The organism is Deltaproteobacteria bacterium, from assembly GCA_016180855.1.
GTDB lineage: Bacteria > UBA10199 > UBA10199 > JACPAL01 > JACPAL01 > JACPAL01.
The window spans coordinates 57672-114888 of record JACPAL010000009.1 but is presented as its reverse complement, the minus strand read 5'-3'; the positions used below and the strand labels follow the sequence as shown (position 1 = coordinate 114888).

Below are 57217 nucleotides of genomic sequence, written 5' to 3'. Positions count from 1 at the left end.
TCCTCTTTTATATTTTTCCAGTTCTTCAGATAGTGGAGGCGACAGTATCCCGTGACGGTTGCGGCATTTTTACATTCAGATTCCGCACAGATCTTGATTTTTCGTGAAGACACGGCGACATACTAAACTTTTTTAGAACCTTTTCAACCCTTTGTTTGCGTCACCGGGAGGCCTGCCCCATCGCCTCCTCAAATTTTCTCTTTTTCTCGATCCGTTCAGCCCGCTCCTTCTCAATCTCCTCACGAAGTGAGGGGGAAAGGGTTTCTCTCACCCTCTGACGGAGACGGCGTCCCTCTTGCCGGCGATACCTCCAGAGAAGGAGGAGAAGAACCACAAGAAGGACGGTAAAAAGGACAATTTCCCATTTCATCATAGAGGGGGTCTCCCGTTGGCTGCCGGTTCCGAATCAACAACCTTGAAAAGAATCTCTTTCATCTTTCCCAATCGTTCCTGATGGGTGATTTTATGACCAAAAATATCTTTAATGTAGAACGTATCAGCCACCTGATCGACCTTGGTCGATATTTTTGAAACCTCAACATACAGACCCAAGGCCGCAAGCGTTGAGGTAATCTGATAGAGAAGTCCTATCCGGTCCCGGGCATAGATATCAATCACCGTGTAGAAGGCGGAGACGTCATTATCGATGTCAATTCGGGTCGGAAGAATACGAGCGGTTTTTTTACGAAAGAGGGAGGGTTTGAATTGTCCCGCCACAATAGAATCGATCGAAACCTTCCCTGTAAGCAAATCCTGCAGATCCTTTTCCACCCCTTTCCATTTCTCTTCTTCTTCAATAGGGGCCCCCCGGTGATCCGTTATCCGAAAGAGATGAAGGGCATATCCATTGCGCGAAACCGCCAGTTCGGCCGACAGGATATTCATATGGTGTGCCGCAAAAATTCCGGCGATCTTGGAAAAGAGATCCGGACTGTGAAGCGTCAGCAAGGTCACTTCGTTCAGCTGCTCTTTCTTCAAAAACACCGGATCAAAAAGGATCGACTCTTTCCCCAACCGTCCCCAGAGCTGTAGATGCCTTTTGAGCGTTTCCAGGGGAGTCGCCAGAAAATAGCGAGGCGGCATCTGGCTAAAAAAAGTCTCGCAAAGTTCTTTTTCCTCGGTCGTCGTACAAGATTCCTCAATTCTCTTTTTAAGCAAAGGGACGACCGTTGAAACCCGCTCCGGTGTATAAGCCCCTTTCTGGATAACCTCTCGTGTCTTGAGATAAAGATACTCCAGAAGAGAGGCCTTCCAGTCGGTCAGGGCCTCCTGATTAACCGCCTTCACATCACAAAAAGTCTGAACGTAGAGCATGTTGAGCCAATCGAGATTCTGGCACGCCTTGGCAAACTGGATGATCAGGTTTTGATCCTCAAGGTCCCGGCGAAATGCCAGATGGGTCATGATCAGGTGGCTTCTCTCCAGAAACTCCAACTGGTCCTGTTCTTCAGCCGAAAATCCGAGCCTCGCCCCCGCTTGCCGGATCAAGGGAGCCCCTTTCTCAACATGCCCGTGCCCTTCCCCCTTGCCAATGTCATGGTAAAGAATAGCAAGGGAGAGAAGACCCAAGGAACGAATATCACGAACGGCGTTGGAAACTGTTGGATAGATCTTCTGATACTGCCCTTCCAGAAGCCTCCCGAACTCTCTCACGGCAAAAATGGAATGCACATCAACCGTATAGAGATGATAAATATCATGCTGTACCCGCAAGCGGAGCTTTCCAAATTCCGGAAGATAAGTTCCAAGAAGGCCGCAATCATTCATCTGGCTCAATACAGCGGCAAGGCTAACCGGCTCTTTAAGAAGTTTACGGAACAGCTCTCCATGGAGTGAGTTATTTCTGTAGTTCTCATCAACAAGAGAAAGATTCTTTTCTATCTGATCCAGCACACCTTCCTCCACCTCGATCCCCATCCTGTTCGCTGAGAGAAAAATTCTTAAAAAGGCAGTGGGATCCCGCTCAAACAGATGCCAGTCTGTTACGGTCAAGCGCCCTTCACGAATACAGAAGTCGGGATCATCCAGAACAGGGCTTGTTATTGCAAAGAGGGAAGGCTCCCTCTGTCTCACCTCCCTCATAACGCGATCCGTCAGTTTCTGAACCGTCTCGGCTTGCCGGTAATAACTCTGCATGAACATCTCAACCCCCAAAAACGACTCCGTATCTTCGAACCCGGCCCACCGGGCAAGCGGTTCCTGATATTCAAAAAGGAGCTGGTCCAGACGGCGACCAGCGCGACGATGAATCTCCTGACGAATGCGCCAGAGAAATCGGAGAGATTCCCAAAGCTGTTCCTCCTCCTTCTCCGGGAGATGGAGGCGGAAAGAGCGGCTCCCCAGTGTCGAAATTCCATCAAAAACCCGCTGAATCCAGTAAAGGGTATGAAAGTCACGAAGCCCCCCCTTCCCCTCCTTGAGGTTCGGCTCCAGAAGATAGACGGAAGAACCATATTTTTCATGGCGCTCCCCGCGCTCTTTTTCTTTGAGGAGATAGAATCTCTTCCGGTTTTTTTCGTTTGAAAAGAAACGACTCATCATCTTCTGAAAGTCAGCGTACAACATCGCGTCTCCCGTCAGATAACGGCTGTCCATCAAGGCCGTAAGGATGGTTAAATCCTCTTCCATATAGCTCTCACAATCCTTCACTGTCCTCGCAGCAAATCCGACCTCCAGTCCGCTGTCCCACAGCGGTTGGAGAAGCCTCTCACTGAGCTGTTTGACAAACGCCTCCGGTTTTCCTTGATAGATCAAAAGAAGATCGATGTCAGAGTGGTAACAAAGCTCCTGTCGACCATACCCCCCCTGACTCACGAGTACGGTACGACATCGGTCTTTTGCTGGTAACTGATTCGCCGCTTCTTCAACGGATTGAAAAAGTTCCTGGATCAGCTGGTCGATCGCACGAGACCAGAGCGACATCGTCAGGAAGGGGTCCTCTCGGGCATCATGACGCCGCAGGACCTCCCTTCTCGTCTCCTCCAGATGAGACTTGGCCTGTGCAAGAAGCTTGATCATTACAAGTCGTGTCGGACCCTCGCCCGACTCTTCCAGTGATTGAGTATCCCTTCTGCCAACGCCTCCGTAAAGCGACGCTGGTAGGCGGCGTTGCCGAGCTGTTTCGATTCCTGGGGATGACTCAAATAGCCGGCCTCGACAAGAAGACTCGGACACTGCGCCCCCACGAGAACATAAAAAAGGGCCGTTTTGACTTGGCTCTTCTTTGCCTTGATCTGCCGGCGTAAAATTTTCTGAATCGAGGCGGCCAGTTCTGCCGATTCTTCCGTCACCGCCGCCTGGATCAGGTCCGAGACAATCCCCTCCAGGACCCGATGGCTCTTCCCCTTTTCCCGGTTCTCCCTCTCCGCCAAACGGCGAGAAGCCTTGTCGGTCGCCCGGTTCAGATAATAAATTTCAACCCCCTCTGCCTTTCGATTCGGCGCAGAATTGGCATGGAGCGAGATAAAGTAATCACATTCTTTACGGTTAGCGATCTGGTTACGTTCACTCAAACTTAAGGAGCGATCCCGATTTCGTGTCAAAACCACCTTTCCCCTCCCCTTTTTTTCCAGATGACTTTTAAGTCTCTTGGCCAGTTCCAGCGTGACTCTCTTCTCCTTCTGCCCCTTCTTTCCCCCGATCGTCCCTGGATCTTTCCCCCCATGGCCGGGGTCAATGACCACCACCGGTCCCCTGTCATGCGAGAGCGGGGATGAAGCGATACCAACATTTCCGACCAAGAAAGCCAGAACTAAAGCAATCGCCATCCTGTTAAAAAAGTCTGGATTGCCCTTCATGGACCTTTCTCTTCCCGGAACGCTTGAAGCAACTCTGCTCCTTTTCAGACTCAAGATTTTTTAAGACCTCTTTTGACCGTTCCAGGATGGTTGCGGGCAAACCGGCAAGTCGTGCCACATGAATTCCATAGCTGTGCCCCATCCCTCCCGGTGCAAGCTTGTAGAGAAAGACGATCCCCTCTCCTTCCTCCCGAACCATGACATTGAAATTCTTGAGGGCGGGACAGCTCCGCTCCAGATCGATCAGTTCATGATAATGTGTGGCAAAGAGGGTGCGAGATTGCACCTTGTCATGAAGATACTCGGAGACCGCCCAGGCGATTGAAATACCGTCAAATGTCGAAGTTCCACGGCCAAGCTCGTCTAACAAGATGAGGCTTTTGTCGGTGGCATAATGAAGGAGGGAGGCTGTTTCAGTCATCTCCACCATAAAGGTGCTTTCGCCGCGATTCAAACGATCCGAGGCACCAATGCGTGAAAAAATCTTGTCCACGAGGCCGATGTGCGCCGATCTTGCCGGAACAAAACAGCCGCTCTGGGCCATGAGGACAATCAGGCCAACAGAGCGGATCAAGGTCGACTTCCCGGCCATATTCGGACCGGTGATCAAGAGAAACCTCTGGTCGGTTTGACGGAACTCCAGATCATTCTCGATATATTTTCCGTAGGAAAGAGAGGCCTCCACGAGCGGGTGACGCCCCCCCTGGATAAAAAGATCGTTTCCATCGGATAGTTCCGGCCTTATGTAACGCCGCTCTTCGGAAACAAGCGCAAACGATGATAAAACATCAAGGGTCGCGAGGCGATCAGCCTGTTTTTGAAGCCGATCGAGAGAGAGAGTCAGGCGGTCTCGCAGTTCGCAAAAGAGCTGGTACTCGAGGTTCCGGATCTTTTCGTCCGCCCCCAGAATTTTCCCCTCAAACTCCTTTAATTCGGGAGTAATGAATCGCTCGGCATTTACCAAGGTCTGCTTCCGGATGTAATCCCCCGGAACACGGGAGAGATTGGCGGTTGTCACCTCAATGTAGTATCCAAAAACCTTGTTGAAGCGGACCTTGAGCGAATGGATTCCGCTCCTTTTACGCTCCCTCTCTTCCAGTTGGGCGAGATAATCACGACTGGAACGGGAGATTTCCCTCAATGTATCCAGTTCCTTGGAAAATTGATCGGCAATGAGTCCCCCCTCTCGCAAACTGAAAGGAGGCTCGGGACCGATTATTTTTTCGATCTCTCCCACAACCTCCGGCAGTGAATCCCATTCGAATAACATCTGCTGGAGAAGACGGGAGGTCAGGCCTTGAAAATAGCCTCTGATCCGCTCCACGGCCTGAAGAGAGGAGGCGAGAGAAACCAGATCACGCGCATTGGCAGTTGCAAGAGAGATCCGTCCTGCAATCCGTTCCAGGTCATAAACCTGTTTTAAATTTTCCTTCAAAGAGGCACTGACTTCGCGACGACGCAACAGCTCGTCAACAACCTCATGTCGCTCCAGAATAAGATCTTTCTGAACAAGGGGCAAAGAGACCCATTGTCGGAGTTTTCTCCCTCCCATCGCGGTCTCCGTCCTGTCCAACATCTCCATGAGAGGATCAAGATCAAGACTCCTTCGAGTCTCTTCCGACATCAAAAGATGCCCTGATTTCCGGTAACGCCTCAAATTAACCAGGTGCGGAACTCTTTCCACCTTTTGCGTTTCACGAACATAATGAAGGATCGCCCCCGCAGCCTGGATTCCCAGAGGGATCCCCTCGCAATCAAAACCGGACAGCGTAGCAACCTTAAATTGCTCCTGCAGAAGTTTTTTTGACCGTGTCTCATCAAAGACCCAGGAAGGAAGTTTATTAAGAAGAACGGGCTGGGTGAAGTTAAATGAAAGGTCCCCTTCTCCCTCCGGAAGAAGAAGCTCCCGGATCTCTCCTCCCCGAAGAATCTCCAAAACCTCCTCCGCAAGAAGTTCTCCCACCACAAATTCGCCCGTTGAAAATTCGACCCAGCTGATTCCCCATTGTTCCTCCGACGGGACAACCGCGGCCAGATAGGAGGATCTCTTCGGTGCCTCCGGATTCAAAAGCAACCCCGGCGTTACGACACGCGTCACCTCACGACGAACAATCCCTTTAGCCACCCTTGGATCCTCCACCTGGTCGCAGATCGCCACCTTGAAACCTTGATCGAGGAGCCTGGTGATATAAGGTTCAACCGAATGATACGGGACACCGCAGAGAGGCACAGGATTTTCATCCTGTTTGTTCCGGGAGGTCAACACAATCTCAAGCACCTTTGACGCGGCAACGGCATCTTCATAAAACATTTCGTAGAAGTCGCCGATTCGATACATCAGGATCGCATCCTGATGCCTCTCCTTGATCTCCCGATACTGACGAAGCATCGGGCTAAGATCGGGCAACTGTTCTGACATAAAATTTGGCATAGCATCGAGGGGTTTTTGATGCAATAATGGCATTTCCGTGATTTCATGTCCCCTAATCAACAAGAGGAGGTTCCAATGACAAATCTGAAAACTCTCGTGGTGGCACTTGTTGTACTAACAACAGTTATTTTTGGATTGCCTCAACCTTTAATGGCCGGATCTGGGGTTCCTGGGACCCCTTTTGTAAGGCAAAACCGCATTGATCCCAGGTTGACCGGCACTCTTACAATGGTTCGTCCCCAATACACCGTTCGCCCGACTGAATGTTGGAACAGTCAGGCCATGAAGTTAGATCCGGTTCATGGCGTTGCCCGAGTTGCCGCCGAAGCGGAACGGTCAGGCGTGGCATATTTAACCTGTTCCGCACTCCATGTGGAGAGTGGAACTCGATTTAAATCACTCAACCTGTATGGATGGATCTCTCCGGAATGTAATGGAAACCCAGACGGTGCACAGATAAGGGCCTTTTTTACCTGCCAACCGATCGCCTCTTCTCATAATCCGCCCCCTTCTTCGGGTCCTTGGGTTCGTCCTGCCACCCTGCATACCGAGGTTTTGTTGAATGCAGGCGCTCCTGAGAGAACGGTAGAATCCTCTGCTGGTTCGACAAACTATAGAATGGCGTCAACAAGTATGGACTATCTTTTTAACGGTGGGGAGGAATTTTGTTTTATTGAAGTGGAGGGTTACTTCGATGATGCCTCGACCTCCTGTAAATCTCGAGGAATGATCGTGGACCATGTTTCTATCGGTCTCGAAAAACCAGAGTCTCCCTAGCAAAATGGAGATTTAAGACTCTTTTCTCATGTTTGTGTCTTTTTAAAGCAACTTACTTTGAGCGATTCCGATGGCGTTCAGTGAATGGGAAACAACGCCAGGCCAGTTTTGATTCTTACCCAACAGGCCAATCGTCAGTGTCTTGAAACCGCTCAAATCAACGGTCAGGGAAGCAACTTTACGGTCTACCAGCATCCCGATCTCCCTGGGATCTCGGCCGTTGATGTCCGGGAAAAGGGGACGATTCAATGCAATGGGGATTTGTTCATCGTTACAAACTATCCCAATCCGCATCTTCATGATATCTGCGACACAACCTCCGGTTGGAGGCCTGCCTCCACGATCAGAGAAAGCCAGATGATAATCCTGGCCAGCTGTTCACCGACAATCTCCCTGAAATATCCCGTGATCGGTTCCTTTTTAAAGCAGGGCCTGCCTCTCTGGATCGGTGCACCGGTATTTGCTGCGAGCTGGATCGGCATGCGTCGTTGGGCAGAAAGTACCAAAAACGGTCTTGGCCCTTTTTTTCTCACACGAACAGGGATCATCATCAGTCTCGCACTTATGGTTTGGGGAGCGGCGAGCCTCTGGAACGATACAAAAAACTAGTGCTTCGACTCGTAAATTCCAGTAGGCATTTATTCGCTCAGCACGAGCAAGACTTCCCTTTTAGTAATATCCTCAGACCAAACTCTGCCGTAAGTGCCACTCCGCGTTCAAACGGCGCCAAAGGTTGTGGGCTTTCATTCGGCAGAGACCAGATCGAGAATATGTTGCAGTTCCAGTGGAAGAGGCGCTGAGAAGGAAACCCGATTGTGGTGAGATGGATGAACGAACGAGAGCGAGGCCGCATGCAAAAAGGGGCGGGTCATCTGTTCCAAGATATTTCTATTTTCCTCATCCTTAATAGTGGAGAGGCGACTTTTAGCGCCGTAGTGGATGTCACCGACGATCGGATGACCTATTTCGGAGAGGTGGACACGGATCTGATGTGTCCTCCCGGTCTTTGGAAAGACCTCTAACAGACTCAAGCGATTAAACTCTTTTTTAACACGATAAAGAGTCGTCGCCTGACGCGTATAACGGGACCGTGAAGAGAACTTTCGACGATGCTGCTGGTCACGACCAATCGGGATCTCAATCCTCCCCTCTTTTTTTGCAACAGGCCCAAAGACCAGCGCCAGGTAGGTTTTCTCCACAACCCGATTCTTGAATTGGTTCGCCAGATCCCGTTGCGCCTCCTCTGTCTTGGCAATCACCATGACGCCAGAGGTTCCCTTGTCCAGGCGATGCACCAATCCACATCGTGAAAGTTCGGGAGGGAGATTTTTTTTTTGAAGGTGATGCAAAAGCGCATTGACGAGCGTCCCGGAATAATTCCCCGCGGCCGGGTGAACGACCAACCCGGCCGGCTTGTTGATCACAATGACCGCCTCATCCTCGTGAAGGAGATCAAGAGGAATCGCCTCCGGCCCTGCCGGAGGGGGTGGAGGGGACCTCCTTTTAACCTCAATCTTCTCGCCTCCCTTAAGCAGATAACTCGGCTTGCGAGGTTCCCCATTAACCAAAATAAAACCGTTTGTGATCATTCGTTGGATCTCGGAACGGCTTTGTTCCAGGTGTTGACCTGTCAGATAAACATCAAGTCGTGTTTTTTTCATTCCGCCCGATCGGCCTTGGAGGTGTCCTACTCCTCGAGTTCGACATTCCAGTAGCTAAAGTCAACCATATTGAAGAACGGCTTCCACTCCCCGTAACGAAGGAGATCTTTGGTAGAAAAATCCATAAAAGGAGTCCACCGCGGCCTTTCCGGTTTTTTGATCAGGTGCATCCTCGCCTCCGAAGGGAGTTTTCCCCCTTTTCTCCGATTGCAATCAATACAACTCGTCACAACATTATCCCAAACCGTTTTTCCACCGCGCGAACGGGGGATGACATGATCCAGATTTAAGTCATGACGCGGAAAAAACTTTCCACAAAATTGGCAGGTGTTTCGATCTCTGAGATAGATATTGTGCCGAGAGAAGCGGACATGACGCCGAGGCATCCGGTCGTAGGCGGTCAGCAGAATGACACGGGGGACTCGAATAACGCGATTCACTAAGCCGATCTGTTCCTCATGAGCTGCGACAGAGAGCTCGCTCCAGCTCTCAAAGTCAAAGGTGGCAAACTGCCCATCGACCGCCTTGGCCAACCCCTGATAAAGAAGGACAAAGGCCCGTTTCAAACTAGTAATATTGATCGGGATGAAAGAACGGTTTAATACAAGGACGTTAGTCGACAACATTTTCTCTAGTAAGTATAATTATTTACCTTAAATGAACCCCCGTCAAGCCCGATCATGAAACTACAGCCTCTCCACGACAAGCGACACCCCTTCGCCCCCACCGATGCAGAGAGAGGCAAGACCACGACGTTGGTGGGTATCAATCAGGGAATAAAGAAGTGTTACCAGAATTCTTGCACCAGAGGCACCGATCGGGTGCCCCAGCGCAACGGCTCCGCCACGGATATTCACGCGATCTTCGGTGAGACCCAAAATTTTATTATTGGCCAGCGAGACGACGGCAAACGCCTCGTTTAATTCGTAGAGGTCAATGTCCGTCGACCGAAGTTGAATGCCCTGCAAATTCTTCTTGATCGCCTCCGATGGGGCAATCGTAAACCACTCCGGGGCAACCGCCGCCTGGGCATGACCAACAACCCTCGCGAGCGGCTTGAACCCCCTCTTCCTGGCATAATCAGAACTGGCGATAACAACGGCCGCCGCCCCGTCATTGATGGAGGAGGCATTTCCGGCGGTGACGGTCCCCTCTTTCTCAAACGCCGGTCTCAAGCCTCTCAATTTTTCGAGATTCGCCTTGAACGGCTCTTCATCCTTGTCAAAGACGGTTTTTTGGCCTTTTCCGGTATCATTTTCGACTCCGATAATCTCTTGTTTAAATTTCCCTTCATTCGTGGTTCGAATCGCCCGCTCGTAACTCTGAACGGCAAAACGATCCTGGTCTTCACGCGAGATGCGATACTCCTTGGCGCAAAGCTCAGCGGCACTCCCCATGTGAAAATTGTTGTAGGGGTCCCACAGGCCGTCCTTGATCATGCTGTCGATCACCTCCGCATGTCCCAAACGGAAACCAACGCGCCCCTTGGGTAGAAGATACGGGGCGAGTGTCATATTCTCCATCCCACCAGCCACAACAACCTCGGCACTACCACTCCGAATCGCCTGGTCCGCCAACATGACCGCCTTGAGCCCCGACCCACAGACCTTGTTGATCGTAGTGCAGGGTGTAACATGGGGAAGACCGGCAAAGAGTGCCGCCTGCCTTGCCGGTGCTTGCCCCAAACCGGCCGGCAGGACACATCCCATGATCACCTCTTGAACCTCTTCTATTTTTAGACCGGATCGTCGAACCGCCTCGGCAATTGCAATAGATCCCAGCTTCGGTGCCGGCGTATTGGCCAACGCCCCTTGAAAACTGCCGATTGCCGTTCGAGTCGCACTGAGAATGACTGTTTCCATAAAAGCCCCTTCCGCGTTTCCCACGACCTATTTTGTAACCATCCATAAACTCAAACTCGGTACATACGTTATCAAAATAAGTCCCACGAGCAAAAGTAAAACAAACGGGATCACATCCCTCACAATCACCATGATCGGCTTCTTGAAACGATAACTGGAGAGATACAGGTTGAGACCAACTGGCGGGGTCAGGTAACCAATCTCCAGATTCGTGAGAAAGATAATCCCCAGATGAACCGGATTCACACCAAACGCATTCGCAATCGGGAGAATGAGAGGAACGACGACGATGATGGCGGAGAAGATATCCATGAGCATCCCGACAATGAGTAGAAAACCGTTCAAAAGGAGCAAGAAGGTAAATTTGCTCTGGATGTACTGACGGATCCAGTCGAAGATCTTCATCGGGACCTGTTCGTCGATCAGGAAGTTTGTGAACCCCATCGCAACGGCCAAAATGATCAGAATACCTCCGACCAACACCATGCTTTCCTGCATGACGCGTGGCACATCGGTCTTCAACTTCAGGTCCCGGTAAATGAAGACCTCAACGACAAATACGTAAAAGGCGGCTACGGCCGCGGATTCGGCCGCCGTCATGTAGCCGCCGTAAATCCCGATCAGGATGATAAAAGGGAGCGGTATCTCCCAGATTGTCCGACGGGCCGCGGAAACGAGCTCCTTGCCGGAAAACGGGATGCGACTGACCGTCTTTTTCCCCTGCCAGATGGAGTAAAGGCTCAAAAGAAGGATCAGGAGGAAACCAGGCATTACACCCGCCTTGAAGAGCAGATCGACATCGACCGTCGCTACTAATCCATAAAGAATCATCGGAAGACTGGGTGGAAAAAGCAGTCCCAGACTGCCGCAGGTGGTAACGATCCCGAGTGAAAATTTTTGCGAAAACCCTCTTTTGATCAAGACCGGAAAAAGGAGCCCCCCCAAGGCGATAATGGTGACGCCGGAGGCGCCTGTAAACGCCGTAAAAAAGGCGCAGGCAAAGAGGGTGACGATGGCGAGCCCCCCTGGCATCCAGCCAACAAGCGCTTGGGTTAGTCGTACCATTCTTTCCGGCGTCTTTGATTCAGCCATAAGATAACCGGCAAAGGTGAAGAGCGGAATCGCCACCAGAATCGGGGCCGAAACGAGACGCGTAATTTCTATAACGATCGCCTGGGTATCAATCCCGACGGATGAAAAACAGATCAGGGCCGCCAGCGCAAAAACCGAAAAAAGAGGGGCCCCCAACAGGGCCGCCGCAACAATACCAATCACAATGAGCCAGGTCATTGATCCACCGGTTTTTTCAGGAGGGAACGAAAATCATTGAGGACAGCAACCAAAAAATGAAACGGAATGAGCAAGAAAGCGGTGGGGATAATGATCTCGACCCACCAATAGGGGACATTTTTGAAAAACTCGGACCCCGACTCTCTCTCGGAAAGGACAAAGGTCCACGCCGCCTTCAGAATAAAAAGACAGACGACCGCCGCCAGGATTTTCATCAGGATACCAACCAGGGTGCGGGAGGTTTCCCCCATAAACTTGGTAAAGACGTCCATGCAGATATGCTGCCCCTTTTTAGTCGCCAGCATCGCACCAAGAAAACCGACCCAGAGGACCAGAAGCCGCACAATCGCCTCAGCCCAAAGGAGCCCGGTATCAAAAAAATTTCTGACGATAACCTGCAGGAACGCGAGCAGGATCATGACCAGAAGTGACCCTGATAAAAAGAACCCTTCTATTTTTCCAAGCCAGCCATCAATGGAGTTGAGCAGCCGCACTGTGTCCCTTTGCCTGTGCCTCAGCCACCAATCTCTGAACGGCACTGAGCTGGTCTGCAGAATAGAGTTTGCCGACCTGATCGGCCCATACCTTCTTTGCCGTCTGCTCAATCAACTCCCTCTCCTTGGGATCAACAGAGACAATTCGAACCCCCAACTTCTTGATTTGTTCCAGCGCGAGCGCATTGTCCTTGCGGGTCTCGGTGACAATCTCACGGGAGTACTTTGCAGTAACCTCTCTCAAGGTCTTCTGTTCGGCGGACGTCAGCTTGTCAAATTCAGAACGGAGCATAACGAGAGCCCCCATCGAATTCACGATCGGGAGGTCGGTTAAGTACTTAACCTTGGAGGCCCACTGGAGCGCCAAGGCACCCAGCGGTGGGGCATAGACCGCCTCAATCATATTGGTGGAGAGAGCCGTCATCACATCGGTAATGGCAAGCGGTACCGGGGCGACTCCGAGCGTGCTGAAGGTCGCTGAGGCAAGCGGATCTCCCTCCCACTGCCAAATCTTTGTGCCACTGAGATCAGAGAGTTTCTGAATCGGTTTGTTGGAGTAGATGTAGACAAAGCCGGCCTCGGCCCAACCGAGGAGTACAACAGGCGGGTTCCCCTTGGAGAGAAAACCTTCCATCGGCTGTGTCATGTTGGAGATGACGTAATCAACCTGGTCGGCATTAGCATAAAGGAACGGGAGCTCCAGGACACGAACCTGCGGTGCAATCTGACCAAGCCCGTTACCCGTAAAACCACCCGCATGGATCTGCTTGATTCGCATCTTCCGGACAACATCCTTCTCATCCCCTTGCGTCCCACCGGGATAAATCCTGAAAACCAGTTTTCCACCACTCTTCGCCTTGAGTTCGTCGTTCATCCGGTTGGTGATCTTGTCCCACGACGAACCGGCCGGGGCGATCGTTGCGAGCTTGATCTCCTTCACCTGAGACCAAGCCGACAGACTGGCCAACATCAACACTGCAACAGCAATTAATAGTCTTTTCATAAAATCCTCCTTCGCGAATCAATTAAAAATAGGAATCGATTTGTGATCGTAACAACCGGGCCCTTTCCTTGGCTAAAACATTGGCCAGTCGCTGTTCAGGCAGAACATCAACCGACGCATCTTCAATCTTTGACAGCAACCCTTCAAAAAGTGCCTTATCCTGCATCTGAACCGCCAAGAACTGGGCCTCGATCGCATAAACCATGAGGAATTTCCCCTTCGTCGCCCCCTCCGCTTTTTCAAAATGTTTCTTCGCCTCCTCCGGATTACCCCCAAGCATCGGAGGACGACTCGCATAATAGACCCCATAAAAGAGGTTGGGGCCACCATAGAAAAAGTCCGGATTGAGCTCCGTAATCCGTTTCATGATCGTCTCAACAATGGCAAGATCGGAGACGGACTTCACCTCATCCTTCGTTAGATTGATATAATTTCCCCAATTTAATGCGAGCCAGAAGAGCGATTCAACATCCTTCTGCTTCAGACCAGCTAATTCCTGCCGAAGCGGTTCAAGCCCCTTCTCCATCGCCTCCAAAAGTCCACGATTCTTTTTTTCCAGGTAGCGGAGGGCGTATTGCTTACCACGCGTGTAGAACAGCTTTGCCCGTGTTTCATAGAGACGATACTGTTCCGGATCGGACTGCCGATACTGAAGCATCCGGTTTTCAAGAAAACCAAATCCATAGGTCGCATAGGACTTTGAAAGGAGAAGCAGATAATTTTTGTTGCCGGGATTATGCCGATGAAAAACCTCGAGCGTCTTCATCATCGCGAGCCCCGCCTGCTCAGAAACTTCGATGTCCGACTCTTCTTCAATAATCGGTGAGCCTGCCTTGAAAATGTCGGAGGTGATATCGGAGGCCATTCGGGAGAAACTGCAAGCACTCGAGAACGCTACCAAGGCAAGGAGCCCAACAATGGTTTTTGTTTTCCCCATCATGAAAACGCCGGGGTAACATCGACTCCAGAGGGTGTCAAGGTGAAGAGGGAGACTTTTAGTTGCTATAATCAGACCGATCCGTTGCCGACAATCGGGAGCGTAATCCCCTTCTGGGCCTGATATTTCCCCTTCTTATCCCGGTAGGAAATCGCACATTCCTCATCCGCCTCGAAGAAGAGAACCTGGGCAATCCCCTCCCCCGCATAGATTTTCGCCGGGAGCGGTGTCGTATTGGAGATCCCCATCGTGACATACCCCTCCCACTCCGGTTCAAACGGGGTGACATTCGTAATGATGCCGCAGCGGGCATAGGTTGACTTTCCAAAACAGATCGTCATGACCTTACGCGGGATTCGAAAATACTCCAGACTCCGTGCCAGACAAAAAGAGTTGGGAGGAATCACACAGACCTCGCCTTTATAATCGTAGAACGCCTCCTTATCCATCTTCTTCGGATCAATCATGCCGGCCGCCTTGTTGTTGAAGATCTTGAATTCATCCGCAACCCGCATGTCGTAGCCGTAAGACGAGAGCCCGAAGGAGATTTGGGCCTTGGAGAGAGACTTTTCGTCAAAAGGCTCTATCATCTTTGCCTCGAGTGCCATCTGTCGAATCCATTTGTCCGGTTTGATCCCCATAAAATCCCCCTTTCGTTTAAAAGAAGTTTCGGCCCATATCTGTTCTCACGGATGGATGCAACCACGAAAAACTTATCTTGCCTAAACAGCCGTTCCAAGGCATCCAGTGGCACCATGATAATCGGTCTCACAGGTCGCATTGGGTCAGGCAAAGGAGAAGTTGCAAAATTTCTCCAGGAGTGTGGTTTCGGTTACTACTCCCTTTCCGATGTCATCCGTGAAGTGATCCGCAAAAAAGGTCTTGAGGTTACGCGAGAGCGCCTGATCGCTGAGGGAAACCGGCTTCGCGAAAACAACGGCCCCGGAATTCTTGCCGAAAAGACGCTCGAGAAACTCACGTTTGATAAAAATTACGTTGTTGATTCGATTCGCAACCCTCGTGAGGTTGCTGTCTTAAAAAAACGCAAAGACTTCTTTCTGTTGAACATCCGGGCCCCCCGCAAAATCCGTTTTGAACGTGTAAAGTCCAGAAAAAGGGAAAACGATCCCCAAACCTACCATGATTTTGTCCAAACGGAAGAGAAGGAGTTTTCGAGCAAAAATCCGGCGTCCCAGCAATTGCTCGCCACCGAGAAGCTCTCAGACAAAATCCTCGACAACAACGGCCATCTGGAAGGCCTCCATACGAAAATAAGAAAAACCCTCTCGGAGCTCTCAAAAAAAAAGAGTCGACCTGACTGGGATGCCTACTTCATAGAGATTGCAAGGACTGTCGCGCTTCGAAGCAACTGCATGAAGCGACGCGTGGCCGCGGTCATTGTCAAAGACAAACGGATCATCTCAACGGGGTATAATGGCACGCCCCGCGGCGTAAAAAACTGCAATGAGGGGGGATGTCCGCGTTGCAACAGCTTCGGTCCTTCCGGAAAAGGGCTCGAGGAATGCTTCTGTTCCCACGCCGAAGAGAACGCGATCACCCAGTCGGCCTACCATGGTGTGAACATCAAGGGCTCCACTCTCTATACGACCTTCTCACCCTGCCTCATTTGCACAAAGATGATTATAAACTCTGGCATTAGCGAAGTCGTCTACAACGCCCATTACCCACTTGTGCAGATCGCAACAAAACTGCTCAAAGAGGCTGGTGTAAAAACAAGACTGTTTTAAAAGATTCCCTCTTGACATAGATATAGGACCTTTATAGTCTTGTATCAGATATTTACAATAACAATTATTATATAACTAATTGTTATTGTGGTGTTTATATTGAGTTATTGAGAAATACTTAAAAGGACCTAATATGCTTCATTTCAATAGAAAAACCGAATATGCCCTGCTGGCCCTCGAACATATGGCTCATTCTGATGGTTTCAAGGCGAGTACACGCGAGATCTCCGAGACGCAGCGAATCCCCTACCCCGTGCTAGCGAAGATCATGCAGCTCCTCGCCAACAGAGGACTCATCAAGTCGGTTCAAGGGACAAAGGGGGGCTATCTCCTTGCCAAAGACCCGAATGACATCACGGTCGAAAATATTGTTCATATCTTTGAGGGACCGGTCGCTGTCGCGGAATGTTTCAAAGAGGAGAAAATCTCCTGTCCTCAATGGGATGGCTGTCTTATCAAAGGGCCGTTCTCCGAACTGAATCGAAAGATACACCGATTGTTGGCCCAAACAACGGTCAGTCAGTTGATGGAACAACCTGCTCCCAGGACAGAATTGCCGACCTACAAGGAGAGTCAATGAACGAGTCGATCGAAAAACTTACCAACCAGGAATACAAGTACGGGTTCGTCAGTCCGATTGAGTCAGAAACGATCCCTCCCGGTCTCAGTGAAGAGGTGATCCGTCTTATCTCGAACAAGAAAAAAGAGCCCCCTTTTATGCTGGAGTGGCGACTCAAGGCCTATCGAAGCTGGCTCAAGATGAAGGAGCCGGCCTGGGCGATGGTTCATTACCCCAAAATCGACTACCAGGAGATCAGCTATTATTCTGCCCCCAAGAAAAAGAAGGAACTGAAGAGTTTGGACGAGGTTGATCCGGAAGTCCGGCAGACTTTCGAGAAGCTCGGCATCTCGCTGGAAGAGCAGATGAGGCTATCCGGTGTCGCCGTCGATGCGGTTCTGGACAGTGTCTCGGTTGCCACAACATTTAAGAAAAAATTGGCGGAGCTTGGAATTATTTTCTGTTCTTTTTCCGAGGCGGTTTGCAATCATCCGGATCTGGTCCGAAAATATTTAGGCACGGTTGTACCAGCCGGCGATAATTTTTTCGCCGCCCTTAACTCGGCGGTCTTCTCGGATGGCTCTTTCTGCTATATTCCCCCGGGGGTTCGTTGCCCCATGGAGCTTTCGACCTACTTTCGAATCAACGCCGCCAATACGGGACAGTTTGAGAGGACCTTGATCATCGCCGACCGCGGTAGTTACGTGAGTTACCTGGAGGGATGTACCGCTCCCAGGCGCGATGAGAACCAGCTCCATGCCGCCGTGGTCGAGCTGATTGCCCTCGATGATGCCCAGATCAAATACTCGACCGTTCAGAATTGGTACCCGGGGGACAAGGAGGGAAAAGGGGGCATCTACAACTTTGTCACCAAACGAGGAAAATGTTTAGGGACCAATTCCAAAATCTCCTGGACCCAGGTGGAAACCGGTTCCGCCATCACCTGGAAATACCCGAGCTGCATCCTTCAGGGGGACAATTCTGTCGGAGAATTTTATTCCGTCGCCGTCACGAACAACTATCAACAGGCCGATACCGGAACCAAGATGATCCATATCGGCAAGAACAGCCGGAGTACGATCGTCTCCAAGGGGATTTCCGCGGGTCATGGCCAGAACAGTTATCGGGGACTCGTCAGAATCCAAAAAGGGGCGGTCGAATCAAGAAATTATTCCCAGTGCGACTCCCTCTTGATGGGGGCGGAATGCGGTGCCCACACATTTCCGTATGTCGAGGTCAAAAACAGCTCCTCCACAATGGAACACGAGGCCTCAACATCGAAGATCGGTGAAGATCAGCTCTTTTATTGCCGCCAGCGAGGACTCTCAACGGAGGAGGCGGTCAATCTGATCGTCAATGGTTTCTGCAAACAGGTCTTTCGGGAGCTTCCAATGGAGTTCGCGGTAGAGGCCCAAAAGCTGCTCAGTGTGAGCCTGGAAGGGGCCGTTGGATAAGAAAGGAAAAAACAGATGCTGGAGATCCAAAATTTACATGTGAATGTGAACAACAAGGAGATTCTCAAGGGGCTCGACCTACAGGTGCAGGCAGGAGAGGTTCACGCCATTATGGGCCCAAACGCCTCGGGGAAGAGTACACTTGCAAATGTTCTCGCGGGACGTGAAATCTATGAGGTCACCCAAGGGGCTGTTCTATTTCAGGGGAAAAATCTGCTGCCAATGTCAACGGAAGTAAGGGCCCGTGAGGGGATTTTTTTGGCCTTTCAGTACCCCGTTGAGGTCCCTGGCATCAGCAACGCCTATTTTCTGAAGGCAGCCCTCAATGCAATCCGCAAACATCGAGGCGAAGAGGAACTGGATGCCATGGAATTTCTCTCGCTCGCCCGGGAAAAGATGAAAACCCTCCGGATCGACGAGGCGTTTCTCAACCGACCCGTCAACGAGGGATTCTCGGGTGGAGAGAAGAAGAAGAACGAGATCTTTCAGATGGCACTCCTCGACCCGGTCCTGGCAATCCTCGACGAAACCGACTCCGGCCTCGACATTGATGCCCTCAAGATCGTTTCCCATGGCGTCAATGCCCTGCGCCATGAGAAACGGGCGATCATCCTCGTCACTCATTATCAGCGTCTTCTGGATTACATCGTTCCCGATTATGTACATGTGCTCGCCGGGGGAAAGATCGTCAAGTCGGGTGACAAGTCGCTCGCCCGCGAATTGGAGCATAAGGGATACGCCTGGCTTGAAAGGGAGGGAGACGCCTCTTTATGAGAGATGCCTTGAAACAGTACGATTCTGATTTCAGTCGCCTCAAGGCGATCCCCCAACCGTTGTGGCTCCAGAAGATCCGTCAGGCCGCTTTTCGCCGCTTCGGCGAGCTCGGATTTCCGACGACGGATCAGGAGGCGTGGCGTTTCACGAATGTTGAACCGATCGCACTAACCCCTTTTCAATCCGCACCTCCCTATCACCCCAATGGGCTCACGCCAGAAAAACTCGACCCGCTGACCTGCTGGTCTTTTGGCTCTCCGCGTCTCGTTTTTGTCGACGGGCAGTTTGCGCCTGAGCTCTCCTCTCTGAAAGAATTAATAAACGGTCTCGTGATCAGTCCCCTCTCGACGGCTCTCTCCACGCACGGTCCCCTCCTTGAGAGACATCTGAACCAATATGTCAGCTCGGAACATCCGTTTGTCGCACTGAACAGCTCCTTTCTCACAGAGGGGGCCTTTATTCACCTCTCCCCCGGGGTTCATTTTGAAAAGCCGATTCAAATCATCTGCTATTCCAAAAAAAGCGATCATCGAACCGTCACTCACCCAAGGCATCTCATCGTGCTCGAAGAGAGAGCCCATGCAACCGTTGTAGAAACCTACCTGGGAAAAGGACACTATTTCACAAATGCCGTCACTGAGGTTTTTTCCGGTGAAAACTCCTTTCTCGATCACTACAAACTGCAACGCGAGGGGCGAGAGGCGTTTCATGTCGGACTGCTCCAGTCTTATCAGGAGAGGGGGGGATGTTTTGTCTCCCATTCTCTTTCGCTCGGCGGTCTTCTGACGAGAAATGAAATCAACGCGCTGCTGGCGCGCGAAGGGGCAGAATGCGTCCTCGATGGCCTTTATGTTGCCGATCAGCAGCAGCAGATTGACAATCAAACCTGTATCGATCATGCGGAGCCCCACGGAACGAGCGGTGAACTGTACAAGGGGATCCTCAAGGGGAATTCGAAGGCGGTCTTCAACGGCAGGATCGTCGTACGGGCCAACGCCCAAAAGACGAGGGCAAAACAGTCCAATAAAAATCTCCTCCTCTCGGATGACGCACAAATCAATACAAGACCTCTTCTTGAAATCCATGCGGACGACGTCAAATGCAACCATGGCGCAACCGTCGGCCGCCTTGATGAAAACCAGGTCTTTTATCTTAAGTCACGCGGCATCAGCGAACCCTTGGCACGCGGCCTTCTCACAACCGCCTTTGCAAATGAAATCGTCGACCGAATCAAGATCAACCCCCTGAAGGCGTTTCTGAATCATTACCTGATGGAACATCTGGAGCAACAAGCCGATGTTTGACGGTGAAAAAATTCGGCGCGACTTTCCGATCTTAACCCAGAAGATAAACGGCAAGCCGCTCGTCTATCTGGATAGTGCCGCCACAAGCCAAAAACCGAAAATGGTGTTGGAGGCGATCCGTCACTATTACGAGGCCGATAATGCCAACATTCACCGAGGTGTTCACACCTTAAGCGAACGGGCCACACGGGCCTTTGAAGAGGCGCGAAACAAGGTCCAGAAATTCGTCGGCGCCAAGGAGGGACGTGAGATTATCTTTGTCCGTGGCACCACGGAAGGGATCAACCTCGTTGCCTCTACCTTCGGCCGCACCCGGATTCAGGCGGGAGATGAAATCCTCATCTCCACCCTCGAACACCATTCCAACATTGTCCCTTGGCAGATCCTCTGCCAGGAAAAGGGGGCACGACTCCGAGTGATTCCGATCAACGACTGCGGCGAACTCCTCATGGAAGAATATCAAAAGCTCTTAACTCCCAAAACAAAATTGGTCGCCATAACACATATCTCCAATGCGCTTGGGACGATCACCCCGATTCACGAGATCATTCGTCTCGCCCATGAACGAAAGATTCCCGTTTTGGTTGACGGCGCCCAGGCCGTCCCGCACACAAAAGTGGATGTTCGGGAGATGGACTGTGATTTCTATGTTTTTTCGGGACACAAGATGTATGGACCGACGGGCATCGGGGTCCTCTACGGCAAGGCGGAACTTCTGGAATCGATGCCTCCCTATCAAGGAGGCGGCGACATGATTAGCGCTGTCACATTCGAAAAAACAACCTACAACGTCCTTCCGTATAAATTTGAGGCGGGGACCCCTGATATTTCCGGGGTCATCGGACTCGGGACGGCCATTGATTATCTGGAGGAGATCGGCATCGCCCCAATAGCAAAACATGAGAGTGAATTGTTGCAATATGCCACCGAGGCGCTCTCCTCGCTGGAGGGAATCAGGCTAATCGGAACCGCAAAGAAAAAGGCCTGCGTACTCTCCTTCGTGATGGAGGGTATCCATCCGCATGATATTGGAACAATCCTGGACCGTGAGGGGATTGCGATCCGGACCGGTCACCACTGCGCCATGCCACTCATGGAGCGTCTCGGAGTCCCCGCCACGGCAAGGGTCTCTTTTGGTCTGTACAACCGGCGTGAGGAGGTCGATCGGCTCCTTGAGGGCCTCAAAAAAGTGAAGGAGATTTTTCGCCCATGAGTGAACTGACAGATCTGTATCAGGAAATGATCCTCGACCATAACCGAAACCCGCGTAATTTCCAAAAAATGGAGGGGGCCGATCGAACACTTGAGGGATTCAATCCGTTATGTGGAGACCGTCTCACACTCTTTGTGAAGATGGAAGGGAATCGGATCAAGGAGCTAAGTTTCATCGGTTCCGGTTGCGCCATCTCAAAGGCCTCGAGCTCGCTCATGACAGCGGCATTAAGGGGAAAGACAAAAAAAGAGGCGACAGAGATCTTTAACCGCTTTCACAAAATGGTTCTTGGCGAGGAGGCCGGAGAAGGGCTCGGCAAGCTTTCCATCTTTGCAGGGGTTCGTGATTTTCCGACACGCGTAAAGTGCGCCACACTCGCCTGGCACACCCTTTCGGCAATCCTGGAAGGGAAGAACGCAACAATCTCCACAGAAGGAAGTGAAGATGACAAATGAATCAGGAGAAAAGCAGGAAGCCTCAGGAGGAGGGCTCAAGGAGAAGGTGATTGATGTCTTAAAGAGCTGTTACGATCCCGAGATTCCCGTGAATATTTACGAACTCGGCCTGATCTACAGCGTAGAGGTCGAGGGAGAGGGTGATGTCCATGTCAATATGACACTGACCTCCCCCGCCTGTCCGGTCGCAACCTCCCTACCACCAGAGGTTCAGGAGAAGATCAAAAGGGTGCCTGGAGTCACATCCTCTAAGGTCGATGTCGTCTGGGAACCACCGTGGAAACCGGAAATGATGACTGAGGCAGCGAAACTACAATTGGGAATTATGTAACAAAAAAGGAGAGAATCATCCTATGGAAGACCTAAAAAACAAGATCGAACAGATCGTAAAGTCCAACAAGGTCGTCATCTTTATGAAAGGGACACCAGAGGCCCCACGTTGCGGCTTTTCGAATCAGGCGGTCCAGGTTTTAAAGACGCTAGGGCAACCACTTTACTCCGTTGATGTCCTCTCGGATGAACCCCTCTGGGATGCGCTGGAACAATACACCGAGTGGCCCACGGTTCCTCAAATCTTTATCAATGGGGAGTTCGTCGGTGGCTGCGATATTATAACGGAACTTCACCAACGCGGGGAATTACAAAAACTGGCGAGTTAGTTGACTGTACAGCTCGTTGTATACGTTTCTCGACAACTACTAGCCCCTGTCCCAATAACAGGGGTCGCTGCCCCGGTGTTGGTACTGCAACTCGCACCGGAGACCGCCGTCCGTGTGGTGTAATTCTCCCTCACGGAACAGGAGGTCGCCGCCGTTCCGTCCGACGGGCAGGAAAATTCGATATATAGGTAGCTTGAGGAGCTCAGGGTACACGCATTGACGGTCATCTGTCCTGCATCATGCGGGAACGTCAGGCTGTTGCCACTCCGTGTAAAGGTTATCGACTGTCCTGGCACGCCATCTACTCGGGTACTCGTCACAACCTGAGAATCAGAAGAGTTGGTAATTGTATGAACACTGCTGGAAAGCTGAGGAGCACCCCACGGTCCTGTCGGCGACTCCGGGCAGGTCGTCGAGTAGCCTGTCATCGTCTTTGTAAAGGAGGTCGGCAGGATACAATTCTCAGACCGTTCATCTCCTCCCACGCCTTCTTCCGTCATACAGGTGCCTGAATCGCTACTCGCCTCCGATTTGACATCTTCAACAATCCCCTCCGCCTCGGCATAACTTATCTGACTCCCATCGATCTCTGTAAAGGCGGTTCCCGACGGGGCCTCACAATCCCAACTCGAGTCAAAGGCGGTATTCTCGTTCACACTCGCAACCGTCACCGCATCGGGTAAACTGTTGCAGGCAAAGTCACCATAAAAATCGATCCCATCTGTCGAGACAACCTTGGGGCTGGAGAGATTAGCAAGCGAAAAACCCTCCGTTTCGTTAAAAATAATATCACCCATGACGGTATACTTCATAAGACCGGCCCCCTCTGTGTCATCAAATTCAGCACAGAGGAGTCCATTAACCTCGGTACTGGGGTTTAAAAAAGTACCGATCGTGACGTTGCGATTTGTAGCGGCATTATAGTTAAAACCAAGACGAAAAACGCTGTAATAGGTGGTACTACTTTCAACATCGGAGGTCGTCGGGACATCGCCAAAATAGCTCGTGATATCGATCGCCGGTTGACAAGAGGCGGTGGTACAGAGATTGGCAAACGAAAATTCCTCCTGCATTGAATTCTGGTCCTTCATCCGTATGGAGAAGATCGTTGCATCAAACCCTTTGTTGGTCTCACTAAAAGTGAACCGATCCCTCACATAACCACTCCAGAGGTAGTTTGAGGCATCACCGGTAACACTAAACTCCGTTCCACGAGAATAGGTCGTCCCATTGCTTGAATTACAAACATCCATCTTGAAGCTCGTCGACGACCCGGAGACAAAATTACCAAGTCTCACACGAATGTATTCGCTCGCCCCCAATCGAACCTGATAATAACCATACTGATCCGTCGGGACATCGAGGTCATTCTCTGAATTGCTGTCGGAGTTAACCGTATCCTGGGTCGTCTCCAAATAGGATCGAAACATATCCGCCTGTTTCATCCGGTCGAGGATCTGCGGCTTGAAGAAATTTACCGCCATACAGCCGGCACTTGAGTTCCTCCCTACCTCTGCGTTTTTGGCCTTGAGGGCCGACAGGCTGGCGGTCACATCGCTGCTGCTTGAAACCGCACTGAGGCTCGGCAGGACAGAGAGGTCATTAACAACCAGCGTTGAACCGGTCCCTACCTCGGCACCTGTTCCCGTGGTTGAGCCCGTTCCCGTACCGGTCTCCGTCGCCTCCTCCGATTCCTTGACCCCCGTCGAACATCCCCATATCTGGCCAAGGAGAAGGAGACCAACCGCAATGACTCCTGTTAGTCGATTCATAATGTATACACCCCACCCTCTAAACCAGCAAAAATTGTACCAAATAGATCTGTTATATACCACATTAATATCTTTAGGTTTTTAGTTAATCCAGGCCCTAAAATGGGTTGATAAAAACCCGTTTGCCGTCAAGAATCCGACGGGTTAAAGATCTCCCTAAGAGATAAAAAAATCGGTTTCCAATCAAAAATTGATGTAATGGAACTCGACAATCAATGACACCAACGTTTCCTATCTACCTCGATTACCACGCCACGACACCGGTTGATCCGGCTGTTTTTGAAACAATGAGGCCCTATTTCTCTGACAATTTTGGCAATCCGGCCTCGAGCAGTCATTCCTTTGGCTGGAGGGCAGAAGAGGCCGTGAAACGGGCCCGAGAACAGGTAGCCAAGTTAATTAACGCCGCCGATCCAAAAGAGATTATTTGGACGAGCGGGACAACTGAATCAATCAACATGGCCCTCAAAGGGATAGCAGTCACTCATAAGGAGAGGGGCAATCATCTCATCACCTGTGTCACAGAGCATCGAGCAACACTGGGGGTTATGGAATACCTCGAAAAGAATGGATACAGGGTCACCTACCTTCCCGTCAACTCGGATGGACAGATTGACCTCGATCAGCTTGAAAGATCAATGACCGGCAAGACGATCCTCATCTCACTGCTCGCGGCCCATAATGAGATTGGAGTACTCTATCCACTCAAGGAGATTGGCACCATTGCCCATAACCATAAGGTCCTGTTTCATGTCGATGGGGCCCAGGCCTGTGGTAAAATTCCACTCGATGTCCAAGGAATGAAGATCGATCTCCTCTCCATGTCAGCCCATAAGCTTTATGGACCCAAAGGGATCGGGGCGCTTTACGTACGCAAACGATCCCCAACCGTTGAACTGCTCCCGTTGATCCACGGAGGGAGTCAGGAATCGGGCCTAAGAGCAGGTACCCTGGCGGTCCCAAACATCGTCGGCATGGGAAAGGCATTCGAAATCGCCCAAAATATCATGGAACAGGAGGCACCCCGGCTCAAACAATTGAGGAATCGCCTGTATCAAGGTTTCTGTGAAAGACTGGGAGAGATACCGATCAACGGTGATTCGATCAACCGCCTGCCGGGAAACCTCAATGTCAGTTTTTCAGGAGTTCGCTCTGATACCATTATGGCAAAACTGCACGACATAGCGGTCTCATCTGGCTCCGCCTGCTCTTCCGGCTCCCTCGAACCTTCTTATGTGATTCGCTCCTTGGGGGTTGGGGAGGAGAGGGCCCGATCTTCGATTCGTTTTGGATTAGGACGATTTTCGACCGAAGAAGAGATCAACTACACAATCGAGAGAATGACTGACGTTATTCACCAGCTTAAGAGCTAAATTCTCACCCCCTCTTTCTTTAGTAGCCACCTTTTCCGCAAAACACCCCCTGTGTACCCCCCAATTCCGTGGGACGAAACAACCCGATGACAGGGAACCTCCGGGGCAAAAGGGTTCTTCCCCAGGGCATTGCCGACGGCTCGACAGGCGCTCGGATGACCAATCTTTCGAGCAAGCCAGGAGTAACTCCTCACCTGACCCCTTGGGATCTCAAGCAATGCCTTCCAAACCTTTTTCTGAAAGGAGGTTGACTGACTTTTCTCTATACGTCTCACGAGTACCCTTTTTTTTCTGGACGCGGTTATCATTTTGATCCCTCTCAAAATGAGAAATTTATCAGTTTGATAATATTCCACGGGAGGCAAGCCTCATGTTAATCATTTAATTTCAACTGGTTGTAAATATAAAAAAGTTGCACCTCTTGGCATGCTGAATGCATAATCGTTCTGTCGTTGGCATAAAGAGTCTGGGGGGTAAGATGAATGAAGAGGATTTAAAGGGGAAGCAAGAGGTTGAAAAAGAGGAAGGTGCGGTAGAGACCGGGGGGGAAAAATTCCATGCCCCCTCTCCTATAAAACAGACGCAGCTCGTTACGTTCGGAGATCGTGTCACTTATACCTTTGCCTATGGCAAGGAGGTCGGCTCTATTCATTACGATCACGCGCGATCCGAGATCTTTTTTAAAGGACACAACGTCCGCTACATGGAATTGGAAAATTGGCAGATGCAGATGCTCGAGAAGACACGCCTCATCCTGCAGGGGGAGGCGCGAACCAAACGCCTTGCGGAGGCGTACGGGAAGACACTCGACAAGATCATCTACGAGAAATCAAAGGTCCCTCGTTCCTCTCCTTGAAAAAAGCAGCGAGTGGACTTAAAAAAGGCCTCCCTGGTGCACCCCAAATCACCAAGGGGGCCTTCCTATTTTCATAATGACGAACCGACCCAAGACAGGGTAGGATCGACCCTATGGTTCGCTCCCGCCGGATCGACTCGCGTGATCGTGGCAGCCGGCCTGTAGGCCCCTCAACAGAAGAGGGTATCCGCCCGATCCTCGACAAGGAGTTCAGCCACTACCGGGACGGGATGCGTTGGAGCTTCACCGACGGAAAAATCCTTCTGGATGGGGAGGACGTCAACAAACTCCTGGACAGCCACAAAACAGATATCAGGGCCTGGCTTGGAATTGCAGGGGGGATCGACGAATACCGGAAGGTCGTCAACCAACAGGCCCGCGAACAGAACCAATTCGTCAAATTCGAGGCGATCGCCGAGGCGCTGCTCGGAAAAATCATGGGGCACCTGAAAAAGGTCTGCGACCAGAAGACAAGCGGGCTCACCTACTCGATTGAGAATGGACAACTGATTTTGAATCGGATTAATGTTCACTCTTTTTTGGCGCTCTACCGCGCCAGAAGAACGGAGAAGGCACGCCAGTTTTTGAAGGGGATTCGAGACAAGCTTGGGTATCTTTTGGGGAGTCCGGAGCATGAAAAGATTCGTGGCATGGTCCAAAGACTTTACGACGAAATTTCGGATGACCTGGGCAAGACCCCGGAGGATTCTCGTTCTCCTCGCCTGCTGTCTCGTGGCAACCCTGTGGGCGATTGACTCCCGTCTCTTCCCCCCTTTTCCAGAAGCGTTCACCCCCCTCCTCGAAAAAAAACAGACCTATGAGGCCGAGCTCCTCTCCACCCCACAACCGGCACGATCCGGCCTCCGTTTTGAGGCAAGTCTCCTTACGGCAGTACCGGGAGAGAAACTCCTGCTCACCATCGGAATGGAAGGGGAGAATCCCGTTCCAGCCCTCAAGAGGGGCGACCGGATCCGATTTGAAGCCCAACTAAAACGACCGACTCACTATCAAAATCCGGGCGGCTTTGATTACCGAAGAGAATTGGAGAGAAAAAATATTTTTTTGACGGGATTCATTCCTCCTCATGCATTGGAGCGCCTCCCCTCCCCTTCCCCCTCCGTAGAAATTTGGGAAAGGTTGCGCCTTCGGTTGGCAGAAAAAATAGAAACAATTCCCGATCAGAGGGCCGCCGCTTTTCTGAAGGCACTTCTTCTGGGAGATCGGACCAACTTTACACCGGAACTGTGGGAGGCGTTTCGCAAGACAGGCACCGCCCATCTGATCGCAATCTCGGGGCAACATATAGGCCTGTTGTTCCTGGTGACTGTTGGAATTTTTCTCATGCTCTTCCGACGATCCGAGAGATTGATGTTGCTCCTCTCTATCCGACGGCTCTCATTACTCCTCTCTCTCCCTCCGATTATCTTTTATCTTTTGTTGGCCGGTTCACCCCCTTCCGCCGTCAGGGCGGTTATCATGACGATCCTGCTCGTCACTGCTTTTTGTCTTAAGAGACGTTTTGATCCCTACACCGCCCTGGCGGCCGCCGTTCTTTTTCTCCTCCTCATGGACCGTTCCACCCTTTTCGGCCTCTCCCTCCAGCTTTCGTTCCTCGCGGTCCTTGCGATGCTCCTTTTGGCACAGCCGATTATTTGTAAATTGAGAGAGATGAAACAGATCCCCACCTGGTTAAAGAAATGGATCCTGTCCCCCTCTCTTCTTTCCATAGCCGCTACGATCGGGACCGCCCCGCTGATTGCCCTTCAATTCCATACCTTCCCACTCAATGGCCTCCTCACAAACCTCTGGGCCGTGCCAGCAACGGGCGTCCTCCTGATCGCCTCCGGGATTGCACTGCCTTTCTCTCTGCTCCTCCCTTCCGTTGGGACTTCCTTGCTCCAGCTCACAGGACTGTTCTCAGGAATCTTTCTCGACCTGATCCAAAAGGCAGCCTCCTGGTCCGTCGTCCTTGAATTATACCCTACACAGGGAGAAGCCCTGCTCGTTTATGGCATCATTCTGCTCGCGATCTTCTCCCTCCACTCCTCCCGCTTTCGCCGCCCGGCCCTGCTCCTCTCCCTCCTGCTTTGTCTGGGTTTCATTCCGATCCCAAAAATTTTATCAAGACAACTCGAGGTCACTTTCATCGATGTGGGTCAGGGGGATGCAGCCCTGCTCCAGACACCGCAGGGAAAAACGATCCTCATTGACGGGGGAGGTTTTCTGATCCCCGGCAGGCCGGTCCTCTTTGATGTTGGCGCTGAAGTGGTTGTCCCCTATCTCAAACAGCGGGGTATCCGAAAGCTCGATCTTGTCATCCTCTCCCATCCACATCCGGACCATTATGGCGGACTCAAGGCTGTTACCGCTTCTTTTCCGATCGGCGAATTCTGGTGGAATGGGCAGCGGTTCCCCGATCAGACCTTTGATCGGTTAATGGAGACATTGAATGACAAGGGGATCCCGTTGAGGCAGGTCAGTGCCCCTTTAAAGACAAGTATCGATTCCGTTCTGTTGGAGGTACTCCATCCGGAAAAACTGCTCTACAAGGGAGGGATTAACAACAACTGTCTCGTCCTTCGGGTCGTTCATGGGAAGACCAGCTTTCTCTTTGCCGGAGACATCGAGAGGGAGGCCGAGGAGGAACTCGTCTCGCTCCCTCGGAATCTCCGCTCCACGGTCCTCAAGATCCCCCACCACGGCAGCAGGACATCAAGTTCTGTCCCGTTGATTGACAAGATCTCACCGCAATATGCCATCGTGAGTCTTCAGGAACGGAACATGTTTCATTTCCCCCACGAAGGGGTACTCGAGAAATACAAAAGGCGGGGGATTCAGGTTTTAAGGACAGATCTTAACGGGGCGATTACCTTCCGGTCGGATGGTGAAAATATCGAATTGGAGACCTATCGACAAAGGTGAAAAGGGGAAATGAAGCTCCGCCGCAAGACGGCAGGGTTTTCTGGCGGAGGCGGATAAATTAATTTGACAACTATGTCGTCATTTTATACTTTAAACGACGAAATATATGTCAAATAATACACCCCAGTATATCACGCGATTTATCGATATCTTTTCGATTTTAAAGGAAAAATCGTGTTTTCTCTTTGGACCCAGACAAACAGGAAAAACGAGTCTTATTCATCATATCTTTCAAGATGTCCCTTTCTATAACCTTCTTGATAGCCCCACTTTTTTGAAATTAAGCCACTCCCCCCATCTTCTCAAAGAGGAAATCCCAAGAGAGGCCAAAATCGTGGTTATTGATGAGATCCAGAAACTTCCTCATTTACTGGACCAAGTCCACCTGCTCATCGAAGAAAGAAGAATACATTTCTTGCTGACAGGTTCCAGTGCCCGTAAACTAAGACGTGGCGGCGCCAATTTATTGGGAGGCCGAGCCCGCTCTCGTATGCTCCATCCTTTTATTTACAAGGAGCTTGGTTCCAAATTCGATCTTTCAAGGGCCTTAAACGTTGGCCTCCTTCCCTCTATTTATTTTTCGAATTCCCCAGACGAGGATTTGGAAAGTTATGCCAGCAATTATTTAAAGGAGGAGATTGCTTCAGAAGGTCTCACAAGGAATATCCCTGCATTCAGCCGTTTTTTGGAAGTTGCGGCACTTTGCAATGCCAAGTTGATCAATTTTACGGAGATAGGCAATGATGCTCAAGTTCCTAGAAGCACGATCCATGAATACTTCGAAATTCTAAAAGATACATTGATTGCCTTTCCACTGCACCCCTGGAAAAAAAGCCAAAAGAGAAAACCAACAGCGACTGATAAATTTTATTTTTTTGATAGCGGCGTTGTTCGCTTTCTACAACATCGTTCTCATTTAAACTTTGGGACGCCTGAGTTTGGCGATGCCTTCGAAACCTATCTTTTCCACGAGCTCAGAACCTTTTCGGATTATAGGCGCGTGGGAGATCTAAATTATTGGAGGAGTCAATCGGGATTCGAGGTTGATTTCATCCTGGCTGACAAAATCGCCATCGAAGTAAAGGCAAAGAAAAATATCAACTCCTCCGATTTAAAAGGACTTAAAGCGCTTCAGGAAGAAAAAAAATTGAAATATTATATACTTGTCTGTCTGAACGACCCATCTATCAAGCCCCGTTTTTCAGAAGGGGTTCATATCCTTCCTTTCGATCTCTTCCTGGATAAACTCTGGGCTGGAGAATTTGAATGAAGAGCCCTGAAAACTCCTTTTGTTAACTGAATAGTTTGTTGCTACCAACCTAAATTTCGCAGTTCCTGACGGAGGAATTTAGGTAAAAAGTTCTTCTTAAATGGCCTCTGCAGGTAAAAAATGTACTCCTGGGGAGTACATCTGTTTTTGAGAGTGGATCTACCGCTTGCCCAAATTTTCCCACGACCGATGCCTCCACCCGAACGCCTTCTTTACCAAGGTTGAACGGACCCGATAGACAGGTCCCTCATTCAAATAGATAAAGGTCTCCACCGAGGCGAGTTTGCTTTGAAGCTCTTCGGTATGGGCCACCTCGACACGATCAATCGCATATTTCCCAAAGTCGGTCTCGTTGTACTTCTTGCCATATTTTTTAAACGTCTTGGCGATTACCCTCTGGGACGTTTCGGGAGAAGGGGTGCGTCCCCCGCAGCCAGAGACGACGAACAGTAAAGGGATCAAAAGGAGGGCCGTTCTTGCAGACAATCTCATAGTCACCCCTCCCTATCAAAAAATGAAAGCAATTTGTCAATAAAACGGCTGGTCCATCTGCAAGTAGATGCCCACGGACAAGCCCGTGACACTTGGAAACCACGCATTGCACGCGTCTTGAATCCCGTTCACTCCGCGCGAGCGAATAGAAAACTTGCCTAAGCGCCTTTAAAAAATTATATTTCGGGACTCAATGGGGGAGTTAAGCATGTTCAAGCCTTACACGCGGGGTGTCATCGTTATGCTCGTCGCCCTGCTCGGCTGTTCTCTCTTCAGTTCTTGCAGTCGCCCCCCCCTTCATGAAAGGGCAAGTAAAAAAGGCCTCATGGAAGAGCAGGCCCGGTTTCGGGCCCAGCTGATTCACAACATCCGTTACGATCTCTCTTTTTCGCTGGATGCGGAGAAGGGTGATTTCTCAGGCAAGGCGAAGGCCGCCTTCCGGCTTCGCTCCAAAGAGTATCCAATCACCCTTGACTTTGCCGATGGTCAAATTGTCTCACTGACCGTCAATGAAAAAAACGTCACACCGATTCCCTATAACCGTCTCTTTCTTACGCTTGCCCCGGAGTTTCTTAAGGAAGGGGAAAACAGGATCATCATCGAATTTACCCACCCCTACAGCCAGACCGGGGCAGGACTCTACCGCTTCAAGGATCCTCAAGATCAGCGTCTGTACCTCTATACCGATTTTGAACCGTTTGATGCCAATCGGCTGTTCCCCTGTTTTGATCAGCCGGATCTCAAGGCGAGTTACACCGTTTCGGTCGAGGCCCCCTCCACCTGGCAGGTTATCTCTTCGGTCCGCGAGGAGGAGATCTCTCCGGAGCAGAATGGCAGGAAAACCTGGCGTTTCCCCAAAAGCAGTCTCTTCAGCACCTATCTCTTTCCTCTGCACGCCGGGGAATACAAGACCTGGGAATCGCAGGCAGACAGCATCCCCCTTCGCCTTTTCGCGCGGCAATCGATCGCCCCTTATGTGGAGGTGGAGGAGTGGTTCAAAATAACTCGTCAGGGCTTCACGTTCTATCAGACCTACTTCGACATCCCTTACCCTTTCAAAAAATATGATCAGCTGATTGTCCCGGATTTCAACTCAGGCGCGATGGAAAATATCGGGGCCGTTACCTTCTCTGAGCGTTACGTGGAGCGTGGAAAATCAACCGAGAAACAGAGGGAAAAAAAGGCCTCTGTCATCCTGCACGAAATGTCTCATATGTGGTTCGGCAATCTCGTGACGATGCGCTGGTGGAACGATCTCTGGTTGAACGAAAGTTTTGCCACTTATCTCGCCACTCTGGCTATCGAAGGAGCAACGGAATTCAAGAACGGATGGCTCTCATTTCTGGAGAGTTACAAGCATTGGGGCTACTATGAAGATGATCTGACAACCCATCATCCCGTTGAAGTCGCCTCCCCCGATACGGAGCAGGCATTTACCTATTTCGACGGAATCACTTACGGAAAAGGGGCCTCTCTGCTGAAACAGCTGGATTTTTACCTGGGCAGCAACAAATTCCGGGAGGGGGTCAGAAAATATCTCAAGGAGAATCAGTATGAAAATACAGAGAGGGAAAGCTTCCTCTCTGCCCTCGAGGCCTCTTCCGGAGTTTCTCTCAAACGTTGGACGGAAGCCTGGCTCACAACAGAAGGGATCAGTCTTCTCCAGGCCTCCTATCGATGCGAAGGGGGGAAAATCCGGGAGTTCTCCTTAAACCAGGGATATCCCTTTAATCGCGCTCCCAAACCGGTCCACCGTCTCCAGATCGCCTTGTTTGGGCTGAATCAGGGGGTCCTCAATCTGCAGAAAGTGGTAACAACCCTTGCCAACTCTCCAAAAACCCCGCTTTCCGAACTTCAGGGGGAATCCTGCCCCGCCTTCGTTTTTCCCAATTTCGGTGATCATGCCTATGTCAAGATGCAACTCGACCCTCAATCGCTCACCACGATCAAAAAGCACCTTTCTGACCTCACCGATCCACTCTCCCGAATGATGATCTGGCAGCTCTTCTGGAACCTCGTCAGGGAGGGAGAGATGCCCCTATTTGAATTTACCTCTCTTCTTTTGGAATACCTGCCTCAGGAAACGGAGGTACGCATTCTCTCAGACCTGGGCTCAAAAATATACGGAAGTCAGAACCGTCCCCTCGAGGCTAATTTGCTCCTCTACCTTCCTCAGGCGGGAGAAGAGGGATTCAAAACAACCGAGGCAATCCTCAAGAAACTGGAGGAGATCGCCTGGCTTCACCTCCTTTCAGCAACAGCTGGCTCTGATCATCAAAAGTTCTGGTTTGATAGCTATGTCCGTCTTGCCTTGAGTTCAAAAGCGAAGGAAAATCTTAAAAAGATTCTCGCTGAAAAAATCAAGCTGTCCGGTTTCACGCCTGATCAGGATCGACGATGGGCCATTGTCCTGGAGTTAAACGCCGCAGGTCACGCGGAACAGGAGTTACTCCTTGAAGAAGAGCTGAAGCGAGACCCTTCGGAACAAGGCCAGAAAATGGCGCTCGCTTCGCGGGCGGCACGACCCACCACCTCCAAAAGAGAGTGGCTGGAAAAAATCCTTTCCCCGGATGATTCGATGACCTTGGCCAGACAAAGGATCGTCATGGAACACCTCTTCCCGGCACAACAGAAGAAACTTCGAGGGGAATCTGCCTCTCTCTTTTTTGAAAAACTTCCCACTTTGATAGAAAAACGCGATTCACTTTTTATGAGATCCTTTGTCCGGTCGCTTGTCCCGGCCGTCTGTACGGAAAAAAGCTCGCAGGAAATTTCCGGCTTCCTTCAAAAAAGTCCGGAACTTCCACCAACCGTCCTGAAGGGTTTGCAAGAGGCCTATCAGGAAAATGAAAGGTGCCGAACGGTTCAAAAGAGACTCCTCTCGACCTTCTCCAGCCTTTCAGGGGCAAAACACTAACCACCCCCTTTACAGGGCCGCCCAAAAAGGGATACTTTTTTGACATGGACCTTTATGAGGAGATTAGCCGTCTCAAGACGCAACGAAACGCCGTTCTGCTGGCCCACTTTTATCAGGAATCGGAGATTCAGGACCTGGCCGACACCGTAGAAGACAGCCTGGGACTTGCCCGACGGGCCCAGGCAACCAATGCCGATATTATCGTCTTTGCCGGCGTCCACTTCATGGCAGAGACCGCCAAGATCCTGAACCCCACAAAAAAGGTGGTTGTCCCAGACCTGGAGGCTGGCTGTTCGCTGGCCGACAGTTGTCCTCCCGACCAGTTCAGCGCCTTTAAATCAAAATATCCGGATCATATCGTCATCTCTTACATCAATTGCACCGCCGCAATTAAGGCGTTGAGCGATATCATCTGCACCTCGTCCAATGCAGAAAAAATCGTTGCCCAGATTCCTAAAAATAAACCGATCATTTTTGCGCCAGACAAAAATCTGGGCACCTATTTGATCAAAAAACTGAACCGTCCGATGGTTCTTTGGAACGGGACCTGCATCGTCCATGAAATTTTCAGTGAGAAAAAGCTTGTTCAACTCAAAGAGCGATACCCTCAGTCCAAGGTCATTGCCCATCCGGAATGTGAAGAAAGGATCCTCCAGCACGCCAACTTTATCGGTTCCACCTCAAAATTGCTCCAGTACGTACAGGAAAGCAGCTCCGAAGAGTTTATTGTTGTCACCGAAGCCGGCATCCTTCACCAAATGGAAAAGATGGCCCCCGGCAAAAAACTGATCCCGGCGCCGCCCGATGGCAACTGCGCCTGCAATGAATGTCCCCACATGAAGAAAAACACGCTTGAAACGATGGCAACTGCGCCTGCAATGAATGTCCCCACATGAAGAAAAACACGCTTGAAAAAGTCTACCTCTGTCTCCGCGATTTAAAACCGGAGATCACGATCTCTGAAGAAGTCCGCCTCGCCGCCTTGAAACCTCTACAAAAAATGTTTGCGTTAACCGATCGATAGATATTTTTGCCGCAACTGTTCCTTCTGATAGACCGAACAAGCGGGTCGAAATGCAGAACATTAATAATGAACGAAATTTTACTCCGCATGTCGTCGCCTCACCTCTCATAGGGGGATTTCTGACGAACCTCCTGTTTGATCGACTCCAACAACGGGTTGTCAATAATCACTTGGGACCTTACTATGGAATGACCCATCTGTTTGATTTTGTTTTCCCCTACTCCTACGATGCCCGATTCCGCGGTCCTTTTAGGGCGTTGGGGAATATTGTCCCCCGCCTCCATTCCCCTCTTGACTCGAGCAACGTCTTCCGATGGATTGCCAAACTTGATACAGCGGAAGAACTTCATAAAGCACTCGTACAGGGAGGAAAACATCGTCCGCCGCTTCTGGAATCTCTTAAGGCAACAATCGGAAAGCTAGACAGACTGAATGGCCAGCGAATGGTCGCCGCCATCGTGATCGGTTCTGCCATCGGGATGGTCTATCCGTTGATGAAGGCAGCCTATCATCTCTCCCACGACTCCCCTTCGTATGCCGGGGAGGTGCTCATGCTCGATTTTGGTATGCTGATGTACGCCAATATCGCCGCAATTGGCACAACAGCCGTTTTCTTTCTCGTGAAGCCTCTTCAGAGATTTTCTGGCATCTCTCTGTTAGCCGGTATGGCCGCTGCCTGGGGGGTCAACAAAGTAAGAGAGAGTGGGTTCTTTTTTGTCCCAGACAAGGGACAGGAAAAAGGACATATCCTCTGGGAGATAGCGAAGGAAAAGCTAGAAAAACACTCCTTAAGTCATTAAGCGGGACTGGAATCGACGATTTTTCTCCACTCCCCCTCAGAAATAATTTTTATTTCTCCAGTTTAGACCCGGCACCGCCCCCATCACCGACCACGAGATAATCGAGGTCTTTCGTCACACCACTCGCGATCTCTCCACCCAAACGTTCAACTAATTTTTCCGCCTTGGGGCGCTCCATGGAGAGAAGAGAGCCCGTAAAGAGGAATTTTTTATTTTGTAGGGATCCTGCTGACTGGACTCCTTCCTTGGGTGCAGCAAGCGGCGCCCTTACATTTACATACTTCAACAATCTCTCAAGTAACCCCTTCCTTAACTTCAACCCCTCCACGACCTCCCGTGCAATGACAGGACCAATGGTATGGATCGCCGAGAGCTCTTCCTCAGTCACTGCCAGAATACAATCGAGCGTCTTGAACTCCCTGACGAGAATTTTTGAGGTGTGTTTCGCCAGCTCCCGGATTCCCAAGGATCTGAGAAACAGATCGAGGGGGAGCTCACGTCTTGCCTGAATATTTCCAATCAGTTTCGTGGCAAGAACATCACCCATCCGCTCCAGCTCCAGAAGATCCTCTTTTTTAAGGTGGAAGAAATCAGAGGGATCCTTCACAAAACCGTTGTCATAAAGCTGGACGATCAGTTTTTCGCCAAAGCCGTCGCACTCGATCACCTTGATGAAATGTTCCAACTCCTCCATTTTTGTCTTTCGACATCCTTTTGGATTAGTGCAGTAGAGAAAATCATCTCGAACTTCTGTCGCCAGAGAGCACGAGGGGCATCTCTTCGGAGGCATAAAAGGCCCCCCCCGTCCCGCCTCAACAACCGATTCCAGCTTTGGAATGACCCCGCCCCGCCGTGTCATCAAAACCTTCGAACCACGTCTAAGACCTAACGCCTTCATAAGACCATAGTTGTGGAGAGAGACACGGCTCACCATCGCACCGGAAAGTTCCACTGGCCGAACGACACCCACCGGCGTGATCGTCCCCGACCGCGCAACAGACCACTCCACCTCTTCTAAGGTAGTTATCCCTGAATCCCCCTGAAACTTGTAGGCAATTGCAAAACGCGGGTGATGGGCGGTAAATCCAAGCCGCTTCTGCTCATCAATGCGATTGACTTTAAAGACAACGCCATCGGTCTCATAATCAAGAGTGGCCCGTTTGGAGAGAAAATAGTCAAACATCTCTTGAATTTTTGTCTTCACCACTCCCCGCATCTCAACGGTCGGAAAGCGAAACAATTTTAAAAGGCGGATCTTTTCGGCCTCGGTTTCAAAAGGGGTCCCCAAGACATCATAACCAAAAAATGAGAGGCTGTATTGAGAGGTCTTTCGTGGGTTCTTCTGCTTGATCGCACCAGCTGCGAGGTTGCGTGGATTGGCAAACTCCTTTTTATATTTCTCAAAGACAGAAAGCCGCATATAGATTTCACCGCGTATCTCCAGCCCCCCACGAAATGGCGAGATTTTTTGCGGGATATCCAAAATCATTCGGGCATTTGGCGTGATCTCCTCCCCGACCATCCCGTCACCACGCGTTGCCGCCAAAAACAACTCCCCCTTTTCATTGTAGCGGAGTTCCGTTGCACAACCGTCAATCTTGGGGGAGGCGATCAGATCTCCGTCAAACTTTCCGGCCCACTCCAGAACCTCTTGCTCAGAATATCCTTTATCGAGAGAGAGCATCGGACTTAAGTGAGTCACCTTCTTGAACTCTTTTTCTTGAACAGAGAAATCGGCGGGAATTTCGGATAAAACCGGCGAGCCCGGCCTTATTTTTTTAAGTTTACGAACGAGGCTGTCAAAGTCCGGGTCGGAAATGACCGGCGCATTTTTTTCAAAATAGAGCCGGTTGTGGTGTCGGATTTTTTCTTCCAGCTCCTCCACACTGTCCCGGGAGGATCGTCGGCTCATACAGGATCAGACCCGTCATGTCCCGGTAAAGAGGCAATGCGATCCGTCGGCCGGCCTTCAAAAAGTTTCTCGATGGCCGGAATGTAGTTCACGGCAACAACATCGGTCGACCTCTTCTCGACCCGGAGAATGGAAAGGGACCCGTTATCAATCTGCATCCGGAGCATGTCATTTAAGTCCATATTCAGGTAGTGAATCAGAATCGACCGAATCACATCAGCATGGGTCACCAAAAGAACCGACCCCCTCCGATGCCTCTTCTTCAACGCCTCGATAAAGGCAAGGCTCCTCTTCTGAACATCGGTCAGCCTTTCACCCCCCGGCGGATGGGCCAAACGAGGGGTCGTATGGTAAATTCGGTACTGCTTCTCACGACTGACATCCTCAAATGTCCTGCCGACCCAGGAACCGTATTCCACCTCGGCCAGTTCGGGAGCCGTCTCCAATTTGATTCTTCGACTGCGCATGACAATCCGTGCCGTCTGAACCGCCCGAAGAACCGGGCTCGCATAAAGATAGTCGACCTTCACATTCTTGAGGAGTTGGGCAACCAGTTCCGATTCTCTACGCCCCACCTTGTTGATAGGGATCGGACGACGCCCCATAACACGCCCCCCTTTGTTCCAGTCGGTCTGTCCATGACGAAGGAGGAGGATTTCAAGCATCGGCTCTCTATACAAAAGCAGGAAGAATAGCGCAACATGGTAAAATAAGATTGATGTTGGTGCATTTTTCTGAGACCTTAGCACCTCTCATGGAAAAACCGCTCACAGCGACTCTCCCGAATGGACTTCGCATTGTTTTACTGGAGCGACATGATGCCCCGATCGTCTCCTGGAATGTCTGGGCCAACGTTGGGAGCGTCAATGAAACCGATGAAACGGCCGGCATCTGTCATTTGATCGAACATATGATCTTCAAGGGAACCTCCAAACGTCCCGTTGGCCAGATCGCACGTGAGGTGGAGGCGGCCGGTGGCGACATGAATGCCTATACCAGCTTTGATGAAACGGTCTTCTATATCAATATGCCTTCCCGAACGATGTCTGTCGGACTTGATGTCTTGGCCGATGCCACCTCCGATCCGACCTTTGATGAGGCCGAGCTGACCCGCGAAAAAGAGGTGGTGGTTGAGGAGATTTCCCGCGCGGAGGATAACCCCTCTCAGATGGTCGGAGAGAAACTGTTTCAAACCGCCTACGCCGTTCATCCGTACCGCCGCCCGATTGCGGGAAACCGGGAGACGGTCCGGGGGATCTCCCGCAATTATCTCAAAGATTTTTACCATCAATGGTATGTCGGCCCCAATCTGATCTTCATCGGTGTCGGGGATTTTCGTGGAGCAGAAGTCTTGAAAAAACTGGAATCTCTCTTGGGCAAAATCCGTTTTCAAAATCCCCCAGCCCAACAGATTCCCCTCGACCCCCCACAAACCTCCCCCAGGTTGTCGCTTTACGGGATGAATATTGAAGGTCATTACATGGATCTTGCCATGCCGATTCCGCAATTCACCCATGAGGATGTGCCGGCCCTTGATCTGCTTGGGCAGGTTCTGGGAGGCGGAGCTAGTTCCCGCCTGGAACAGCGGCTCAAAGAGAAAGAGGGACTCGTCTCTGCTATCAACGCCTATCCCTACACCCCTCGTTATCCCGGTCTTCTGACCATTGGCTGTCTTCTTCGTAACAAGCAACCGGAGAAGGTCCTGCAAGTCGTTTGGGAGGAGGTTGACCGGATTCGGCAGGAGGGGATCCGGCCGGTCGAGCTCGTGCGGGCAAAAGAAAACCTTAAAAGTAGCCGGATCTATGAGAAACAGACCGTCGACCGCCTTGCCAGAAAACTTGGTTTCTTCTCCGGAATCGCCGGAGATCTTGACTATGAGGAGCCCTATTACCAGAAAATCGCCTCTCTTAAGAATGATGATCTCCTGAAAGTGGCAGAACAATACCTTCAACCCGAAAGGATGAATCTCTCCCTCTGTCACCCCAAGGGGGAGCCGTGGGGCAAACTGGAGAAGACTCTTTCATCCCTCGGCCGGTATTCACCCAAGAAAAAATCAAGACCCTCCTCCGAGGTTCGCTCATTCCGGCTTTCATCGGGTGTTCGTCTTTTTGTACGTGAAAACCATTCCCTGCCGCTCGTATCGATCCGAAGCGTCTCACTCGGGGGACTCCGTGCGGAAAAAAGTGGAAATAACGGCATCTCCCATCTCGCCTCTCTTTTGCTGACCAAGGGGACGGAGAGTCGAATCGCCCAGGAGATTGCGGAAGAGTCTGAAAATATCTCCGGCCATTTTGATGGCTTCTCCAGCAGCAACCTCTTTGGAATCGGCTCTCTTTTTCTGACGGAAAAATTGACGGAAGGAATCAATCTCTTCTGCGACCTCCTGCTTCACCCCTCCTTTCCCCCTGAAGAGATCCAGAAGGAGAAAGAGGTCATTTATACCGCCATCCGAAACCGTGAGGATTCACTCCCCTCTGTTGCAATTCGACATTTTCTCTCTCATCTCTATCCTAAACATCCCTACGGCCTCCCCCTCCTGGGTACAAAAAAATCGGTTCAGGGGATTCGACGGGAGGAGTTGATCCGTTTTTATCAGAAGACGATCCACCCCAAAAATATTGTGTTGGCCATTTCAGGGGATGTCGACGCCGAAGAGTTGAACGAACGACTGGACCAGAAGTTTAAGAAGAGATTTGACCCCTACCACCCTCTTCAAATCCTCAAGACGAGGTGTCCTCCCTCCCCGCTGGAAAACATCATCAAAAGAAAAGAGAAATTTCAGGCCCATGTGGTCTACGGATTTTTAGGAACAACAGTAAAGAATCGGGAAAGGTACTCCCTCGACATGCTAAGCGCCATCCTGTCGGGCCAGGGGGGGCGACTCTTTCTGGAGCTTCGTGATAAACAGGGACTCGCCTACACGGTCTCTTTCCAGGCCCAGGAGGGGGTCGAAGAGGGGTATCTGATGTTTTATATCGGATGTGACCCTCAAAAACTCGATCTTTCTCTTCAGGGAATGGAAAAGGAGCTCGAAAAAATCACAACGCATCCCCCGACGCCGGAAGAGATGGAAAGGGCCAAAAGGTATCTGATTGGCAATTACGAGATGGAGCTGCAGAAGAACTCCACCGTCGCCTCACTCATTGCAAGCAATGAAATTCTCGGAATCGGGTGGAAAGAGATGCATCGCTACCCTCAAGAGATCGAAAAAGTCACCGCCGAGGCGGTTCTGGCCGTCGCCAAGAAGTATATCCGTAAACAGAATTCGGTGTTGTCAATCGTAAGACCGTAACAAATCCATCACCCCTTAAGCTACAACGGTAAAAAAGTCTTCCACGGACAGTTTTCACAATCCGGTTCCCGTGATTTGCACCAGTTTTTGCCGATGTTGACGATGAGGGCGTGAAATTCGTTGAATAATTGTAGGGGTCCTGCTTGCTGGACCCCATTTAATGGAGCACCAAGGGGCGCCCCTCCGTAACCGGAAAGGTGATCCGCAAAATATTCTTGAATCGAAAAATAATCATCCTCCTCGGAGAGAAGTTGATGCCGAACAAAGATCCTCTTGGTGTAGGCATCAACGACAAAAACCGGTTTCTGGCCGGCATAAAGGAGGATCGAATCACAGGTCTCCGGACCGATTCCTTTTACCGAGAGCAGCTTCTCCCGCAAGGTTTCGGTATTTTCCTGAAACATCCGATCCAAATCCCCCTCATACTCTTCGAGCAGGAATTTCAGGAAGGAGCGGAGGCGCTTTGTCTTGATGTTAAAATAGCCGGCAGGACGGATCAGCTCCGCCAATCTCAAAGGAGGAAGACCATAAAGCTTTCTGGGTTCAAGAACACTGGCCGATTTGAGATTGTTGATCGCCTTCTCAACATTTCCCCAATTGGTATTCTGGGTGAGGATCGCCCCGACGCAGACCTCAAACGGGGTCTCCCCCGGCCACCAGTGCTGAGGACCGAGTTTTTCGAGGGCCGTTTTGAAGTAATCAATAAGCGGCGCTCTCATCTCACATCAGACTAGGCCGAAGGGGCCTGGCCAGCTGTTTCCGGTTTTGCCGCACCTTCTGCTGCGGGTACCTCAGTCGGCTTGATGCCCTTCCCCTTTCGCGAATGCGGCAGCTCTCCATGTCGCCAAGCCTTGTAATGAACGTTGCAATACCCCTTCGCACGATACGGACGCTTGCAACGATCGATGCGACATTTTTCTCCTGCCTCTACCACTTCTTTCTTTTCTTTAGTTGCCATGATTCTCCTCTCCTATAACACCCTGAACGGTGTCAATGAGCCAATCCCCCTCACGACACCGAACCAAAACATGACCGCGAGATCGAGAAACAACCTGTGCAGAACAACCCTCTACCTTCTCACCCTTTTTCTCCAAGGCCTCATACGCCTTCCGGATATCACTCGCATCAAATCTCTTTTGGAGATAACTGACCCCTAGAACACCAATCGAGAGAATGAAAATCCCAACAATCCACCGGACCAGAGATTTCACTCCTTCCCTTCCTTTTTGAGGACCTCCTCGAGTGCCTCACGATCCTCGTCCCGCAACCGATCCATTGTCTCTCCATGAGGACCGTTCTCTTCTTTCTTGAACCATCCACTAACGACCCCTTTTCCTTGCCGGAAAACCTCCTGGATTAGGGGGGCCTTTAAAAATTGCCCTAAATGCTCCTTAACGGGCGTCCCCTTGTACTCAAGCTGGAGGATAATCCAGAGAAGTCCTGCGACCAACCCCCAGGTAAAAAGCCAACGGAGAACCCTCAACATATCTCTTTCTCAATGCATCGGACGGAGGGTGTCAAGCAGCTTTTCTTGAGAGCTCTGGACTTATGATGGGCCTCTAGGCTAGACTTTGTTCGTCCATGGAAGATCTTTCATCCCATTTCGGCCGGCCGCCTCGTGTCCTCATCGCGGATGACAACGTCGCCAACGTCGAGCTGATCCGGATGCAGCTCAAGAGCTCGGGCTATGAACTCGACTGCGCCTACGACGGCCAGCAGACGCTCGACAAGGTCTCTTCCTTCAAACCGGATATTATCCTGCTCGATCTCATGATGCCGGTTATGACGGGTTACGAGGTCTGTCAGACCCTCAAATCAGACAAGGAGCTCCGCTTCATCCCGATCATTATTGTAACCGCTCTGCAGGAGATGGACGACAAGCTCAAGGCGATCGAGCTGGGGGCCGATGACTTTCTCATCAAGCCGTTTAACCGTCTTGAACTCGCGACACGGATCCGCTCTCTCCTCCGGATGAAGTCGCTCTATGACGATCTGGAAAGGAGCGAAAACATCCTTGTCTCCCTTGCGCAGGCAATTGAGGCAAAAGACCTGTACACGCGGGGCCATTCGGAGAGGGTCGCCCGCTATTCACGGCAAATGGCGATCTCGCTCGGCCTCTCCGAACGGGAGCAAAACCAGATCTGGCGCGGCGGCCTCATGCATGACATCGGCAAGATTGGAATCCGCGAGGAGATCCTTCACAAGCCCGGTCCTCTAACCTCCGAAGAGATGGAGCATGTGAGAACTCATCCGCTTAAAGGATATGAGATCTGCTGCAAGTTGAAATCGATCACCGCCTCACTCCCTGTTATCAAAAACCACCATGAACGGTTCGATGGGGAGGGGCATCCTGACAGGATGGGCGGAGAGAAGATCCCTCTCTTTGCCAGGATCTCAGCGATTGCCGACAGCTACGATGCGATGACGACGAATCGCCCCTATCGCAAGGCGATGAGATCCGAAGAGGCATTGGCGGTCCTCGACAAGGAGAAAAACTGGGGGCAGTGGGACCCTACTCTGGTTACAGAATTTATTAAGGTGCTCCGCAACGGGGTTCTTTGAGGGCGATACGTTATGCCATATTATAATGGCATAATTAAATACCATTTACATATGCCATAAAATAAGGTAAGGTTGCTTTATTATGGCCTCTGAACGACTTCAAATACCGATCGACAAGGCAGGACGGGTCGTTCTCCCCAAGGGGATCCGGGACCGTCTTGGACTCAATGCCGGGACTGAGTTTGAGGTAATCGAGGAACCGGATCGGATTATATTGAAACCTGTTCCTGACAGGCCAAAAATCATCAAAGAGAACGGATGGCTTAAGGTAGAGTTTAAAGAGCTTCCAAAGGAAACAATCCGAGAGACCATAGAAAGGATACGGGAGGAGAGAAATAAACGTGTTGGCGGTTATTGACACATCTGTTCTCGTCGCAGCAACGGTTCATCATCATATTCATGAACAGGCCTCAGATCGACTTCTTCAACAGGTTTACCGTAAGAAATTAAACGCTGCTATTGCGACACATACCATCGCAGAATATTACTCTACCTTGACCTCTTATCCTGGCTCACCTCACCTCTCTCCTGCTGATGTTCTACAGATGCTCGGCAACAACATCTTTCCTTTTTTCGAAGTGATCGATTTAACTCATAAGGATTATCAAAACGCCCTGCAGAGAGTCAGAGACCTCAATTTAAGAAGTGGGGCGATTTACGACGCCCTCATCTATCAAGCAGCACTTAAGAAAAAAATCCCTACCCTCTACACATGGGATCTCTCGGACTTCAGTCGACTTGGAGGCAAATGACAAGGAAGATAAGCAAAAAGCCCGCAGGCGTAGCCGGTGCGCTACGTCGAGGACTTTTTGCGAAATCTGACGAAGGCAGACGGCGACCAGTGAAATTTGCAGCCGGAGCATTATTCCGACAGGCTCTTAGGACCTCTTTTTCAAAAATGGTTCAAACAGATCAATCGGGATCGGAAAGATTGTCGTCGAGTTCTTCTCGGAGGCGACCTCAACAAGGGTTTGTAAATACCTCATCTGCAAACTCATCGGGTGATCCCCCATCATCTTGGCAGCCCCCACCAGTTTTTCAGCCGACTGATACTCACCCTCGGCGCGAATCACTTTAGCACGACGTTCCCTTTCCGCCTCGGCCTGTTTGGCCATCGCCCGCTGCATCTCCTGGGGAAGATCGATATGTTTCACTTCCACCGTCGTCACCTTGACACCCCAGGGATCGGTCTGACGATCCAAGATCTCCTGTATCCGAAGATTGACCTTCTCCCTCTCTCCCAACAAGGTATCAAGATCCCCCTGACCGATCACACTACGAAGCGTGGTTTGGGACATCTGAGAGGTGGCATAGAGAAAATCTTCAACCGCCACAATCGCCTTGTTCGGTTCAATCACACGAAAATAAACAACGGCATTCACCTTGATCGAGACGTTGTCGCGCGTAATGGTATCTTGGGGAGGGATATCGAGGGTGATCACACGAAGGGAAACCCTTACAATCCGATCAATCGGCGCAAAGACAAAGACAATTCCGGGTCCCTTGGGGGCTGGCAACATCCGTCCCAACCGAAAGATGACCCCTCGTTCGTACTCACGAAGAATCTTCACCGAGCTGAAGAGATACAGCACGACAAACAGGACTGCGATCGACAGGGGTGTCATAGATCCTCCTTTAGGATTTTGAGACGTGCAGTTTCATGCCGTCCGTTTTTACAATCTTTACCTTGCTTCCCTTCGTCAAGAGATCTTTTGTGATCGTATCCCATAGCTCCCCATTCACCAAAACCTTCCCCTCCTCTTGCATCTCGCCCACAAGTCCGATCATTCCCTCTACGCCTGATGAGCTTCTTCGGCGTTGGGAACGAACGGCAAGGCTTAACAGAAAAAAGAAGATCGCCCCCGTCGAGAGAACAACGGGAATGACGAGTGAAAGGGACAACTTCATGAACTCGGCCGTTGAATTGACCAGAAAGAGGGAGCCCAAAAGGAGACAGACAACTCCCGCAACACCAAGCAGGCCATAACTTGTCACAAAGATTTCGGCAAAAAACAGGATCATCGCAAGAATGATAAGCGCAAGACCTGCGTAGTTCGTCGGCAAGGTATGAAAGGCATAGAACGCCAGAATAATACAGATAAGACCGGCAACTCCGGGAAACCAGGAACCGGGATGGGTAATCTCAAAGAGAAGGCCATAGAAACCGAGCATCATGAGAATATAGGCAATATTCGGATTGATGAGGACATCCAGAAACCGCTGTCGGGCATTCATCTCCGTGACAATCTTTTCACTCCCAACTGTGCGCAGAAAAATTGTTTTTCCGCCGGCTAGTTTAACCTCTTGACCGTCCACTCTGGAGAGGAGTTCATCCAGATCCTTGGCAATAAAATCAATAACCCCCTCTTTCAAAGCCGCCTCCTCACCATCTGAGATACTCTGCTTCACGGCACGAATAGCCCATTCCACATTTCTGCCTCGCGTCTCCGCAATAGTGCTGACCCAGGCAACTGTGTCGTTCAATATTTTCTCCTCCATCGGACTCTTAATCCCCTCACCCTGACCCTCTCCTTGGCCTCCGGAAGGCCGGCCCACAATGGGAGAAGGTTCCTGTTTCTCTTGATCCTTACTCTTCTCCTTCTCTTTTCGAAGATCCTTTAAAAGCTCCTTGAACGATTCATCCTTCTTTTGAGGGCTCTCACCAAACTCCACCGGGTGGGCGGCCCCAATGTTGGTCGAGGGGGCCATCACCGCAATGTGCGAGGCAAGTGTAATAAACACACCAGCCGAACCAGCCCGCGAACCGGATGGGGCGACATAAACAATAACGGGAACCTCGGCATTCAGAATCCTTTTTACAATCTGACGTGTCGATGAGAGGAGACCGCCCGGTGTGTCCAACTGTATAACGAGCGCCTGGTACCCCTCTTTTTCCGCACGATCAATCGATTCCTGAATATACTCTGCCGCAATCGGATTGATGATCTTGTCATCTAAGGTGATGATAGAAATCTTGTTGCTTTCCGCTGTCAAAGCGGGAGAAAAAAGAGTGGCCAATAACAAGAGGAGTGACGTGAACGATTTCACGAGCCCACTGACTATCATAGGCCCTTGAAGCATGCAATCACTGCTTATTACCTTACATCAACGACCGTATGTCGCCCTCTTTCTTCTATCGTTTGTCCTGATCTGCTCCCTGAATCGCGCGTCTATGAGAATATGAAAGGGGAGCTCGTGCTCTCCGGTGTACCGGTCTGGGATTCCATTTCATATGTGTTCATGGCGTATGCAAGCTTTGAGATGGCTCATCACATAATGAGGGCGGGTGGCACGTCGGGTTCCTCCGACAGCACGGAGACGCGAACGGCTAGGAGCGTTGAGTACTGTCGGAGGGTTCCGACGGGACAGGACCCGCCCAAGCATTGGCAATCTCTGGTACTATCTGCCACACTTATGACCCTTCTCGACATCGTCACCGACCCACTGGCTGTTCGGGGAGACCAATGGTTTTTGGGAAAAATTTTTTACTACGAGCATCCCGGAATTTATTTTGGCGTCCCCTTTTCCAATTTTGCGGGATGGTTTTTCGTGGGATTAATTATTTTCAGCCTTTTTGCAGCGGTAGAGAAAAAGTTGCCTTTAACCGCCTCCCCTCTTCGCATCTCCGCTCTCGGACCTCTTTTTTATCTCTCCATCATGCTCTTCAACCTTGCCATCACCTTTTGGATCAGGCAGTGGTCGCTTGGTCTCTCCAGCTCACTTATCTTCTTAGGGGTCATTCTTCTTGGCAGGAAGAGCTTCGGGCGCCGAATGCAATGAATTTCTCGCCTGCTGCCACCCGGCCAAAATCTGGCTCAAGGCAAAAAGGGAGTAGATCGCCAAAAAGGATGTTCCCGCAACCCGATTAACCCGTCCGAGCAACGAACAACAGGTAAAAACAGCCAGGAGCCCAAGCAAAAATCGCCCTTGATCCTCAAAGATAGACTGCCTGACCTTTGAGGGGCGTACCATCGAAACGAGACCGGGGATAAAAACCAGATTAAACTGCAACAGGCCTATCAGATTGCCGATTGCGAAACCTGGATTACGGTGAAGGAGCGACAAAACAAATGCCATATCCGGAAGACCGGTCGCCGTCGCCGTTACAACCGAGCCCATAACCGACTCCTCAATGCCGAGTGTGTCAGAAATTCCAATAGCGGCAACCGAGGCAGCGGCCGAGGCCGCCTGAATCTTCAAGAGTGACCTGATCATCACCTTGCCTGGATTCGCAATGGTTGACAGAGGGAAGGAGTTCTCCGGCAGGAGATGAAACCGCCTGTTCATCACAAGGGAAAGTGCTGCTAAAGCGGCAAAGGCGCCAACCTGAAGCAATCCTTCCGAACGGTCAATCCGGCCATCCGAAGCAGCATAGGTGGTCAATAAAATTCCACCCCAGAGCGTGCCTATAAACGGAAGAAAAAGACGGCTGAACGGAATGGCAACCCCTGTCTTTCGAAAATAATAGAACGCCCCCACCCCAAGTCCAAGTCCCAGGCTAATAACAGAGGCCCCGAGGCAGGTCGACTGGCCGAGAGATTCTGTATCGGAATCCGTCACCTCCGCGACGGCGGCCGACATGATCGAAACCATCAACTCGGGGAGGGAGGTCCCAAAGACACCCAACGTCATGCCGATCATCATCGGGCTTAAATTCCACCGCTGTCCCCAAACCTTGGACGCCTCTGCAAACTCCCCACTCCACTTCAGAAGACCCCTAATTCCAAAAGCACCAATACCAACGAACGCCCCAATTTTGATAAACTTCCATAGATTCTTATTCCCCTCTTTTGTTAGGTGATCCTCTGCCGATTGATCCCATTCTGAAAGTGGAATTGAAGCGAGCGGAAAACGTCCAAATTTTTCGAGTGAGAATGGAAACGATAGTGCATCAACCATCTGAGACCGCCATCGGGTAAGCGGGATAAGAGGTTGTGACTAAATTCAACTGACGGGATTTTGTACCTGGGAAAGAGGTGCCAGCTCCCCATAAGGGCTACAATCGAAGATCCCATCCAAGCGCTTAAATAAAAAATACAATAATATCAAATAGTTATACATTAGCACATCGGGTTAAACCTAAGTCTTATGGCATAGATATTGCTCCCTTTACTGTTAGGTATGGCAAGGCCAATTCAGCAACAGGCACCGAGACCCAATCCCCTGGGCACGCCCAAACTGGCGCCACAGTTGCCCAATCGACAGTCTGTCAAGGCACAGCCACCCAAGAAAGGGCTTGCCTCCAGGATCGCATCATTTCTGGGTCTCTCTGCTGATCCTGTAACAACCCGTCCTATTTCTATCCGCGACAAATATCAAAAAGGGTTGCCCCACCATGTAGCGGCCCCAACCCGCCTCTCACAATTGGCCCAAGGGGCACGACCCAGCAACCGCCCCTCAGACGTCCAATTGACACAGTTCTTGAGCGGGATCATCGAGACTAAATAGGTCACAAAACCGCCTTGCAATCGGGAGAATAGCTTGCTAAAGTCCTCCCCCCATGAAGGCTGATATTCACCCAACGGTTCACCAGGTCAAAGTCTCCTGTGTCTGCGGACATACGATTGAAACGATCTCCACAACCAAGGAGCTGACGGTTGCCGTTTGTTCACACTGTCACCCTTTCTATACCGGCAAGCAAAAACTGCTCGACACGGCGGGGCGTGTAGAGCGGTTTCAAAAGAGATACAGCAAGAAAAAAGGCTAAATACCTCCAACCCGGGTACCCTTCCCGGTACCCACCTAAACGAAAGGCGCAGTCAGCAGCGCCTCTCTAGAGGATTGGTATGTTCGAAAAACTGGAAGAGATTGAAAAAAAATACCAGGAAATCGAGAAAAAGCTGGGGGACCCCTCCACAGCACAAAATCAGCCCCTTTTTCAGAAACTCTCTATCGAACGTTCCGGCCTCACAGAGTTGATTGAGACCTATCAAAATTACAAAAAAACAAAGCAAGAGATTGAGGAGAACAAAAAGCTCCTGGAAGAGAGTGATGAGGAAATCCGTAAAATGGCTAAGGAGGAGTTAAGTGTTTTAGAGGAGAAAAAAGGGGAATGGGAAAAGGAACTTAAACTTCTTTTGATTCCAAAGGATCCACGCGACGCCAAAAATATTTTTATCGAAATCCGGGCCGGGACAGGCGGTGAAGAGGCAGCCCTCTTTGCCTCGGATCTTTTTCGGATGTACAGCCGATATGCCGAATCACGCGGCTGGCGTGTCGAGCTGATGGATACCAATCCGACCGGCCTTGGAGGACTCAAGGAAGTGATCGCCCTGATCTCCGGCCGAAATGTCTACAGCGACCTCAAGTATGAGGGGGGAATTCACCGGGTTCAACGTGTTCCAAAAACCGAGGCCCAGGGGCGAATTCATACCTCGGCCGTCTCGATCGCTGTGCTCCCGGAGGTGGATGACGTCGATATTCAGATCAACCCCTCGGAACTGAAGGTCGATGTCTTTCGCGCCTCAGGTCCGGGAGGCCAGGGGGTCAATACAACCGACTCGGCGGTCCGGATCACCCACGTCCCAACGGGTCTTGTCGTCGTCTGCCGCGATGAACGCAGCCAGATCAAAAACAGGGCAAAGGCAATGAAAATTCTCAAGGCCCGACTGTACGAAATCGAAGAGGAGAAGAAGAATGCGGAGATTCGCTCTTCGCGACAGGCGATGGTCGGATCGGGCGACCGGAGTGAAAAGATCCGAACCTATAACTTTCCTCAAAACCGGCTAACCGATCACCGAATCGGACTCACCCTTCACAAGCTCGATCGCGTACTCGACGGAGAGATTCAGGAAATAGTTGATGCATTGCACACTCATTATCAAACCGAGGCGTTGAAGACGAATGAGTGAGGTCTGGACATCCCTCCGTTTGATTCAATGGACAACCGATTACTTCTCCAAGGGAGGCATCCCCAACCCAAGGCTCGATGCCGAACTCCTGCTTGCCCATATCCTGAAATGCGCGCGCATCGATCTCTACCTCAAGCATGACTGGAGAGTGGGTGATAAAGATCTGTCCCTTTTTAGAGGGCTCCTTCAGCGACGCATCAAACGGGAACCACTTCAATACATCATTGGCGAAACGGAGTTTTATGGCCTCAAGTTCAAGGTGACTCCCGACGTGCTGATTCCACGACCAGAAACGGAATTATTGGTGGAGGAGGCGATCAAACAGATAGGGGCGGGCGCAGCAAGCAGCCCCCCTACGAAAATCCAAATCCTCGAAATCGGCACCGGATCCGGCTGTATTGCGATTGCCCTGGCAAAAAACATTCCCCATGCACGGATCACAGCGACAGATATTTCCGATGCCGCACTCGAAATCGCGCAGGGCAATGTGATCCAAAACAAGGCCCAGACCCAAATCGATTTTATACTCTCCAACATCGCTCCGTGGAGAACATTCGAGGCAGAAAATCGGCAATTTGACTTAATCCTCTCCAACCCCCCTTATATTGCGGAGGAGGAGATTGATCGACTCGAACCTGAGATCAAAAATTTTGAGCCCCGCCAGGCGCTAAACGGAGGTCCATTCGGTCTTACACAAATTCAGAAGATCATCCAAGAGGCTCCTCCCTCTCTTAAAGAGGAAGGAATTCTACTCCTTGAGATAGGAGAAGATCAGGGGAAAGAGGTAGCAAGATTGATCAAAGAGATCCCTTGCCTATCACTCATGGAAATTAAAAAAGATTTAAGTGGGAGGGATCGAGTCGTGATCACTCAAAAAAGGGTTACTTTGGTTTAAGGCAGTTAAAATCACACCCATCCTCACTGATTTGGTTGCCATCATCACATTCCTCTACCCCTAACTGAACAAAACCGTCTCCACAAACGGCACTGACACAACTGCTTAAACAAGCATCGCTGTCATCGGCATTGCCATCATCGCACCCTTCAACACCTCCGTAGAGAAATCCGTCTCCGCAAACCGCTAAAAGGCAGCTCGTAGGGCACTCATCTCCATCTTGAAAATTGCCGTCATCACATTGCTCGCCTGCTTCAACGACCCCATTGCCGCAGACATCCGGAATATTCCATCCTTCTGTACAATCATTCCGGCAGCCATCATCATTATTCCTGTTTCCGTCATCACATTGTTCGACAGATCGACGGACCCCATCGCCACAAACAGCGATCTGACAATTGTTAAGGCAACTGTCTTCCTCCAAACCATTTCCATCGTCACATTCCTCATCTCCCTCTGTGATGGCATTACCACAGCGATTCAAAGTAACGGTACAATCATTACGACAGAGATCCTGATCATTTTGATTTCCATCATCGCATTCTTCCATCTCCAGCCAGACAAACCCATCTCCACACTCAGCCATTTGACAAATGATACAGCTATCCCCCATCTCTTCATTGGCATCATCACATTGTTCCTGACCTTCGACCACCCCATCCCCACAATAGCTAGAAGAACCCTCCCCTTCATGACAATCGCTGGGGCAATCATCTCCATCGACTCGATTGCCATCATCACAGGTCTCATTGCGAGTAAAAAAGTGGACGGTACCATCTCCACAGTAAGCCCATCGGCAATCGTTAAGACAGGTATCAAAATCATCTAAATTGCCATCATCGCATTCCTCACCTTGGGAGAGAATTAAATCGCCACAAGTAGGAATCGTACAATCATCATAACAGGAATCGGTCTGGTTGGTATTACCATCATCACATTCCTCTCCCTCTTCAACAATACCGTTTCCACAACCGATGAGGATAGGAAAACGACAATCATTGCGGCAGGAATCAAGGTCATTCTGGTTGCCATCATCACACGGTTCCACCCCTTCAAAAACAACGCCATCACCACAGGCCGACATTTGACAGTTGTTCAGACAATTATCCGAATTGTTGCGATCGCCATCGTCACACTCTTCACCCCGTTCTTGGAGACCGTTTCCACAACGATTGGGTGACGGATTACAATCATTCTTACAAGAATCGTTATCGACCTCATTTCCATCATCACAAATCTCCAGATTCTGAACGAGACCATTGCCACATAATCCTCGATGACTCCTTAGGGTACAATCGTTTCGACAACTGTCATTATCATCACCGTTGCCATCATCGCAGTCTTCTTGCCCCTGCTGAAGACCATCGCCGCATGAAGGAAGTGGAGGGTTCTCAGACGGTACCTCTTCAGATACTTCTTCTGAAGAAGAGGACGAAGAAGAGCAATCGGTAGAACAAGAGGAGGGTGTCTCGGATGAAGACTCAGGGGTTGGAGAAGAAGAATCCCCTTGCTGCGAAGAACTTTCTGACCCCGAGGGATTTTCCTGCTCATTCGTCGATGTGCAAGCCATAATGACCCCCATCATGATGATGAATAAAATGTAAGTTGTCTTCATCGTGTGGCTCCTTTTACTTAAGAAACGATGTCCTATAGGAATTATCGCTTGATCAGAAGGCTCGTTTCGGAAATACAGTAGAAAATCTATAAAATTCGTACCCTGAGAGGGTACAGCTTTAAGAGGTTGCATGGACAAAATCGTTATTCAGGGGGGGCGACGGCTTAAAGGAAAGGTTGAAATCAGCGGGGCGAAAAATTCCGCCCTGCCGGTTCTTTTCTCATCCATCTTGGCAGAGGGCTGGAACCAGTTTGAAAATATCCCGGCGCTTCGGGATATCCTCACAACCTGCCGTCTCCTTGAAAAATTGGGTCTCTCGGTCCTCCTCCCTGAAAAAAAAGGGGCCTCTTTCCGAATCTCTTCAAACGGAATGAAGAGCTACACCGCCACCTATGACCTGGTCCGAACGATGCGCGCCTCCGTTCTCGTCATGGGGCCATTGCTCGCACGGTTCAAGAAGGCGAAGGTCTCCCTCCCCGGCGGCTGTGCAATCGGGGCACGGCCGATCAATCTCCACCTCAAGGCGTTCGAACAGATGGGGGCCAAGATTGATATCCAGGAGGGGTACGTCGTCGCCCGAGCTAAAAAACTCCATGGGGCGCGGATTCATTTTGACACGGTCAGCGTGACAGGCACAGAAAACGTCATGATGGCTGCCGTGCTGGCCGAGGGTGAAACGATCATTGAAAACGCCGCCCAGGAACCGGAGATTGCCGATTTGGCGGAGGTCCTGATCAAGATGGGAGGAAGGATCTCCGGCGCCGGGACGACCACCCTCACCATCAGCGGGGTTAAACAGTTGCACGGTTGCCAACACCACATCATTGCCGATCGGATTGAGGCAGGAACCTTTATGATCGCCTCCGCAATCACCGCAGGGAATCTCGTCGTCTCCGGCATTGATCCGATCTTTGTTGAGGCGTTGTCACTTAAATTGCGTGAGGCCGGGACAGAGGTCCGGCTCGAGGCAAACGGAATCCGGGTCATCGGCCCCCACACCCTCCGAAGTGTTGATGTCACCACAGCCCCCTACCCCGGTTTTGCAACCGATTTTCAGGCCCAGTTTATGGCCTTAATGACGATTGCCGATGGAACCAGTGTCATGACGGAAACGATCTTTGAAAACCGTTTTCTCCATGCCCAGGAGCTCCTCCGGATGGGGGCCCATATAAAGATTGAAGGACATTCGGCGGTGATTCAGGGAGTCAAGAGACTCTCCGGCGCCCCCTTGATGGCCTCGGATCTCCGGGCCTCGGCCGCCCTAATCCTGGCGGGACTCGCCGCGAAAGGAATCACCGAGATCCATCGTGTCTATCATATCGATCGGGGTTATGAACAGATTGAGAAAAAGCTGAGAGGGCTCGGCGCAAGAATTAAAAGAGTGAAGCTGAAATATTAGGAACAAAGCTATGGACGTTGAACAGACGGTTAAAAAAATCCTCAAAGAGGTCCGCCAAAATGGTGATCGTGCCGTTTTAAAATATACGAAGCAATTTGATCATCACTCTCTCCGTGCAAAAAAAATGGAGGTGACCCGTTCCGAAAGAAAGGCGGCCTGGAAGAAAGTCTCTCCCGAACTGATCCGTGCACTCCGGATGGCGGCCTCAAGGATTCATCGTTTCCATGAGCGGCAACAGATTAAATCGTGGGAACTCCGTGAAAAAGGGGTTCGGACGGGGCTTCGGTGGTCTCCTATTGAACGTGTCGGGATTTATGTGCCGGGGGGACGCGCCTCTTATCCTTCGAGCGTGCTCATGAATGCAATCCCGGCCAAGGTCGCCGGCGTCTCTACAATCATCATGACAACCCCTTTTCCGTCAGGGAAAGGAAACCCGGCGCTTTTGGTTGCTGCCGATTTGGCTGGAGTCGACCGAATCTTCAAGATCGGTGGGGCACAGGCAATTGGCGCGCTGGCCTACGGAACCAAAGGCATTCCAAGCGTCGACAAGATCGTTGGTCCCGGAAATGTTTATGTGGCCGAGGCCAAACGACAGCTCTTTGGAACCGTCGGAATTGATATGGTCGCTGGACCGACAGAGATTGTCATCATTGCCGATCCTTCGGCCAATCCTGCCTGGATTGCCGCCGACCTCATCGCCCAGGCAGAGCATGATCCAGAGGCCCGTCCGCTTGTTCTCTCTCCTTCCCGATCCCTCTTGAAAAAGGTCCGACAGGAGGTTGAAAAGAGGATTTCTCGAATGGACCGCAAGGAGATTATCCATGCCTCCTTCATGAAGCATGGTGACGCGATCCATGTCACCAGCCTCGAGAAGGCCTGCGAGCTCTCCAACAGGATCGCCCCAGAACACCTGGAGATTCATGTGAAAAAACCGAGAAAGCTCCTCCCAAAAATCAGGCATGCGGGCGCCATTTTCCTTGGCCCCTACTCCCCCACTGCCCTTGGCGATTATGCGGCAGGCCCCAATCATGTCCTGCCAACCAGCGCCACCGCCCGATTTTCCTCGCCACTCGGCGTCTACGATTTTATTCACGCCTCTTCTGTCGTTCAGGTCTCAAAGGCCGGTTGGCGTCGTCTGTCACTCATCACACGAGAATTGGCACTCTCAGAAGGATTGACGGCCCATGCAGAATCTGTTTGTGTAAGGAAAAATGTCGGCAAAACGTAAGATAAAAGTTGTCCGTAAGACCAAAGAGACCTCCATCGTTCTCGAAATCGGGCTGGATGGCAAGGGAGCCTATCGAATCAAGACGCCGATCCCTTTTTTAAACCATATGCTGGAGCTTTTCTCCAAGCATGGGCTTTTTGATCTCTCCTTGAGCGCCTTGGGCGACACCGAGGTCGATGATCATCACCTGGTTGAAGATATTGGGATCTGCCTGGGTGAGGCGTTTGATCAGCTCCTCCAAAAGAAGGAGGGGATCCGTCGTTATGGGTTTTTTACACTCCCGATGGATGAGGTGCTAACGACCGTAGCGATCGATTTTTGTGGTCGTCCCTCTTTTGCCTATCAGACACCGATTAAAACAGGCCGCATCAAGAATTTTGACCTGGAGCTCGTGGAACACTTTTTTGAAAGTTTTGTCCATGCCGCCAAGATTAATCTCCATATCCTTGTGCATTATGGAAAAATCAAACATCACATTGTCGAGTCGGTCTTCAAGGCGTTTGCCCGTGCCATTGACATGGCAACCCAGATCGACCCAAGGGTTAAGGGCGTTCCATCAACCAAAGGAGTTCTGTGATCACGATTATCGATCCTGAGATGGGCAATTTGAGGTCTGTGCAAAAGGCGTTTGAAAAGGCGGGAACGCGAGCCCTGATCACCTCCGATCCCAAGAAAATTGTGGAGGCCTCCAAGGTCGTTCTGCCGGGAGTTGGCGCGTTCGGCGAAGGCATGAAAAACCTGAAAAAACTCAAATTGATCGATCCGATTCTAAAGGCGATTGAGGATAAAAAGCCGTTTCTCGGCATCTGTCTTGGCTTCCAAATCCTTTTTGAAGAGAGCGAGGAATTCGGACACCACAAAGGATTGGGGGTTCTTAAGGGAAGAGTGGCGGCCTTGCAGCCAACGTCCAAACACAAGGTCCCTCATATGGGCTGGAACCGGATCAAAAAACTGAAACGAATCCCCCTGTTAGGCAATGTGCCGGACGGCTCCTACTTCTACTTTGTTCACTCTTACTATGTCATTCCCAAAGAGGAGTCGATTGTGATTACGGAAACCGACTATATCAAGGACTTCTGCTCCTCCGTGGCGCGGGACAATCTCTTTGCCTGCCAATTTCATCCGGAAAAGAGCCAGACAACGGGGCTTAAGATTATCAAGGCATTTGCGGAAGGAAAATCTTCAACGCCGATCTCCTAGGATCACATGCTAGTCCCTTAGCTTCTCGGCATTCCTCTCACCAAACTTTCTCAAGAGTTCTTGAGATTCCTCATCCAGATGTTTAGGTACAACAACCTTGATCAAAACATAAAGATCCCCGGTTCCGCTCTTTCCCAGATGGGGAGCCCCCTTGCCGGGAATGCGGAATTTCTGACCGGAAGAGGTGCCAGCCGGGATCTTGAGATTCACCGCCCCGTCCAAGGGACTGACCTTGATCGTCGCGCCCAATCCTGCCTCGGAGATTGAAATCGGCAACTCCAGATACAGGTCATCATCCTCCCGCCAAAAATCGGGGTGCGGCAAAACATTGATCCGAATATAGAGATCCCCCCCCTGCTCCCCCTTTCCGACCAACCGGATCTTTCCGCCATTCCTTATGCCTGCTGGAATTTTTACCT

56 protein-coding genes and 2 pseudogenes (2 of these 58 only partly in view) are annotated in these 57217 nt (G+C 50.8%); 31 read left to right on the top strand and 27 right to left on the bottom strand.

Annotation, left to right across the window (positions count from 1 at the left end; all coding sequences use genetic code 11):
• The 5 genes in view from HYT77_05060 to mutS are tightly spaced (at most 47 nt apart) and all read right to left on the bottom strand, a layout consistent with a single transcriptional unit that may run on beyond the window.
• A protein-coding gene (locus HYT77_05060; GenBank protein ID MBI2067363.1) for a hypothetical protein crosses the window boundary here: on the bottom strand, positions 1-113 show its start. It extends 241 nt beyond the left edge of the window; 113 of the gene's 354 nt are visible here — the first part of the coding sequence; it begins with the start codon at positions 111-113; its stop codon lies beyond the left edge, outside the window.
• Positions 114-160: 47 nt separating this feature from the next.
• Positions 161-373, bottom strand: coding sequence for a hypothetical protein (locus HYT77_05055; GenBank protein ID MBI2067362.1), 213 nt, complete (start codon positions 371-373; stop codon positions 161-163).
• On the bottom strand, positions 370-3018 hold the full coding sequence (glnD, locus tag HYT77_05050; protein ID MBI2067361.1) for a [protein-PII] uridylyltransferase: 2649 nt from the start codon (positions 3016-3018) through the stop codon (positions 370-372). Before glnD ends, HYT77_05055 begins: the two co-directional genes overlap by 4 nt.
• Complete coding sequence (locus HYT77_05045; GenBank protein MBI2067360.1) at positions 3018-3797, bottom strand: N-acetylmuramoyl-L-alanine amidase; 780 nt, start codon at positions 3795-3797, stop codon at positions 3018-3020. The genes glnD and HYT77_05045 overlap by 1 nt, the downstream gene beginning before the upstream one ends.
• Positions 3772-6216, bottom strand: a complete 2445-nt coding sequence (gene mutS, locus HYT77_05040; GenBank protein ID MBI2067359.1) for a DNA mismatch repair protein MutS — start codon at positions 6214-6216, stop codon at positions 3772-3774. The genes HYT77_05045 and mutS overlap by 26 nt, the downstream gene beginning before the upstream one ends.
• A gap of 87 nt (positions 6217-6303) precedes the next feature.
• Here mutS and HYT77_05035 point away from each other — a divergent pair, with 87 nt between their 5' ends.
• Together HYT77_05035 and HYT77_05030 are read left to right on the top strand one after the other, a co-directional pair.
• On the top strand, positions 6304-7005 hold the full coding sequence (locus HYT77_05035; protein MBI2067358.1) for a hypothetical protein: 702 nt from the start codon (positions 6304-6306) through the stop codon (positions 7003-7005).
• 84 nt (positions 7006-7089) lie between these two features.
• On the top strand, positions 7090-7614 hold the full coding sequence (locus HYT77_05030; protein MBI2067357.1) for a hypothetical protein: 525 nt from the start codon (positions 7090-7092) through the stop codon (positions 7612-7614).
• A 134-nt stretch (positions 7615-7748) separates the two neighbouring features.
• Here the strand turns inward: HYT77_05030 and HYT77_05025 are convergent, their stop codons facing one another.
• The 8 genes from HYT77_05025 to HYT77_04990 all read right to left on the bottom strand — a co-directional run bounded on the left by HYT77_05025 (position 7749) and on the right by HYT77_04990 (position 14893).
• A complete protein-coding gene (locus tag HYT77_05025) occupies positions 7749-8666 on the bottom strand; it encodes an RluA family pseudouridine synthase (GenBank protein ID MBI2067356.1) in 918 nt (305 codons plus the stop codon).
• Between the two features lie 26 nt (positions 8667-8692).
• On the bottom strand, positions 8693-9292 hold the full coding sequence (locus tag HYT77_05020) for an HNH endonuclease (protein ID MBI2067355.1): 600 nt from the start codon (positions 9290-9292) through the stop codon (positions 8693-8695).
• A 60-nt stretch (positions 9293-9352) separates the two neighbouring features.
• Positions 9353-10528, bottom strand: a complete 1176-nt coding sequence (locus HYT77_05015) for an acetyl-CoA C-acetyltransferase (GenBank protein ID MBI2067354.1) — start codon at positions 10526-10528, stop codon at positions 9353-9355.
• Positions 10529-10555: 27 nt separating this feature from the next.
• Positions 10556-11818 (bottom strand): TRAP transporter large permease subunit, encoded by a 1263-nt coding sequence (locus tag HYT77_05010; GenBank protein MBI2067353.1) that lies wholly within the window; start codon positions 11816-11818, stop codon positions 10556-10558.
• Positions 11815-12312, bottom strand: a complete 498-nt coding sequence (locus HYT77_05005; GenBank protein MBI2067352.1) for a TRAP transporter small permease — start codon at positions 12310-12312, stop codon at positions 11815-11817. Before HYT77_05005 ends, HYT77_05010 begins: the two co-directional genes overlap by 4 nt.
• A complete protein-coding gene (dctP, locus tag HYT77_05000; protein MBI2067351.1) occupies positions 12290-13315 on the bottom strand; it encodes a TRAP transporter substrate-binding protein DctP in 1026 nt (341 codons plus the stop codon). Before dctP ends, HYT77_05005 begins: the two co-directional genes overlap by 23 nt.
• A 22-nt stretch (positions 13316-13337) precedes the next feature.
• A complete protein-coding gene (locus HYT77_04995; GenBank protein ID MBI2067350.1) occupies positions 13338-14255 on the bottom strand; it encodes a hypothetical protein in 918 nt (305 codons plus the stop codon).
• A gap of 68 nt (positions 14256-14323) precedes the next feature.
• On the bottom strand, positions 14324-14893 hold the full coding sequence (locus HYT77_04990; protein MBI2067349.1) for a dCTP deaminase: 570 nt from the start codon (positions 14891-14893) through the stop codon (positions 14324-14326).
• A 114-nt stretch (positions 14894-15007) separates the two neighbouring features.
• Between HYT77_04990 and HYT77_04985 the strand changes: the two genes are divergently transcribed.
• The 9 genes from HYT77_04985 (at position 15008) to grxD (ending at position 22418) form a co-directional block, all read left to right on the top strand.
• Positions 15008-16000 carry a dephospho-CoA kinase gene (locus HYT77_04985; protein ID MBI2067348.1) on the top strand — a complete coding sequence of 331 codons (993 nt, stop codon included), beginning with the start codon at positions 15008-15010 and terminating at the stop codon, positions 15998-16000.
• Between the two features lie 133 nt (positions 16001-16133).
• Positions 16134-16580 (top strand): Rrf2 family transcriptional regulator, encoded by a 447-nt coding sequence (locus tag HYT77_04980; GenBank protein ID MBI2067347.1) that lies wholly within the window; start codon positions 16134-16136, stop codon positions 16578-16580.
• Entirely contained in the window at positions 16577-18013 is a 1437-nt protein-coding gene (gene sufB, locus HYT77_04975; GenBank protein MBI2067346.1) for a Fe-S cluster assembly protein SufB, read from the top strand. Before HYT77_04980 ends, sufB begins: the two co-directional genes overlap by 4 nt.
• Positions 18014-18028: 15 nt before the next feature.
• Entirely contained in the window at positions 18029-18787 is a 759-nt protein-coding gene (gene sufC, locus HYT77_04970) for a Fe-S cluster assembly ATPase SufC (GenBank protein ID MBI2067345.1), read from the top strand.
• Entirely contained in the window at positions 18784-20091 is a 1308-nt protein-coding gene (sufD, locus tag HYT77_04965; protein MBI2067344.1) for a Fe-S cluster assembly protein SufD, read from the top strand. Before sufC ends, sufD begins: the two co-directional genes overlap by 4 nt.
• Complete coding sequence (locus HYT77_04960) at positions 20084-21304, top strand: cysteine desulfurase (GenBank protein MBI2067343.1); 1221 nt, start codon at positions 20084-20086, stop codon at positions 21302-21304. The genes sufD and HYT77_04960 overlap by 8 nt, the downstream gene beginning before the upstream one ends.
• Complete coding sequence (locus tag HYT77_04955; GenBank protein MBI2067342.1) at positions 21301-21759, top strand: SUF system NifU family Fe-S cluster assembly protein; 459 nt, start codon at positions 21301-21303, stop codon at positions 21757-21759. Before HYT77_04960 ends, HYT77_04955 begins: the two co-directional genes overlap by 4 nt.
• Positions 21749-22090 (top strand): SUF system Fe-S cluster assembly protein, encoded by a 342-nt coding sequence (locus HYT77_04950; protein MBI2067341.1) that lies wholly within the window; start codon positions 21749-21751, stop codon positions 22088-22090. Before HYT77_04955 ends, HYT77_04950 begins: the two co-directional genes overlap by 11 nt.
• 22 nt (positions 22091-22112) lie before the next feature.
• Positions 22113-22418 carry a Grx4 family monothiol glutaredoxin gene (gene grxD, locus HYT77_04945; protein MBI2067340.1) on the top strand — a complete coding sequence of 102 codons (306 nt, stop codon included), beginning with the start codon at positions 22113-22115 and terminating at the stop codon, positions 22416-22418.
• Here the strand turns inward: grxD and HYT77_04940 are convergent.
• Positions 22415-24190, bottom strand: a complete 1776-nt coding sequence (locus HYT77_04940; GenBank protein MBI2067339.1) for a hypothetical protein — start codon at positions 24188-24190, stop codon at positions 22415-22417. The genes grxD and HYT77_04940 overlap by 4 nt on opposite strands.
• Positions 24191-24405: 215 nt before the next feature.
• Here HYT77_04940 and HYT77_04935 point away from each other — a divergent pair, with 215 nt between their 5' ends.
• Positions 24406-25563 (top strand): aminotransferase class V-fold PLP-dependent enzyme, encoded by a 1158-nt coding sequence (locus HYT77_04935; protein MBI2067338.1) that lies wholly within the window; start codon positions 24406-24408, stop codon positions 25561-25563.
• On the opposite strand, the gene HYT77_04930 is transcribed toward HYT77_04935, so the two are convergent.
• Entirely contained in the window at positions 25560-25871 is a 312-nt protein-coding gene (locus tag HYT77_04930; protein MBI2067337.1) for an MGMT family protein, read from the bottom strand. The genes HYT77_04935 and HYT77_04930 overlap by 4 nt on opposite strands.
• A gap of 125 nt (positions 25872-25996) precedes the next feature.
• Between HYT77_04930 and HYT77_04925 the strand changes: the two genes are divergently transcribed.
• From HYT77_04925 to HYT77_04915, 3 genes are all read left to right on the top strand, one after another.
• Entirely contained in the window at positions 25997-26419 is a 423-nt protein-coding gene (locus tag HYT77_04925; GenBank protein ID MBI2067336.1) for a hypothetical protein, read from the top strand.
• A 633-nt stretch (positions 26420-27052) separates the two neighbouring features.
• Positions 27053-29341 (top strand): DNA internalization-related competence protein ComEC/Rec2, encoded by a 2289-nt coding sequence (locus HYT77_04920; protein MBI2067335.1) that lies wholly within the window; start codon positions 27053-27055, stop codon positions 29339-29341.
• A 106-nt stretch (positions 29342-29447) separates the two neighbouring features.
• Positions 29448-30611: an ATP-binding protein gene (locus HYT77_04915; GenBank protein ID MBI2067334.1), complete on the top strand. Its 1164-nt coding sequence runs from the start codon at positions 29448-29450 to the stop codon at positions 30609-30611.
• 159 nt (positions 30612-30770) lie between these two features.
• Here HYT77_04915 and HYT77_04910 read toward each other — a convergent pair whose 3' ends face one another.
• Positions 30771-31103, bottom strand: coding sequence for a hypothetical protein (locus HYT77_04910; GenBank protein ID MBI2067333.1), 333 nt, complete (start codon positions 31101-31103; stop codon positions 30771-30773).
• Between the two features lie 193 nt (positions 31104-31296).
• Here HYT77_04910 and pepN point away from each other — a divergent pair, with 193 nt between their 5' ends.
• The 3 genes and pseudogenes from pepN (at position 31297) to HYT77_04895 (ending at position 35844) form a co-directional block, all read left to right on the top strand.
• Positions 31297-34020 carry an aminopeptidase N gene (gene pepN, locus HYT77_04905; protein MBI2067332.1) on the top strand — a complete coding sequence of 908 codons (2724 nt, stop codon included), beginning with the start codon at positions 31297-31299 and terminating at the stop codon, positions 34018-34020.
• Positions 34021-34064: 44 nt separating this feature from the next.
• Positions 34065-35044 (top strand): annotated as a pseudogene (nadA, locus tag HYT77_04900) (quinolinate synthase NadA).
• Between the two features lie 50 nt (positions 35045-35094).
• A complete protein-coding gene (locus HYT77_04895) occupies positions 35095-35844 on the top strand; it encodes a hypothetical protein (GenBank protein MBI2067331.1) in 750 nt (249 codons plus the stop codon).
• A 49-nt stretch (positions 35845-35893) separates the two neighbouring features.
• Here the strand turns inward: HYT77_04895 and ligA are convergent, their stop codons facing one another.
• Together ligA and HYT77_04885 are read right to left on the bottom strand one after the other, a co-directional pair.
• Positions 35894-37756 carry an NAD-dependent DNA ligase LigA gene (gene ligA / locus HYT77_04890; protein ID MBI2067330.1) on the bottom strand — a complete coding sequence of 621 codons (1863 nt, stop codon included), beginning with the start codon at positions 37754-37756 and terminating at the stop codon, positions 35894-35896.
• Entirely contained in the window at positions 37753-38421 is a 669-nt protein-coding gene (locus HYT77_04885) for a histidine phosphatase family protein (GenBank protein ID MBI2067329.1), read from the bottom strand. Before HYT77_04885 ends, ligA begins: the two co-directional genes overlap by 4 nt.
• A gap of 89 nt (positions 38422-38510) precedes the next feature.
• Here HYT77_04885 and HYT77_04880 point away from each other — a divergent pair, with 89 nt between their 5' ends.
• Positions 38511-41048: an insulinase family protein gene (locus HYT77_04880; protein ID MBI2067328.1), complete on the top strand. Its 2538-nt coding sequence runs from the start codon at positions 38511-38513 to the stop codon at positions 41046-41048.
• 20 nt (positions 41049-41068) lie between these two features.
• Here the strand turns inward: HYT77_04880 and HYT77_04875 are convergent, their stop codons facing one another.
• The 4 genes and pseudogenes from HYT77_04875 to HYT77_04860 form a co-directional block, all read right to left on the bottom strand.
• The gene (locus tag HYT77_04875; GenBank protein ID MBI2067327.1) at positions 41069-41767 is read right to left on the bottom strand and encodes an endonuclease III domain-containing protein; all 699 of its coding nucleotides are present in this window, start codon (positions 41765-41767) and stop codon (positions 41069-41071) included.
• A 98-nt stretch (positions 41768-41865) separates the two neighbouring features.
• Positions 41866-41961, bottom strand: a pseudogene (locus HYT77_04870) (vegetative protein).
• A 34-nt stretch (positions 41962-41995) separates the two neighbouring features.
• Positions 41996-42259: a hypothetical protein gene (locus HYT77_04865; GenBank protein ID MBI2067326.1), complete on the bottom strand. Its 264-nt coding sequence runs from the start codon at positions 42257-42259 to the stop codon at positions 41996-41998.
• On the bottom strand, positions 42256-42534 hold the full coding sequence (locus HYT77_04860) for a hypothetical protein (GenBank protein MBI2067325.1): 279 nt from the start codon (positions 42532-42534) through the stop codon (positions 42256-42258). The genes HYT77_04865 and HYT77_04860 overlap by 4 nt, the downstream gene beginning before the upstream one ends.
• A gap of 95 nt (positions 42535-42629) precedes the next feature.
• On the opposite strand from HYT77_04860, the gene HYT77_04855 reads away from it, so the two are divergent.
• The 3 genes from HYT77_04855 to HYT77_04845 all read left to right on the top strand — a co-directional run bounded on the left by HYT77_04855 (position 42630) and on the right by HYT77_04845 (position 44362).
• Positions 42630-43610 (top strand): response regulator, encoded by a 981-nt coding sequence (locus tag HYT77_04855; protein MBI2067324.1) that lies wholly within the window; start codon positions 42630-42632, stop codon positions 43608-43610.
• Positions 43611-43692: 82 nt separating this feature from the next.
• The gene (locus HYT77_04850) at positions 43693-43968 is read left to right on the top strand and encodes an AbrB/MazE/SpoVT family DNA-binding domain-containing protein (GenBank protein MBI2067323.1); all 276 of its coding nucleotides are present in this window, start codon (positions 43693-43695) and stop codon (positions 43966-43968) included.
• Positions 43952-44362, top strand: a complete 411-nt coding sequence (locus HYT77_04845; protein MBI2067322.1) for a PIN domain-containing protein — start codon at positions 43952-43954, stop codon at positions 44360-44362. The genes HYT77_04850 and HYT77_04845 overlap by 17 nt, the downstream gene beginning before the upstream one ends.
• 126 nt (positions 44363-44488) lie before the next feature.
• Here HYT77_04845 and HYT77_04840 read toward each other — a convergent pair whose 3' ends face one another.
• A complete protein-coding gene (locus HYT77_04840) occupies positions 44489-45235 on the bottom strand; it encodes a slipin family protein (protein MBI2067321.1) in 747 nt (248 codons plus the stop codon).
• Between the two features lie 10 nt (positions 45236-45245).
• Positions 45246-46658, bottom strand: coding sequence for a nodulation protein NfeD (locus HYT77_04835; protein MBI2067320.1), 1413 nt, complete (start codon positions 46656-46658; stop codon positions 45246-45248).
• 132 nt (positions 46659-46790) lie between these two features.
• Between HYT77_04835 and HYT77_04830 the strand changes: the two genes are divergently transcribed.
• On the top strand, positions 46791-47390 hold the full coding sequence (locus HYT77_04830; GenBank protein MBI2067319.1) for a carotenoid biosynthesis protein: 600 nt from the start codon (positions 46791-46793) through the stop codon (positions 47388-47390).
• On the opposite strand, the gene HYT77_04825 is transcribed toward HYT77_04830, so the two are convergent.
• Positions 47340-48509, bottom strand: coding sequence for a hypothetical protein (locus HYT77_04825; protein MBI2067318.1), 1170 nt, complete (start codon positions 48507-48509; stop codon positions 47340-47342). The genes HYT77_04830 and HYT77_04825 overlap by 51 nt on opposite strands.
• 222 nt (positions 48510-48731) lie before the next feature.
• On the opposite strand from HYT77_04825, the gene HYT77_04820 reads away from it, so the two are divergent.
• The 4 genes from HYT77_04820 (at position 48732) to prmC (ending at position 51356) form a co-directional block, all read left to right on the top strand.
• Entirely contained in the window at positions 48732-49058 is a 327-nt protein-coding gene (locus HYT77_04820) for a hypothetical protein (GenBank protein ID MBI2067317.1), read from the top strand.
• Between the two features lie 52 nt (positions 49059-49110).
• Positions 49111-49317 carry a 50S ribosomal protein L31 gene (gene rpmE / locus HYT77_04815; GenBank protein MBI2067316.1) on the top strand — a complete coding sequence of 69 codons (207 nt, stop codon included), beginning with the start codon at positions 49111-49113 and terminating at the stop codon, positions 49315-49317.
• Between the two features lie 79 nt (positions 49318-49396).
• On the top strand, positions 49397-50461 hold the full coding sequence (prfA, locus tag HYT77_04810) for a peptide chain release factor 1 (protein ID MBI2067315.1): 1065 nt from the start codon (positions 49397-49399) through the stop codon (positions 50459-50461).
• Positions 50454-51356 carry a peptide chain release factor N(5)-glutamine methyltransferase gene (prmC, locus tag HYT77_04805; GenBank protein MBI2067314.1) on the top strand — a complete coding sequence of 301 codons (903 nt, stop codon included), beginning with the start codon at positions 50454-50456 and terminating at the stop codon, positions 51354-51356. The genes prfA and prmC overlap by 8 nt, the downstream gene beginning before the upstream one ends.
• On the opposite strand, the gene HYT77_04800 is transcribed toward prmC, so the two are convergent.
• A complete protein-coding gene (locus HYT77_04800) occupies positions 51343-52971 on the bottom strand; it encodes a DUF4215 domain-containing protein (GenBank protein MBI2067313.1) in 1629 nt (542 codons plus the stop codon). The genes prmC and HYT77_04800 overlap by 14 nt on opposite strands.
• A gap of 130 nt (positions 52972-53101) precedes the next feature.
• On the opposite strand from HYT77_04800, the gene murA reads away from it, so the two are divergent.
• From murA to hisH, 4 genes are read left to right on the top strand one after another with little or no spacing between them, the layout of a single operon-like run.
• Positions 53102-54370 carry a UDP-N-acetylglucosamine 1-carboxyvinyltransferase gene (gene murA / locus HYT77_04795; protein ID MBI2067312.1) on the top strand — a complete coding sequence of 423 codons (1269 nt, stop codon included), beginning with the start codon at positions 53102-53104 and terminating at the stop codon, positions 54368-54370.
• Positions 54371-54380: 10 nt separating this feature from the next.
• Positions 54381-55598 carry a histidinol dehydrogenase gene (gene hisD, locus HYT77_04790; GenBank protein MBI2067311.1) on the top strand — a complete coding sequence of 406 codons (1218 nt, stop codon included), beginning with the start codon at positions 54381-54383 and terminating at the stop codon, positions 55596-55598.
• Positions 55582-56175 (top strand): imidazoleglycerol-phosphate dehydratase HisB, encoded by a 594-nt coding sequence (gene hisB, locus HYT77_04785; GenBank protein MBI2067310.1) that lies wholly within the window; start codon positions 55582-55584, stop codon positions 56173-56175. Before hisD ends, hisB begins: the two co-directional genes overlap by 17 nt.
• Positions 56172-56798, top strand: a complete 627-nt coding sequence (gene hisH / locus HYT77_04780; protein MBI2067309.1) for an imidazole glycerol phosphate synthase subunit HisH — start codon at positions 56172-56174, stop codon at positions 56796-56798. The genes hisB and hisH overlap by 4 nt, the downstream gene beginning before the upstream one ends.
• Before the next feature lie 9 nt (positions 56799-56807).
• On the opposite strand, the gene HYT77_04775 is transcribed toward hisH, so the two are convergent.
• Positions 56808-57217, bottom strand: the end of a protein-coding gene (locus HYT77_04775) for a J domain-containing protein (GenBank protein MBI2067308.1). The gene runs 514 nt beyond the window's last position; the window shows 410 of its 924 coding nt (coding positions 515-924); the start codon falls outside the window, past its right edge; it ends in the stop codon at positions 56808-56810.

Excerpts from the sequence above, each read along its gene's own strand:
- HYT77_05055 (MBI2067362.1), bottom strand. The coding sequence starts at position 373 with ATGATGAAATGGGAAATTGTCCTTTTTACCGTCCTTCTTGTGGTTCTT.
- glnD (MBI2067361.1), bottom strand. The coding sequence starts at position 3,018 with ATGATCAAGCTTCTTGCACAGGCCAAGTCTCATCTGGAGGAGACGAGA.
- HYT77_05045 (MBI2067360.1), bottom strand. The coding sequence starts at position 3,797 with ATGAAGGGCAATCCAGACTTTTTTAACAGGATGGCGATTGCTTTAGTT.
- mutS (MBI2067359.1), bottom strand. The coding sequence starts at position 6,216 with ATGTCAGAACAGTTGCCCGATCTTAGCCCGATGCTTCGTCAGTATCGG.
- HYT77_05035 (MBI2067358.1), top strand. The coding sequence starts at position 6,304 with ATGACAAATCTGAAAACTCTCGTGGTGGCACTTGTTGTACTAACAACA.
- HYT77_05030 (MBI2067357.1), top strand. The coding sequence starts at position 7,090 with ATGGGAAACAACGCCAGGCCAGTTTTGATTCTTACCCAACAGGCCAAT.
- HYT77_05025 (MBI2067356.1), bottom strand. The coding sequence starts at position 8,666 with ATGAAAAAAACACGACTTGATGTTTATCTGACAGGTCAACACCTGGAA.
- HYT77_05020 (MBI2067355.1), bottom strand. The coding sequence starts at position 9,292 with ATGTTGTCGACTAACGTCCTTGTATTAAACCGTTCTTTCATCCCGATC.
- HYT77_05015 (MBI2067354.1), bottom strand. The coding sequence starts at position 10,528 with ATGGAAACAGTCATTCTCAGTGCGACTCGAACGGCAATCGGCAGTTTT.
- HYT77_05010 (MBI2067353.1), bottom strand. The coding sequence starts at position 11,818 with ATGACCTGGCTCATTGTGATTGGTATTGTTGCGGCGGCCCTGTTGGGG.
- dctP (MBI2067351.1), bottom strand. The coding sequence starts at position 13,315 with ATGAAAAGACTATTAATTGCTGTTGCAGTGTTGATGTTGGCCAGTCTG.
- HYT77_04995 (MBI2067350.1), bottom strand. The coding sequence starts at position 14,255 with ATGATGGGGAAAACAAAAACCATTGTTGGGCTCCTTGCCTTGGTAGCG.
- HYT77_04990 (MBI2067349.1), bottom strand. The coding sequence starts at position 14,893 with ATGGGGATCAAACCGGACAAATGGATTCGACAGATGGCACTCGAGGCA.
- HYT77_04985 (MBI2067348.1), top strand. The coding sequence starts at position 15,008 with ATGATAATCGGTCTCACAGGTCGCATTGGGTCAGGCAAAGGAGAAGTT.
- HYT77_04980 (MBI2067347.1), top strand. The coding sequence starts at position 16,134 with ATGCTTCATTTCAATAGAAAAACCGAATATGCCCTGCTGGCCCTCGAA.
- sufB (MBI2067346.1), top strand. The coding sequence starts at position 16,577 with ATGAACGAGTCGATCGAAAAACTTACCAACCAGGAATACAAGTACGGG.
- sufC (MBI2067345.1), top strand. The coding sequence starts at position 18,029 with ATGCTGGAGATCCAAAATTTACATGTGAATGTGAACAACAAGGAGATT.
- sufD (MBI2067344.1), top strand. The coding sequence starts at position 18,784 with ATGAGAGATGCCTTGAAACAGTACGATTCTGATTTCAGTCGCCTCAAG.
- HYT77_04960 (MBI2067343.1), top strand. The coding sequence starts at position 20,084 with ATGTTTGACGGTGAAAAAATTCGGCGCGACTTTCCGATCTTAACCCAG.
- HYT77_04955 (MBI2067342.1), top strand. The coding sequence starts at position 21,301 with ATGAGTGAACTGACAGATCTGTATCAGGAAATGATCCTCGACCATAAC.
- HYT77_04950 (MBI2067341.1), top strand. The coding sequence starts at position 21,749 with ATGACAAATGAATCAGGAGAAAAGCAGGAAGCCTCAGGAGGAGGGCTC.
- grxD (MBI2067340.1), top strand. The coding sequence starts at position 22,113 with ATGGAAGACCTAAAAAACAAGATCGAACAGATCGTAAAGTCCAACAAG.
- HYT77_04940 (MBI2067339.1), bottom strand. The coding sequence starts at position 24,190 with ATGAATCGACTAACAGGAGTCATTGCGGTTGGTCTCCTTCTCCTTGGC.
- HYT77_04935 (MBI2067338.1), top strand. The coding sequence starts at position 24,406 with ATGACACCAACGTTTCCTATCTACCTCGATTACCACGCCACGACACCG.
- HYT77_04930 (MBI2067337.1), bottom strand. The coding sequence starts at position 25,871 with ATGATAACCGCGTCCAGAAAAAAAAGGGTACTCGTGAGACGTATAGAG.
- HYT77_04925 (MBI2067336.1), top strand. The coding sequence starts at position 25,997 with ATGCATAATCGTTCTGTCGTTGGCATAAAGAGTCTGGGGGGTAAGATG.
- HYT77_04920 (MBI2067335.1), top strand. The coding sequence starts at position 27,053 with ATGAAAAGATTCGTGGCATGGTCCAAAGACTTTACGACGAAATTTCGG.
- HYT77_04915 (MBI2067334.1), top strand. The coding sequence starts at position 29,448 with ATGTCAAATAATACACCCCAGTATATCACGCGATTTATCGATATCTTT.
- HYT77_04910 (MBI2067333.1), bottom strand. The coding sequence starts at position 31,103 with ATGAGATTGTCTGCAAGAACGGCCCTCCTTTTGATCCCTTTACTGTTC.
- pepN (MBI2067332.1), top strand. The coding sequence starts at position 31,297 with ATGGGGGAGTTAAGCATGTTCAAGCCTTACACGCGGGGTGTCATCGTT.
- HYT77_04895 (MBI2067331.1), top strand. The coding sequence starts at position 35,095 with ATGCAGAACATTAATAATGAACGAAATTTTACTCCGCATGTCGTCGCC.
- ligA (MBI2067330.1), bottom strand. The coding sequence starts at position 37,756 with ATGAGCCGACGATCCTCCCGGGACAGTGTGGAGGAGCTGGAAGAAAAA.
- HYT77_04885 (MBI2067329.1), bottom strand. The coding sequence starts at position 38,421 with ATGCTTGAAATCCTCCTCCTTCGTCATGGACAGACCGACTGGAACAAA.
- HYT77_04880 (MBI2067328.1), top strand. The coding sequence starts at position 38,511 with ATGGAAAAACCGCTCACAGCGACTCTCCCGAATGGACTTCGCATTGTT.
- HYT77_04875 (MBI2067327.1), bottom strand. The coding sequence starts at position 41,767 with ATGAGAGCGCCGCTTATTGATTACTTCAAAACGGCCCTCGAAAAACTC.
- HYT77_04860 (MBI2067325.1), bottom strand. The coding sequence starts at position 42,534 with ATGTTGAGGGTTCTCCGTTGGCTTTTTACCTGGGGGTTGGTCGCAGGA.
- HYT77_04855 (MBI2067324.1), top strand. The coding sequence starts at position 42,630 with ATGGAAGATCTTTCATCCCATTTCGGCCGGCCGCCTCGTGTCCTCATC.
- HYT77_04850 (MBI2067323.1), top strand. The coding sequence starts at position 43,693 with ATGGCCTCTGAACGACTTCAAATACCGATCGACAAGGCAGGACGGGTC.
- HYT77_04840 (MBI2067321.1), bottom strand. The coding sequence starts at position 45,235 with ATGACACCCCTGTCGATCGCAGTCCTGTTTGTCGTGCTGTATCTCTTC.
- HYT77_04830 (MBI2067319.1), top strand. The coding sequence starts at position 46,791 with ATGAAAGGGGAGCTCGTGCTCTCCGGTGTACCGGTCTGGGATTCCATT.
- HYT77_04825 (MBI2067318.1), bottom strand. The coding sequence starts at position 48,509 with ATGGTTGATGCACTATCGTTTCCATTCTCACTCGAAAAATTTGGACGT.
- HYT77_04820 (MBI2067317.1), top strand. The coding sequence starts at position 48,732 with ATGGCAAGGCCAATTCAGCAACAGGCACCGAGACCCAATCCCCTGGGC.
- rpmE (MBI2067316.1), top strand. The coding sequence starts at position 49,111 with ATGAAGGCTGATATTCACCCAACGGTTCACCAGGTCAAAGTCTCCTGT.
- prfA (MBI2067315.1), top strand. The coding sequence starts at position 49,397 with ATGTTCGAAAAACTGGAAGAGATTGAAAAAAAATACCAGGAAATCGAG.
- prmC (MBI2067314.1), top strand. The coding sequence starts at position 50,454 with ATGAGTGAGGTCTGGACATCCCTCCGTTTGATTCAATGGACAACCGAT.
- HYT77_04800 (MBI2067313.1), bottom strand. The coding sequence starts at position 52,971 with ATGAAGACAACTTACATTTTATTCATCATCATGATGGGGGTCATTATG.
- murA (MBI2067312.1), top strand. The coding sequence starts at position 53,102 with ATGGACAAAATCGTTATTCAGGGGGGGCGACGGCTTAAAGGAAAGGTT.
- hisD (MBI2067311.1), top strand. The coding sequence starts at position 54,381 with ATGGACGTTGAACAGACGGTTAAAAAAATCCTCAAAGAGGTCCGCCAA.
- hisB (MBI2067310.1), top strand. The coding sequence starts at position 55,582 with ATGTCGGCAAAACGTAAGATAAAAGTTGTCCGTAAGACCAAAGAGACC.